General features: G+C 62.1%; 60 protein-coding genes (1 of these 60 cut by a window edge). 29 read left to right on the top strand and 31 right to left on the bottom strand.

Going from position 1 to position 55,492, the window contains the following annotated elements; genetic code table 11:
• Positions 1-2, top strand: partial view of a thiamine phosphate synthase gene (gene thiE / locus CVS27_RS16530; protein WP_103466943.1) — a 2-nt sliver only. The gene continues 679 nt to the left of window position 1, outside the view; a 2-nt sliver of its 681-nt coding sequence is all that appears in the window; its start codon lies beyond the left edge, outside the window; its stop codon straddles the left edge of the window (only 2 of its three bases are visible, at positions 1-2).
• A 98-nt stretch (positions 3-100) separates the two neighbouring features.
• Here the strand turns inward: thiE and CVS27_RS16525 are convergent, their stop codons facing one another.
• On the bottom strand, positions 101-799 hold the full coding sequence (locus tag CVS27_RS16525; protein WP_103466942.1) for a TetR/AcrR family transcriptional regulator: 699 nt from the start codon (positions 797-799) through the stop codon (positions 101-103).
• 131 nt (positions 800-930) lie between these two features.
• Here CVS27_RS16525 and CVS27_RS16520 point away from each other — a divergent pair, with 131 nt between their 5' ends.
• Positions 931-1,905, top strand: coding sequence for an NAD-dependent epimerase/dehydratase family protein (locus tag CVS27_RS16520; RefSeq protein ID WP_103466941.1), 975 nt, complete (start codon positions 931-933; stop codon positions 1,903-1,905).
• On the opposite strand, the gene CVS27_RS16515 is transcribed toward CVS27_RS16520, so the two are convergent.
• Positions 1,902-2,408, bottom strand: a complete 507-nt coding sequence (locus CVS27_RS16515) for a MarR family winged helix-turn-helix transcriptional regulator (protein WP_103466992.1) — start codon at positions 2,406-2,408, stop codon at positions 1,902-1,904. The genes CVS27_RS16520 and CVS27_RS16515 overlap by 4 nt on opposite strands.
• 852 nt (positions 2,409-3,260) lie before the next feature.
• Between CVS27_RS16515 and CVS27_RS21675 the strand changes: the two genes are divergently transcribed.
• Positions 3,261-3,968, top strand: coding sequence for an FUSC family protein (locus CVS27_RS21675; RefSeq protein ID WP_370739526.1), 708 nt, complete (start codon positions 3,261-3,263; stop codon positions 3,966-3,968).
• A gap of 626 nt (positions 3,969-4,594) precedes the next feature.
• Positions 4,595-5,344, top strand: a complete 750-nt coding sequence (locus CVS27_RS16505; protein WP_103466940.1) for an HAD family hydrolase — start codon at positions 4,595-4,597, stop codon at positions 5,342-5,344.
• Here CVS27_RS16505 and CVS27_RS16500 read toward each other — a convergent pair.
• From CVS27_RS16500 to CVS27_RS16470, 9 genes are all read right to left on the bottom strand, one after another.
• Positions 5,341-6,339 (bottom strand): LLM class flavin-dependent oxidoreductase, encoded by a 999-nt coding sequence (locus tag CVS27_RS16500; RefSeq protein ID WP_103466939.1) that lies wholly within the window; start codon positions 6,337-6,339, stop codon positions 5,341-5,343. The two genes, CVS27_RS16505 and CVS27_RS16500, sit on opposite strands and share 4 nt — an antisense overlap.
• 89 nt (positions 6,340-6,428) lie before the next feature.
• Positions 6,429-7,517: an FAD-dependent oxidoreductase gene (locus CVS27_RS16495; RefSeq protein WP_103466938.1), complete on the bottom strand. Its 1,089-nt coding sequence runs from the start codon at positions 7,515-7,517 to the stop codon at positions 6,429-6,431.
• 41 nt (positions 7,518-7,558) lie between these two features.
• The gene (locus tag CVS27_RS16490; protein ID WP_103466937.1) at positions 7,559-7,975 is read right to left on the bottom strand and encodes a ribosomal maturation YjgA family protein; all 417 of its coding nucleotides are present in this window, start codon (positions 7,973-7,975) and stop codon (positions 7,559-7,561) included.
• A gap of 36 nt (positions 7,976-8,011) precedes the next feature.
• Entirely contained in the window at positions 8,012-9,289 is a 1,278-nt protein-coding gene (locus tag CVS27_RS16485; RefSeq protein ID WP_103466936.1) for a Y-family DNA polymerase, read from the bottom strand.
• The gene (locus CVS27_RS21500) at positions 9,286-9,414 is read right to left on the bottom strand and encodes a hypothetical protein (RefSeq protein WP_279325069.1); all 129 of its coding nucleotides are present in this window, start codon (positions 9,412-9,414) and stop codon (positions 9,286-9,288) included. The genes CVS27_RS16485 and CVS27_RS21500 overlap by 4 nt, the downstream gene beginning before the upstream one ends.
• Before the next feature lie 132 nt (positions 9,415-9,546).
• Positions 9,547-9,693, bottom strand: a complete 147-nt coding sequence (locus CVS27_RS16480) for an NUDIX domain-containing protein (RefSeq protein WP_243400242.1) — start codon at positions 9,691-9,693, stop codon at positions 9,547-9,549.
• A complete protein-coding gene (locus CVS27_RS20875) occupies positions 9,677-9,964 on the bottom strand; it encodes a hypothetical protein (protein WP_165788331.1) in 288 nt (95 codons plus the stop codon). The genes CVS27_RS16480 and CVS27_RS20875 overlap by 17 nt, the downstream gene beginning before the upstream one ends.
• Before the next feature lie 109 nt (positions 9,965-10,073).
• A complete protein-coding gene (locus CVS27_RS16475) occupies positions 10,074-10,475 on the bottom strand; it encodes a LexA family protein (protein ID WP_103466934.1) in 402 nt (133 codons plus the stop codon).
• Positions 10,476-10,557: 82 nt separating this feature from the next.
• The gene (locus CVS27_RS16470; protein WP_103466933.1) at positions 10,558-11,505 is read right to left on the bottom strand and encodes a LysR family transcriptional regulator; all 948 of its coding nucleotides are present in this window, start codon (positions 11,503-11,505) and stop codon (positions 10,558-10,560) included.
• 105 nt (positions 11,506-11,610) lie between these two features.
• On the opposite strand from CVS27_RS16470, the gene CVS27_RS16465 reads away from it, so the two are divergent.
• A complete protein-coding gene (locus CVS27_RS16465) occupies positions 11,611-12,879 on the top strand; it encodes an MFS transporter (RefSeq protein ID WP_243399841.1) in 1,269 nt (422 codons plus the stop codon).
• Here the strand turns inward: CVS27_RS16465 and CVS27_RS16460 are convergent.
• Both CVS27_RS16460 and CVS27_RS16455 read right to left on the bottom strand, forming a co-directional pair.
• Positions 12,839-14,245, bottom strand: a complete 1,407-nt coding sequence (locus CVS27_RS16460) for an MFS transporter (protein WP_103466932.1) — start codon at positions 14,243-14,245, stop codon at positions 12,839-12,841. The genes CVS27_RS16465 and CVS27_RS16460 overlap by 41 nt on opposite strands.
• A gap of 171 nt (positions 14,246-14,416) precedes the next feature.
• Positions 14,417-16,051 (bottom strand): PucR family transcriptional regulator, encoded by a 1,635-nt coding sequence (locus tag CVS27_RS16455; RefSeq protein ID WP_243400241.1) that lies wholly within the window; start codon positions 16,049-16,051, stop codon positions 14,417-14,419.
• A 142-nt stretch (positions 16,052-16,193) separates the two neighbouring features.
• Here CVS27_RS16455 and CVS27_RS16450 point away from each other — a divergent pair, with 142 nt between their 5' ends.
• The 6 genes from CVS27_RS16450 to CVS27_RS16425 all read left to right on the top strand — a co-directional run bounded on the left by CVS27_RS16450 (position 16,194) and on the right by CVS27_RS16425 (position 21,228).
• Positions 16,194-17,492: an alpha-hydroxy acid oxidase gene (locus CVS27_RS16450; RefSeq protein ID WP_207767554.1), complete on the top strand. Its 1,299-nt coding sequence runs from the start codon at positions 16,194-16,196 to the stop codon at positions 17,490-17,492.
• Complete coding sequence (locus tag CVS27_RS16445) at positions 17,492-18,415, top strand: transporter substrate-binding domain-containing protein (RefSeq protein WP_103466930.1); 924 nt, start codon at positions 17,492-17,494, stop codon at positions 18,413-18,415. The genes CVS27_RS16450 and CVS27_RS16445 overlap by 1 nt, the downstream gene beginning before the upstream one ends.
• A 12-nt stretch (positions 18,416-18,427) precedes the next feature.
• On the top strand, positions 18,428-19,360 hold the full coding sequence (locus CVS27_RS16440; protein WP_103466929.1) for an amino acid ABC transporter permease: 933 nt from the start codon (positions 18,428-18,430) through the stop codon (positions 19,358-19,360).
• Entirely contained in the window at positions 19,357-20,121 is a 765-nt protein-coding gene (locus tag CVS27_RS16435; protein ID WP_103466928.1) for an amino acid ABC transporter ATP-binding protein, read from the top strand. The genes CVS27_RS16440 and CVS27_RS16435 overlap by 4 nt, the downstream gene beginning before the upstream one ends.
• Positions 20,122-20,225: 104 nt before the next feature.
• A complete protein-coding gene (locus CVS27_RS16430; RefSeq protein WP_103466927.1) occupies positions 20,226-20,609 on the top strand; it encodes a RidA family protein in 384 nt (127 codons plus the stop codon).
• A 112-nt stretch (positions 20,610-20,721) separates the two neighbouring features.
• Positions 20,722-21,228: an AAA family ATPase gene (locus CVS27_RS16425; RefSeq protein ID WP_103466926.1), complete on the top strand. Its 507-nt coding sequence runs from the start codon at positions 20,722-20,724 to the stop codon at positions 21,226-21,228.
• 6 nt (positions 21,229-21,234) lie between these two features.
• Here the strand turns inward: CVS27_RS16425 and CVS27_RS16420 are convergent, their stop codons facing one another.
• The gene (locus CVS27_RS16420; protein WP_103466925.1) at positions 21,235-21,939 is read right to left on the bottom strand and encodes a ferritin-like fold-containing protein; all 705 of its coding nucleotides are present in this window, start codon (positions 21,937-21,939) and stop codon (positions 21,235-21,237) included.
• Positions 21,940-22,004: 65 nt separating this feature from the next.
• On the opposite strand from CVS27_RS16420, the gene CVS27_RS16415 reads away from it, so the two are divergent.
• Together CVS27_RS16415 and CVS27_RS16410 are read left to right on the top strand one after the other, a co-directional pair.
• Positions 22,005-23,477, top strand: a complete 1,473-nt coding sequence (locus CVS27_RS16415) for an RNB domain-containing ribonuclease (protein WP_103466989.1) — start codon at positions 22,005-22,007, stop codon at positions 23,475-23,477.
• A gap of 261 nt (positions 23,478-23,738) precedes the next feature.
• Positions 23,739-25,460, top strand: a complete 1,722-nt coding sequence (locus tag CVS27_RS16410; protein WP_103466924.1) for a DEAD/DEAH box helicase — start codon at positions 23,739-23,741, stop codon at positions 25,458-25,460.
• Positions 25,461-25,554: 94 nt separating this feature from the next.
• On the opposite strand, the gene CVS27_RS21330 is transcribed toward CVS27_RS16410, so the two are convergent.
• The 3 genes from CVS27_RS21330 to CVS27_RS16400 form a co-directional block, all read right to left on the bottom strand.
• The gene (locus tag CVS27_RS21330) at positions 25,555-25,686 is read right to left on the bottom strand and encodes a putative transporter small subunit (RefSeq protein WP_243399839.1); all 132 of its coding nucleotides are present in this window, start codon (positions 25,684-25,686) and stop codon (positions 25,555-25,557) included.
• Positions 25,687-25,695: 9 nt separating this feature from the next.
• Positions 25,696-27,387, bottom strand: a complete 1,692-nt coding sequence (locus CVS27_RS16405; protein ID WP_103466923.1) for a sodium:solute symporter family protein — start codon at positions 27,385-27,387, stop codon at positions 25,696-25,698.
• A 359-nt stretch (positions 27,388-27,746) separates the two neighbouring features.
• The gene (locus CVS27_RS16400; RefSeq protein WP_103466922.1) at positions 27,747-28,595 is read right to left on the bottom strand and encodes a PHP domain-containing protein; all 849 of its coding nucleotides are present in this window, start codon (positions 28,593-28,595) and stop codon (positions 27,747-27,749) included.
• A gap of 133 nt (positions 28,596-28,728) precedes the next feature.
• On the opposite strand from CVS27_RS16400, the gene CVS27_RS16395 reads away from it, so the two are divergent.
• Entirely contained in the window at positions 28,729-30,303 is a 1,575-nt protein-coding gene (locus CVS27_RS16395) for an aminopeptidase P family protein (RefSeq protein WP_243400240.1), read from the top strand.
• Between the two features lie 113 nt (positions 30,304-30,416).
• Here CVS27_RS16395 and CVS27_RS16390 read toward each other — a convergent pair whose 3' ends face one another.
• The 3 genes from CVS27_RS16390 to CVS27_RS16380 form a co-directional block, all read right to left on the bottom strand.
• Entirely contained in the window at positions 30,417-30,701 is a 285-nt protein-coding gene (locus CVS27_RS16390; protein ID WP_103466921.1) for a transcriptional regulator, read from the bottom strand.
• Positions 30,698-31,153, bottom strand: coding sequence for a hypothetical protein (locus CVS27_RS16385; RefSeq protein WP_103466920.1), 456 nt, complete (start codon positions 31,151-31,153; stop codon positions 30,698-30,700). The genes CVS27_RS16390 and CVS27_RS16385 overlap by 4 nt, the downstream gene beginning before the upstream one ends.
• Positions 31,154-31,287: 134 nt before the next feature.
• The gene (locus CVS27_RS16380) at positions 31,288-32,121 is read right to left on the bottom strand and encodes a YflT domain-containing protein (protein ID WP_103466919.1); all 834 of its coding nucleotides are present in this window, start codon (positions 32,119-32,121) and stop codon (positions 31,288-31,290) included.
• 168 nt (positions 32,122-32,289) lie between these two features.
• Here CVS27_RS16380 and CVS27_RS16375 point away from each other — a divergent pair, with 168 nt between their 5' ends.
• From CVS27_RS16375 to CVS27_RS16365, 3 genes are read left to right on the top strand one after another with little or no spacing between them, the layout of a single operon-like run.
• The gene (locus CVS27_RS16375; protein ID WP_103466918.1) at positions 32,290-33,573 is read left to right on the top strand and encodes a magnesium transporter MgtE N-terminal domain-containing protein; all 1,284 of its coding nucleotides are present in this window, start codon (positions 32,290-32,292) and stop codon (positions 33,571-33,573) included.
• 37 nt (positions 33,574-33,610) lie between these two features.
• Entirely contained in the window at positions 33,611-34,189 is a 579-nt protein-coding gene (locus CVS27_RS16370) for a DUF1003 domain-containing protein (protein ID WP_103466987.1), read from the top strand.
• A gap of 12 nt (positions 34,190-34,201) precedes the next feature.
• Entirely contained in the window at positions 34,202-35,332 is a 1,131-nt protein-coding gene (locus CVS27_RS16365; RefSeq protein WP_103466917.1) for an Mrp/NBP35 family ATP-binding protein, read from the top strand.
• A gap of 72 nt (positions 35,333-35,404) precedes the next feature.
• Here the strand turns inward: CVS27_RS16365 and CVS27_RS16360 are convergent, their stop codons facing one another.
• Together CVS27_RS16360 and sigE are read right to left on the bottom strand one after the other, a co-directional pair.
• Entirely contained in the window at positions 35,405-35,821 is a 417-nt protein-coding gene (locus tag CVS27_RS16360) for a twin-arginine translocase TatA/TatE family subunit (protein WP_103466916.1), read from the bottom strand.
• Between the two features lie 111 nt (positions 35,822-35,932).
• On the bottom strand, positions 35,933-36,580 hold the full coding sequence (sigE, locus tag CVS27_RS16355; protein WP_103466915.1) for an RNA polymerase sigma factor SigE: 648 nt from the start codon (positions 36,578-36,580) through the stop codon (positions 35,933-35,935).
• 187 nt (positions 36,581-36,767) lie between these two features.
• Between sigE and CVS27_RS16350 the strand changes: the two genes are divergently transcribed.
• On the top strand, positions 36,768-37,400 hold the full coding sequence (locus CVS27_RS16350) for an O-methyltransferase (protein ID WP_103466914.1): 633 nt from the start codon (positions 36,768-36,770) through the stop codon (positions 37,398-37,400).
• Between the two features lie 70 nt (positions 37,401-37,470).
• Here the strand turns inward: CVS27_RS16350 and CVS27_RS16345 are convergent, their stop codons facing one another.
• From CVS27_RS16345 to CVS27_RS16325, 5 genes are all read right to left on the bottom strand, one after another.
• Positions 37,471-37,638 (bottom strand): DUF3117 domain-containing protein, encoded by a 168-nt coding sequence (locus CVS27_RS16345; protein ID WP_082000207.1) that lies wholly within the window; start codon positions 37,636-37,638, stop codon positions 37,471-37,473.
• A 158-nt stretch (positions 37,639-37,796) separates the two neighbouring features.
• The gene (locus CVS27_RS16340) at positions 37,797-39,050 is read right to left on the bottom strand and encodes a putative hexosyltransferase (RefSeq protein WP_243400239.1); all 1,254 of its coding nucleotides are present in this window, start codon (positions 39,048-39,050) and stop codon (positions 37,797-37,799) included.
• Complete coding sequence (locus CVS27_RS16335) at positions 39,041-39,682, bottom strand: DNA-3-methyladenine glycosylase I (RefSeq protein ID WP_103466913.1); 642 nt, start codon at positions 39,680-39,682, stop codon at positions 39,041-39,043. The genes CVS27_RS16340 and CVS27_RS16335 overlap by 10 nt, the downstream gene beginning before the upstream one ends.
• A gap of 5 nt (positions 39,683-39,687) precedes the next feature.
• Positions 39,688-40,128, bottom strand: coding sequence for a DivIVA domain-containing protein (locus tag CVS27_RS16330; protein ID WP_243400238.1), 441 nt, complete (start codon positions 40,126-40,128; stop codon positions 39,688-39,690).
• A 52-nt stretch (positions 40,129-40,180) separates the two neighbouring features.
• On the bottom strand, positions 40,181-40,954 hold the full coding sequence (locus CVS27_RS16325) for an LOG family protein (RefSeq protein WP_103466912.1): 774 nt from the start codon (positions 40,952-40,954) through the stop codon (positions 40,181-40,183).
• Between the two features lie 121 nt (positions 40,955-41,075).
• Between CVS27_RS16325 and CVS27_RS16320 the strand changes: the two genes are divergently transcribed.
• The 4 genes from CVS27_RS16320 to CVS27_RS16305 all read left to right on the top strand — a co-directional run bounded on the left by CVS27_RS16320 (position 41,076) and on the right by CVS27_RS16305 (position 44,384).
• Positions 41,076-41,831: an amino acid ABC transporter ATP-binding protein gene (locus CVS27_RS16320; protein WP_103466911.1), complete on the top strand. Its 756-nt coding sequence runs from the start codon at positions 41,076-41,078 to the stop codon at positions 41,829-41,831.
• Between the two features lie 79 nt (positions 41,832-41,910).
• Positions 41,911-42,807 carry a glutamate ABC transporter substrate-binding protein gene (locus CVS27_RS16315; protein WP_207767552.1) on the top strand — a complete coding sequence of 299 codons (897 nt, stop codon included), beginning with the start codon at positions 41,911-41,913 and terminating at the stop codon, positions 42,805-42,807.
• 84 nt (positions 42,808-42,891) lie between these two features.
• On the top strand, positions 42,892-43,542 hold the full coding sequence (locus CVS27_RS16310) for an amino acid ABC transporter permease (protein WP_103466910.1): 651 nt from the start codon (positions 42,892-42,894) through the stop codon (positions 43,540-43,542).
• Complete coding sequence (locus CVS27_RS16305; protein WP_103466909.1) at positions 43,539-44,384, top strand: amino acid ABC transporter permease; 846 nt, start codon at positions 43,539-43,541, stop codon at positions 44,382-44,384. Before CVS27_RS16310 ends, CVS27_RS16305 begins: the two co-directional genes overlap by 4 nt.
• Before the next feature lie 95 nt (positions 44,385-44,479).
• On the opposite strand, the gene dapE is transcribed toward CVS27_RS16305, so the two are convergent.
• Positions 44,480-45,646: a succinyl-diaminopimelate desuccinylase gene (dapE, locus tag CVS27_RS16300; protein ID WP_103466908.1), complete on the bottom strand. Its 1,167-nt coding sequence runs from the start codon at positions 45,644-45,646 to the stop codon at positions 44,480-44,482.
• A 172-nt stretch (positions 45,647-45,818) separates the two neighbouring features.
• Here dapE and CVS27_RS16295 point away from each other — a divergent pair, with 172 nt between their 5' ends.
• From CVS27_RS16295 to CVS27_RS16275, 5 genes are all read left to right on the top strand, one after another.
• Positions 45,819-46,493: a fasciclin domain-containing protein gene (locus tag CVS27_RS16295; RefSeq protein WP_103466983.1), complete on the top strand. Its 675-nt coding sequence runs from the start codon at positions 45,819-45,821 to the stop codon at positions 46,491-46,493.
• Positions 46,494-46,586: 93 nt separating this feature from the next.
• The gene (sigK, locus tag CVS27_RS16290) at positions 46,587-47,168 is read left to right on the top strand and encodes an ECF RNA polymerase sigma factor SigK (protein ID WP_103466982.1); all 582 of its coding nucleotides are present in this window, start codon (positions 46,587-46,589) and stop codon (positions 47,166-47,168) included.
• Positions 47,168-47,986, top strand: coding sequence for an anti-sigma factor (locus CVS27_RS16285; RefSeq protein WP_103466907.1), 819 nt, complete (start codon positions 47,168-47,170; stop codon positions 47,984-47,986). The genes sigK and CVS27_RS16285 overlap by 1 nt, the downstream gene beginning before the upstream one ends.
• Positions 47,987-48,114: 128 nt before the next feature.
• Complete coding sequence (locus tag CVS27_RS16280; RefSeq protein WP_103466906.1) at positions 48,115-49,719, top strand: molybdopterin-dependent oxidoreductase; 1,605 nt, start codon at positions 48,115-48,117, stop codon at positions 49,717-49,719.
• Positions 49,720-50,002: 283 nt separating this feature from the next.
• Positions 50,003-51,154, top strand: a complete 1,152-nt coding sequence (locus tag CVS27_RS16275) for a hypothetical protein (RefSeq protein ID WP_243400237.1) — start codon at positions 50,003-50,005, stop codon at positions 51,152-51,154.
• Between the two features lie 68 nt (positions 51,155-51,222).
• Here CVS27_RS16275 and CVS27_RS20870 read toward each other — a convergent pair whose 3' ends face one another.
• Complete coding sequence (locus CVS27_RS20870; protein ID WP_165788213.1) at positions 51,223-51,387, bottom strand: hypothetical protein; 165 nt, start codon at positions 51,385-51,387, stop codon at positions 51,223-51,225.
• A 5-nt stretch (positions 51,388-51,392) separates the two neighbouring features.
• Positions 51,393-52,541, bottom strand: a complete 1,149-nt coding sequence (locus tag CVS27_RS16270) for a glycosyltransferase family 2 protein (protein WP_103466905.1) — start codon at positions 52,539-52,541, stop codon at positions 51,393-51,395.
• Between the two features lie 168 nt (positions 52,542-52,709).
• Between CVS27_RS16270 and dapD the strand changes: the two genes are divergently transcribed.
• Both dapD and CVS27_RS16260 read left to right on the top strand, forming a co-directional pair.
• The gene (gene dapD / locus CVS27_RS16265) at positions 52,710-53,738 is read left to right on the top strand and encodes a 2,3,4,5-tetrahydropyridine-2,6-dicarboxylate N-succinyltransferase (protein WP_103466904.1); all 1,029 of its coding nucleotides are present in this window, start codon (positions 52,710-52,712) and stop codon (positions 53,736-53,738) included.
• Between the two features lie 48 nt (positions 53,739-53,786).
• Positions 53,787-54,680, top strand: coding sequence for a hypothetical protein (locus CVS27_RS16260; protein WP_103466903.1), 894 nt, complete (start codon positions 53,787-53,789; stop codon positions 54,678-54,680).
• Between the two features lie 6 nt (positions 54,681-54,686).
• On the opposite strand, the gene CVS27_RS16255 is transcribed toward CVS27_RS16260, so the two are convergent.
• Positions 54,687-55,298 carry a hypothetical protein gene (locus CVS27_RS16255; RefSeq protein WP_103466902.1) on the bottom strand — a complete coding sequence of 204 codons (612 nt, stop codon included), beginning with the start codon at positions 55,296-55,298 and terminating at the stop codon, positions 54,687-54,689.
• Positions 55,299-55,492: the final 194 nt, after the last annotated feature.

Genomic DNA, 55,492 nt, shown 5'->3' with positions numbered 1-55,492 from the left:
AGCTTTCGCGACGCTGAAGCTGGCGGCGTGCCAAACGGGTGACGGCGCATGAAATTTCATGGGCCCTCACCCGTTTGGCACGCCCTGGCTGGCTGTCGAGCTAGCTGAGGCCAGCCGTCTCAGCCAAGGCCGCCAGGTGCAACTCAAAAAGTGCTGCTGGGTCGCTGAAGGTTGCGCGCCCGTACTGGCCGAAAACCTCAAAGTTGACGGCGCCGAACACAGCAGCCCACACCAGGACCCCCCGGGCCAGGACGTCGTCAGGGACGCTCAACCCCATCTCTTCGCGGATGGCTGCGAAGTCGGCAGCGAGGCGGGGGTCCGGCACAGGGGCCCGCGCCACCTCCCGCAGTGCGCCAGCCCGGTGGGCTCCCTCGATGATCCGCACCAGCTGGACAATGACGCGTGTGCCGGGCCCAGTGGTCTGCTCGGAGGGGGCCTCATATCCTGGCACGGGTGAGCCAAAAAGCAGTCCATAGCGTGCAGGTTCGGCCACCGCCCACTCCCTGACGGCCCCGCCAAGCGCCCGGAATTGCGCCGCAAAATCATCGGCTGGGACCTGGTTCACGGCGTGGTCCACGGCGTCACCCAGGGCGTTGTACCCATCCACAAGCAACAAGGTCAGGAGCTCGTCCCGGCTCTTGACGTATCTGTAGACCGCCGAGGAAACCACGCCAAGATCCCGCGCCACGGCCCGCAGCGACAGCCCCGCCGCACCATGAACCGCCAGATGCTGGCGTCCAATGCTGAGAATCTCAGACATGGTTTGTAGCCGCGCACGTTCCCGGGGTGTTTGTGTCATGACACCATACTGCGCACTATGGAGACCACCGTCAACTTAAGTGAGCACTGCTCTTGACAGGGACAAGCCCGGGGCGAGATAGTTAAAGCGAGAGCATCGCTCTCGTTTTTTCTCACACAAAGGACCATGTCATGAATACCAGCCATCCAGTCCACGATTTCATCAACCCGGCACCCTCCCCGGCCGTCAAATTGGTCACCGGCGCCGGCCCGGTCGGCTGGACTATTGCCACGCAGCTGGCCGACGCCGGGCACAGGGTTCGCATCCTCACCCGCTCAGGGTCAGGACCCGAGCACCCACTGATCCAAAAGCAACGCGCAGACGTAAGCCAGGCACATCAGCTCCGGGCCGCCATGACGGAGGTGGACACCGTTTTCCACTGCATCCATGGCTCCAAGTACAACGCTCGGGTGTGGGAGCGGGAGTTGCCGGAGGCTGAACAGGTGGTGCTCAACACCGCCGGTGAGGTGGGCGCCGTGGTGGTTTTCCCGGAGAGCTTGTACTCCTACAGCCACCCCAAAGAGCCAATGACTGAGCGCAGCACCAAGGAAGCAACCGGCGGCAAACGCGGTGTCAGGACGGCCCTGCTGCAAGCCCGCGCGGCCTCAGATACACCAACTGTCAGTGTTGTGGCGTCGGACTTCTTTGGGCCGCAGGTGCTCATGGCCCACGCCGGCGACCGCATGGTGCCACGGATACTGTCCGGCAAGCGCCTGCAGGTGGTGGGCAGCGCCAACGCGCCCCACTCGTTCACTTATGTTCCGGACCTGGCTGCCGCCATGATCCGGGCGGCAGCCACGCCGTCGGTCTGGAACACGGTGCTTCACGCACCTAGCAACCCCGCACTGTCCCAACGTGACCTTGCCGAAGCGTTTGCCGCGGCCGCCGGAGTAGCCACCCCCAAGGTCAGCGCCGTTCCGGGGTGGGTCATCAGGGCAGCAGGGATCGTTTCCACCGACATGCGCGAGCTGGCCGAGACCCTGTACCAGTTTCAGGAACCCTTCGTCATGGATTCAAAGGCCAGCCAAGCGGCGCTGGGATTGGAACCCACCCCGCTGGGCACGGCGGCGCGGGCCACAGTCCAGTGGTGGCGGGATCGGGCCTAGTGCCGGACCTCGAGGTTCATGGCCACCTTGCGCAGCAATTCCGCCAGGGCGGCCTGCTCGCGGGCAGTCAATCCGGACAATAGTTCCTGATCCCGCGCCAGAAAATTGGGGAACGTCCTGTCCACCAAGGCATGGCCGTCCGCGGTCAGTTGCAGAAGTACCACACGCCCATCCCGCTCGGAGGGCAGGCGCTCGATGAGGCCGCGCCGGGCCAGCCTGTCGGCATTCTTGGTGGTGGACGCGCCACTGAGCATGGTGGCAGCCGTCACTTCGCTGGCGCGCAGGGGCCTGCCACTGCGCGCCAGGGTGCACAGCAGGTCGAATTCGGCCCGGGTAATGTCTTCCGGCGCCAGGTCATGCTCCACACGCTGTGTCACCAACGCCCCGATGCGGGTAATCCTGCCCATGACCTCAATGCTGGAGACATCAAGCTCGGGCCGGGCCTTCGCCCAACCCTGCCGGGCAGCATCGACAAAGTCCCCGGGTGCCGCGAAATTTTCCATGGTCACCAGTCTAGAGACAACACTCACATAGTTCATATCTATTTTACTAGTAAAATAGATTGTAGTCTTGATGGATGACCACTTCAGTTCGACTGCATCACTGGGGCACCGCCCTGGTACACCCCTTTTCGCCGTCAGCATGGCGTAATTCGATGCGCCTGCGCCCGGCTGATGCCTTGCTTGCCCCGGCCATCAAGGTGGGCATTGCGGCCACGCTGGTGCTCGTGACAGGGGGCTTGCTGGGCCATCATCAACTCGCGGCCATGGCTGCGCTCGGAGCGTTGACGTCGGCGTTCGGCCGCTATCAGTCCTATGGGCGGCTGGGACGCCAGCTGGCGGTGGTGGCCGCGGGGCTCTTGATGGCGGCCGGTGTCGGCGCGCTGCTGGGCACCGTGGGCACTCCGCTGTGGCTTCAAATTGCGGTGCTGTCCCTCATCGCAGGGGGCGCCGCCCACCTGTTCACGGCGTTGGGCATCACCGGACCGGGCCCGGTGATTTTAGTCTTTGCCGCCTCGGCAGGCGCTGGTTACGCCCACTCACCAACAGAGATAGCCCACGTTATCGCGGCCGTGGGCATCGGCTCGCTGGTGGGTTGGGTGGTGGCGGTGGCTCCCGTGCTGGTGTTTCCGCTGGGGCCTGCCCGGTTGGCAACTGCCCGCGCCATTGCCGCCGTCGGGCGCCTTCGCAAGGACGGGATTGCCATGCACGACGACGGGAGCAACAGTGCCGCCGCCCAGGCCGCCATCGCGAACGCCCGGACAACCATTGCCCTGAGTATCCGGGCGCGGTCTGGGCAGTCCGCGCGGACAGCCGCCGTGCTGCGCCAGGCCAACCAGCTGTCAGCACTGATGGATGAGGCGGACGCAGCACTGGCCGCCTTGGGCACAGACGCCTTCGCTGCCGCACTGGCCAACCTCGCCCGCCACGAGGCGGCCCTGCGCACGTTCCGCCGCGCACCGGAGTTCGCGGCGGGCACCGGAGTTCGCGGCGGGCACCGCTGGGGATCCCAGGGCTGCAACACCGGCCACGACGCTCCGCGCGGTCGGGCGGGCAGGCCTGGTTTCAAGGGCCAGCCTGCACCAGGCGTTGCGAATGGCAGTGGCCTCTGCCCTGGCCGGCTGGGTTGCCGTGGCTCTCGGCCTGGGTCATCCGTTGTGGGCATCCATGGGTGCGGTGGCCACGTTGCAGGGCTTGAACTACAGCATCAGTGTCCAGCGAGGCATCCAACGGCTGGTGGGCAACGTTCTCGGTGCACTGGTGGCCGTGGCCCTGCTGTCCTTGTCGCTGGGCTTTTGGCCCTCGGCAGCCATAGTGGTGCTGCTGCAATTCGCGGCGGAGCTGCTGGTGCTGCGGAACTACACGCTCACCACCATTGCCGTGACACCCATGGCCTTGATCATGACGGGACTGGGCACCCATTTGGGCCCGGACGCCGCCATGAACCGTGTGGCTGACACCTTGGTGGGAGTGGTTCTCGGCCTTCTCGTGGCGGCCGTCAGTATTTCCCGTTCAGACTCGCACCACCTGCCGGCCGCGACCGGAGCCACGCGTCGCAGCTAGCGGTGTGTCTCAGTTTTGTTTCATGGGTTGACTGGGTCGCGGCCGCTGCACCCGCGGGCTACCTGGGGTGGATTCTTGCCATGTTCCGCGCGATGCCACCTGCACCCGCCAAACTCTCGGCATGCGGGCCCGTTGATGGCTTTTCGGATTCCAAACAGCAGCAGATGCGGGTGTGAAGGCCCGGCACCCGCATCAGCTGCTGTTTGGAACCAGGACGGACCGGCACACCCGCATTAGCTGCTGTTTCAAGTGAAGCCCGAAGGTCCAGCGGGTGGGTCTGACGTGAACTGCACCGCAACACCATCCCAGGATGCGGATTTATTCGACGTACCACGCCGTGGGTCGCTTCCCCGGCGCGAAGTGGAGACTCAGTGACCATTAGTGGCGACTCGTGACAAGCAGTGAAACCACCGATTCAACGAGCCAGACAACGCGGACAAAAGAGGGACACTCTACCAGGCAACAGACCAGCCAGTCACGCCCCAACCCACACTGAGATGTTTCCCGGCCCGTTTCCGGGCGTTCACTTGGGCGCGCTAGGCTCTGGCCGGACACCGTGGCGATTCAGGCCGGGCGTCAAGCCTTTGCCCACAGATTTGCACTGAGTACAGAACGGATTTTTCTCCATGGGCGCAGTCACGGCGAGCACCTCCTCGACCCTGTCGAACTTGACCCTGTTGGAGCTGGACGGGGTGTTGTTTGATTTCAACGGCACCCTCTCCGACGACGAGGGAGTCTTGCGGGATCTCTTCATCGACCTGGCCGCCGCTGAATGCGGTGTGGCCATCACCGCGCGCCAGTATCAAGAAGAGCTGGCCGGCCGCAGCGATCGCGAGATCATGACGGACATCCTGGCCCTGGCTCCGGATGAGCCACGCGGCGTGGAGGCCTTTCTGCCCATGATCGACGCCGAATACAAGGCCCGGGTGGCACGTGAAAGCCTGATCCGGCCAGCCACCCGCGAACTTGTCCACGCTTTGCATGCGGCCGGACTGAAGCTGGGCGTGGTGACCGGCGCCAGCCGACTACAGGTCATCCCCGCGCTGGAGCGGGCGGGCCTGCTGGAATTGTTTGGCGTGGTGGTGACGGACGACGACGTTGCGGAGGGTAAGCCGAATCCCGAGGGATTCCTGCGCGCAGCACGCACCCTGGGACTGGAGCACATGGACAAGGTGGCTGCGTTTGAGGACTCGGTCCCAGGACTTGGCGCCGTGGCGGCGGCCGGGATGATTGCTATTTGTGTGGAGGGCACACACCCCAAAGAGGTGCTTGAGCAACACGCAAGCATCATCATCGCGGCCATCACGCCGGCATGCCTGGACCTGGACCTGCGCAGGGCCCAAAGCAGCAGGGCCCGAAGCAGCCAGCCTGCCTAGACTGGCAGTTGGGCCGGACGCAGTTCCATGGTCTGCGCCAACAGCTCAAAGCTGCGGATCCAGGCCGCCTTGTCGGTGACCTGGGAGGCTACAATCAGCTCGTCGGCGTCGGCCAACACAGCGAACTCGTCCAGGTAGGCGCGCGCCACGGACGGCGTGCCCACGGCTGCGTAGCGGAACATGTTCACCACCTGCTGGCCTGCCGGGGATTCCAGCAGCATGTCGGCCTCGGGGTCGGTGAAGGTGCGCCCGCCGCCCACCAGCGCACCCACCATGCGGCGCCTGGCCTTCAGGGACAGGACATCTGCTTCCTCCTGGGTGTCTGCCACGATGGCGTTGACGCCGGCAATCACATAGGGCTCGGCCAGCGCGGCAGAGGGCTTGAATTCGCGGCGGTAAATCCGCACGGCGTCCTCGAGTGCCTGCGGGGCAAAGTGCGACGCAAAGGAGTACGGCAGCCCCAGTGCGGCAGCCAATCGCGCCCCAAACAGTGAGGAGCCCAGGATGTACAGCGGCACAGCAGTGTCCTTGCCCGGGTAGGCGTTGACCCCGGAAATGCGGCTCGCCCCATCAAAGTAGGCCTGCAGTTCCTGCACGTCGGAGGGGAAGGTGTCGGCTGCCTGCGGGTCGCGGCGAAGGGCACGCATGGTGTTTTGGTCGCTGCCCGGCGCCCGGCCCAGCCCCAGGTCAATGCGTCCCGGGTGCAGGGTTTCCAAGGTGCCGAACTGCTCGGCAATCTGCAGCGGGGAATGGTTGGGCAGCATGATGCCGCCGGCGCCGAGCCGGATGGTTTTGGTGTGGGCTGCCACGTGGGCAATCAAAACGCTCGTGGCGGAGGAGGCAATCGAGGGCATGTTGTGGTGCTCGGCGTACCAAATGCGCTTGTACCCCCACTCCTCCGCCTTCTGTGCCAAGTCCACGGACGCGCGCAAGCTGGCGGCAATGCCGTCCTGGCCAACATGGGCTAGGTCAAGGATGGAAATGGGGAGCGTCATGGGTGCTGCCTTTCGAAGTGGTTTCACTAGCGCCAACCCCCAAACCCGCCCGGATATTTCCTCCCGTGGCCTCTCTCACGTCTGCCTGTTCACACTCCCACGGGAACGTTCAGCCGCTCAAGGGCAGCCACCGCCGCTGCACGACCTGCCCGGTTGGCGCCCAGTGTTGAGGCGGAGGCGCCATAGCCCACCATCAACAGGCGCGGTTCCCGGGACACTTTCACCCCGTCCATGACTATGCCGCCGCCTGGTTCGCGCAGCTTCAGCGGCGCCAGATGGTCCATGGCTGCGCGGAATCCGGTGGCCCACAAGATGGCGTCTGCGGCAAAAGTGGTGCCATCCTCAAACACCGCCCCGTCCGGAGTGAGGCGTTGCAGGGGCCCACGGGAAACCAACGTTCCGGCGGAAATGCCGTTCTGGTATTGCTCGGTCATGGGCAGCCCCGTTACGCCCACCACGCTTAGCGGTGGCAGGCCGGCAGCGGTGCGGGCATTGACGCGGGCTTCCACATCCCGGCCCCAATCGGGGTTGAACTCGCGTGTGGTGAATTCGGGCGCACGGCGCGTGGACCAGGCCGTGTCAACGCCGGCATCGGCAAGTTGGAGCAGGAATTGCACCGCCGATGTTCCGCCGCCCACCACCAATACTTTCTGCCCGGCGAACTCGGCCACGGAGGAGAAATCGTGGGTGTGCAGCTGGCGCCCCGCGAATGTTTCCACCCCGGGGTAGTGCGGCCAGTGCGGCTTGTCCCAGGTGCCGGTGGCGTTGATGACCAGCCGGGTGGTGAAAACGCCCGCATCAGTCTCCACCACTAGGGGTGCCGTGGCAGTGTCGGAGGGTGCGCCGTCGTCCATGGGCAGCGAACGCACCGCATGCACCTTCACGGGCCGGCGAATGGGCAGCGAGAACGTCTTTTCATAGTTGCCGTAATACCGGCCCACCACCTGCGATGCAGGTTCGGCGGGATCGGCCGGGGGAAGTTTCATGCCGGGGAGGTCGTGAACGGCGTGGGCTGCGCCAAGCGTCAGTGAGGGCCAGCGGTGCAGCCAGGCACCGCCGGGCGCGGGGTTGGCGTCGAGAACCACAAAATCTGTCTCGGGTGAAAGCCCCTGCCGCGCCAAGTAATACGCTGCCGACAGTCCCGCCTGGCCTGCTCCGATAACCACCACGTCCAGCATTTTTGCCTCCTTTTAGTGGTGGAACCGGGTCTGTGGCGCAGCTATTCCGTTTGTGTCCTAAGCCATATGCGCCCGCGCTGCGAGAGTACCTTGTCCGCGTAGTAGACGGCCCCGGCACCCACGGCGTAGGCCACCAGGTCCAGCGCGGAGAAGGTGGTGCCAAAGACCAGGCGCGACGGCGGGAAGCTCTCGGCCAGTTGCGCGGGAACACCCGTCAGCTGTGCAATCTCAATGAAGGCACTGATGGCGAAGGCGCTCAATGCCAGCCAGTGGCGCTTGGCGGTGGGAAGAATGAGCGCCAGCAGCAGGTACACGAGCACCGTGAACAGGGCATCGGTGATCAGGGAGGCAAGGTCTCCTGGCACCAGGAAGTGCAGCGCCAGCCCAAGAACGGCCACATCGGTTGCGGCAATGAAGAGCGCAAGGCGCCGGGACTTGGGGGTTTTTAGCAAAGCCATGGGCTCGAGTCTAACCGCGGTGCCGCAACAGCTTGGCTAAGCCCGCACCACCGGCAGTTCCTTCCACTCGGTGGTGTACCGGGGCGAGGAATGCTCACGCTTCATGGACCACGCCGGGGCCTGGGCCAAGCCGCCCACCCCGATGCCAATGGCCATGCTGCCAAATTTGTTGCGCACCTCCCCCAGCACATCGCCCACATCGGCTTGCTCCGCCGCAGGGCCAAAAACATCCAGCATTCCCGTCCCGGAGGCCGGTTCAAGTCCGTTGAACATGACACCGGCGCGCAGGTATGCCGCCCCGGGGACCGCGCTTTGGCCAATGGCTGCCACGGCGGCGCGGATCAGCACAATGGGGTCCTGGGTGGGCGTCATGAATCGGCTGGTGACGGCCGGGAAGCTGCCTTCCCCGCCGGCAAAACGGCTGGTTCCCGCCGTGACCGTCATGGTGGAGGCGCGCAGGCCTTCCTGGTTCAGGCGGGCGGCACCGCGTTGGGCATAGATGGCCATGACCTCCTCCATGCCCGCAACGGTGGTGACGGGGGTGGAGAAGCTGCGGGAAAACATGATTTGCTGCTTGTCCACGTGTTCCTCGGTGTGGGGAATGCATTCGGTGCCGTTGAGCTCCATGACGGTGCGTTGCAGTACCACCGAGAACTTCTTGCGAATCATTGCCGGGTCGGCGGCCTTGAGGTCGGCGATGCTTTCAATGCCCATCATTTTCAGCTTGCTGGAGGTCTTGCCGCCAACGCCCCACAGCCCTGATGCGGGCACCCGTTCCTGGATGCGCGCAACATGCCCCTCCGGCATGGCGTCCAGCGCACAAACACCAGCCAGTGCCGGGTTTTGCTTGGCGATCCTATTGGCAAACTTCGCCAACGTCTTGGTGGCAGCCACGCCGACGCAGACGGGTACACCCACGTGGCGCATCACAGCCGCCCGGACCTCAGCGCCTGTGGCGTGCAGTTGCGCCGAATCCCCCATCAGACCGATGAACGATTCGTCGATGGAGTACACCTCTTGCCAGGTACCAAAACGGCCCACCACTTCCATGACCTTGGCACTCAGGTCCCCATACAGTTCGTAGTTGCTGGAGCGTGCCACCAAGCCCCACGCCTTGGCCTGGGCTTGCAGCTGGAACCACGGGGCGCCAGTGGCGATGCCCAGCGCCTTGGCTTCCGCCGAGCGTGCCACCACGCAGCCGTCGTTGTTGGAGAGTACGACGACGGGGCGGCCTTCCAGCTTCGGGTCAAAGACCCGCTCGCAGGAGACATAGAAGTTGTTGACGTCCACCAGGGCGATGCGGTTCACGGTCATTTGGTTCGCCGATGGTGCCGACCCGGACCGTTTTCGATGCTCTCGGCGAAGTCTTGGCGGATGTCGTTCCGTTCCAGAAGCAGTTGCGGGCGGGCGCCGGCCGTCGGCTTGAACGGATTCTTCACGAGCACTCCTTCCGGCAAGTTTAAAGTTTCCCAGTTCTCTGTATACAGGCGATGCTGTGTCTGACCGGGCTCCATGTCCACGATTACCGTTTTAGACAGCTTTATATTCTCTAAACTATTTGTGCATGGCGTCTAAATGGCCAGGGAAGTCTGCTGGGAGCGGCGCATGGTGGTGACCGCGACCAGATCTTTTGCGGCAAGGACAACACCAAGTTCCTCGCGGGCCTCCCGAGAGGCCGCTTCGACCACCGACTCTTGGGCCTTAAAGCGGCCTGCCATAGGGATAGTCCACCCATGGCCCGGCCCCTTCCTCCGGACACTCCTTCTCGGCGCCGCCACGCACGCACCACGCGTCGGCGGGGTAGCGCCACCCTTGAAGTACCTCGTCGATCTTCACTCCCTGCTCCTCCCGCCCATCAGCGAATCGCGCATCGTACTGGATGCTCCGATAGCGGGTCTTGGGCCACTGGGCCCGCCGCTTCCAGGAGGCACTGGCTCGAACGGCGACGGGCAGTTCGGCGTTTTCGTCGTGTTTTTTCTTTGGCTTCATTTAGAGCCCCTTGTGGTGACGATGACTGGAGTTATTCAGTGTGGCATTTTTTGTTCCAGGGGCTGGCCGCAGCACTGCGTAACCCTGCATCTGCCGCACTTGTGCCTGTTTAGACATGATGCAGGCACCGGGTGACGACACCCCAGACCGTCAGCTCCCCCACCAAAGCGGCGAGCGCGCCAGAAGCCGGGGACTGCGCATCGGCGGGTTGCGTCGCCAAGGAGGTCACGCCGTCATGCATGGCTAGCCGGCGGATCAGCAGTTCGCCGTCCACCACGGCAACCACCACCGAGCCGTCGCGCGGGGTGAGGGACCTGTCCACAATAATCTCGTCACCGTCGGCGATGCCGGCGCCCGCCATGGAATCCCCGGAAACGCGCATGATGAACGTGCAGGTTCTGTCCCTGATCAGGTGCTTGTTGAGGTCGATGCCGCCGTGGAAGTAGTCGCGGGCGGGCGAGGCGAACCCCGTCGGATCGGTGTTGGGCGTCTTGGGGGAAGGCAGATCCATACCAAACACGCCATCACCGCCTAGTACAAAGATTCGAACTTCAAGCGTACCACCGCATCAGGCTGCATGGCAGTTGGGCAGCTCAGAGCCGAGCGGCCGCGAGCAAGTCGCTGCCCTGCGCCAGGACCATGTCCTTGAACCGGGCCGCCTGCGGCGAGCCGTCGGGGCGATTGCGCCACACCAGCCCGATGTCCCGGCGCGCCTGAGGCCACGTGATGTCCACTTCACACCAGCCCAAGGCCCCCCGACTCGGAGCCTGACTGCCGGAGCGCTGGGCCGGCGCCACCGCCACACCCAGCCCGGCCGACACCAACCCGCGGACAGTGTGCAGGTCCTGGCCCTGAAAGGCCACGCGCGGACGGAAACCGGCGCTGCGGCAGAGCGTCTCCACAATGGACCGCATGCCATAGCCCGGTTCCAGCATGACGAACGGCTCATCTCGCACCGCGTCGAGCCGAATACCGGTGGAACCGTCAAGGCGGTGGCCAGCGGGAACCACTAATTTCAGTGGCTCCGAATAGAGCGCTTGGGCGCCGATGGTGCTGCTCGGAGCCGGAGGTGGTGCCACGAGCGCCAGATCAGCAGTTCCGCCCGCCAGCAAATCCAGGCAAAAGGAGCGGCTCCCCTGCTGCAGGTCAAAAGTGACAGCCGGGTTCTCCCGGGCAAATGCCCTGATCAACAGCGGGAGGGTGGCCTCGCCAAAGGTGTGTTGAAAAGCCACTTGAATCCGGCCAAATTGTTTTCCGGATTCCTGCCGGGCCAGCGCCAAGCCCAGGCGCACCTGATCCAATGCCTCGGCGGCCGCAGGGATGAGCGCCAATGCCGCCGGGGTCAGCTCCACGCCCCGCCCCTTGGGCAGCACCAGCGCAGTGCCAACCACGGCAGCGGCACGAGAAAGCGCCCGGCTCACGGTGGACTGCGGAATTCCCAGGGCCTCTGCCGTTGCTGTCACATGGCCGCTGTTACCCAGTTCAACCAGAATGGGCAGCACCGGAAGCAGCCGGGCCAGGTCCTGATCGTCTTTTTCCATGATTCATGGAACCACGGATACAGCCACTTAGTCATCCATATTTGGATTATTGAAGGCATATTCATGCATTAGACGCATTGATTTCCTCGTCCTACGGTTGATCTTGTGATTGACACCAACCGCTTGGATTGCCAAAGCCCAGAAGCCGCGTCACCATGGGCAGGCCACCGGCAGGGCAGTGCCGGGTACCGCAGGGTGCTGGCCGCCCTGGCCTGCGCCGGGGTAGCTACATTTGCCCAGCTTTACTCCCTTCAGGGGTTACTGCCAATGGTCTCGCGCGATCTGCAGGTGACGGCCGCCCAGGCCTCACTGACGGTTTCCGTCGCCACTGTTGGGCTGGCCGTCGCCGTATTGCCCTGGTCATTTGCAGCAGACCGCTGGGGGCGGGTGCGGATCATGGGACTGGCCGTCATCTTGGCAACTATCTTGGGCCTACTGGTGCCCCTGGCGCCCAGCTTTGAGGGTCTGCTGGTCCTGCGGGCTCTGGAAGGGGCTGCGCTGGGCGGCATCCCGGCATTGGCCATCGCCTACCTCACGGAGGAGGTCAGCCCACGCCACGCCAGCGCAGCTGCGGGCGCCTACGTGGCCGGCACCACGCTGGGCGGGCTATTCGGGCGGCTGCTTGCCGGGCCTGTGGCGGACATGGCGGGGTGGCGCATGGGAACCCTGGCCGTGTCCCTTTGCGCCGCCGCCGCGGCCGCGGGCTTCCTCCTGCTGGCCCCGCGCCCACGGGGTTTTGTGCCGGCGCGCACGGATGGCTTCGGGGCGGTCCTTGGCAAACTGCTTCCGCCGCTGCGCAACGCCCAGCTGCTGGCGTTGTACGCCCAGGCATTCCTGTTGATGGGCGCCTTTGTCAGTGTCTACAACTTTCTCGGTTTCCGGCTGGAGGCGCCGCCATACCTTTTTCCGGCGTCAGCAGTGGCACTGCTTTTTCTGGCCTATCTGGCGGGCACCGTGACCTCACGGCTGGTGGCGGGTATAGCCAACCGCTGGGGCAGGCGGAACGTACTGTTGGCATCCACCGGCGCCATGGTTGCTGGCCTGGCGATGACGCTGGCCGCACCGGTGACCGCGATTCTGGCGGGCCTGATACTGTTCACCGCTGGATTCTTCGGCGCCCACAGCATCGCCTCGGGCTGGACGGGCTCGTTGGCCACGTCGGGCCGGGCCCAGGCCGCCTCACTGTACAACCTCAGCTACTACGCTGGTTCCAGCCTCATTGGCTGGAGTGCAGGCCTGGTGTTCCAACGGTTTGGCTGGGGCGTCATGGCCGGAGCGCTGGGGGTCCTGGCCGCCCTGGCCGCCGGGCTTGCCGTGGCACTTCTTCCGGCAGCTACCTCGCACGCACCAGATCACCCGCGGCCCGGTGCATGAACAGGGCCTCCACCACCGGGACCAGCATGATGACCGCGAGCGCCGCGAACGTCACCTGGTAGCTGGCCACGGCTGGCAGGTCCGAGGCCAGCAGGGACTGGGCACCGCGCAGTAACAGTGCCCCCACGGCAATGCCCAGGCCGGTGGCGATCTGGGCAATTGTGGAGGATAGGGTGTTGGCGTCCACCATGCCAGCCTTAGGCACGTCCACAAACTGCAAGGTGTTGTATGCGCTGAACCCGATGGAACGCAGCACGCCACTGGCGAACAGCACCACGGCAATCACGGCCAGCGGGGTCTCCGGATTCATCAGGGCACAGGCCACCAACACCAACGCGCCACCAATGTTGCTCAGCAGCAGCACGTTGCGGAAACCAAAACGCCGGATCAACGGCGAGGTGGCTGGCTTGATGAGCACATTGCAGGCAAACACCGCCATGGTCATCAGGCCCGCCTCAAAAGCAGTCCAGCCAAATCCGAGCATGAACATCAACGGCAATAGGAACGGCACGGCGTTGATGACCATCCGGTACAGGGCCCCTCCGCCGTTGCCCACCCGGAACGTGTGGATGCGCAACGCGCGCAGATCCAGCAGCGGGTGCAGGGCCCGCCTGAACCACCACAGCGCCCCCGCCACGCCAGCCAAGGACGCCAACAGGCAGAGTACGACGGCGGCCCACGGCGTGGGTGCCGAACCGATAAGTTCCATGCCAATCACCAAGGCGGCCAAGGCAACGCCGCAAAGCCCAAACCCGACCCAGTCGGGCGGGGGCACCTTCCGCGCGCGGATATCCGGGACCACGCGGGTGGCGACAATGAACGCAACAATACCCAGGGGGACATTGATGAGGAAGATCCAGTGCCAACTCGCATAGCTGACCAACAGTCCACCCACCACCGGGGCCAGCACGGGGGCTATGAGTGCCGGCCAGGTCAGGTAGGCGATGGCCTCCAGAAACTCTTTCCTGTCAGCATCACGCAGGACCACCAGCCGGCCCACGGGAACCATCATGGCCCCGCCCAGGCCCTGCAGCATGCGGGCCACGCAGAGAAAAGCAAGGTTGGGGCTGAGCGCACACAACAGCGACGCGATGGTAAAAACGGCAATCGCGGCCGTGAACACCCGCCGTGCACCAAAGCGTTCGGCCAGCCAACCACTGATGGGGATGCCCACCGCCAGCGTGATCAGGTAGGCCGTCATGGCCAAGTTAATGTCCACCGCCCGCACGTGCAGATCCGCGGCGATGGCTGGAGCAGCAGTGGAGATGATGGTGCCGTCCAGGATTTCCATGAAATAGGTTCCGGCAACCAGAAGCGCAAGGGCGCGGCTAAAGGAACTACTGCCGGCCGGTGTTGCAAGTCTCATTCCCACCGGATAAGCGTACTTCCCGCAGGGCCCCGAAATTCGCGGAGCGTCTTGTGGTGGCGGTGGCTGGCATCGACTGCTGACCTTGGCCGCAGAACGCCGCCTGCAGCCAAGCATCTCGCGGCCACGGTCAGCAGTGGCGAAATGGGCGGCCCGTGAGACCAGCGGGCGCTAGGCAGTGAGGTCCATGGCGGCCAGGCGCAGCCACAGCCACAGGCGTTTTTGCGGATCGTCGAAGTCAATGCCGAAATCCTTCTCCAGGCGCGTCAGCCGGTATCGGACGGTGTTGTTGTGGACATGGAGGTGCGCGGCCATGTCGGAAATGCTGCCGTTGCACTGGAAGTAGGCGCGCAATGTTTGCAGGTACTCACTTTGCTGCTCGGCGTCACGGCCCTGGATCATGGCAATGTCGTCCTGCTGTGCCATGCCTTGCTCCTCAATGAACGCCCCAATCTTCACCAGGTTCAAGGGAACCCTGTAGTCCTCGTACAGGGCCACGGCGGATCCGCCGGCCTCGCCCGCCGCGGCCCGTCCACGGAGCAGGAACTCGAGGGTTTCCAGCGCTTCACCCCTGGAACGGGGCAGGTCTTCCACGGCCAAGGCAACCTCACCCACAGCAGCAATGAGCGGGAACCGGCTGATTGTTTGGGCGTATGACCCGATTTCCGCAACCACCCGCCGATGCGCAGCCCTGGGGTCGTTGCCCTCGCATGGCAGGAGCGCATAGACCACCGAATCAATCAGCGCACTGTGGCTGCTTTTGAACTGAACATTGCACACCGTGGTGACCAGATACAGCAGCTTCTGGATCTCTTGGATTGCCTCCAGGCTCCCGGTTTGCGGGCGGACAATGGAAAAGGCCGCCACCGCCAAACCTTTCGTCGCGTCCAGGCCCAGCTGGGCAGCAGCAAAGGAAGCATGGTCGGGGTCGCCCATGAGCGTGCGGATCAGGTCACCGTTCCTGCGCTCGCCAACATCGAAGGCGGAGCGCGCATGCAGCAGGTGCAGGCCGGCCAGGGGCGCCATCTTGTCCAATGCCGAAAGCGCCGCTTCGCGCCGTTCTTCACCGGGATCGATGATCCAGATGGAGCCAAGGAGCTCATCCCCAGCCCTGACGGCGAGCGCCAGCCTAGCCATTTCCTCCTGCGTGGCCGGGATGTGCACCGCCACGGGCGAGTCATAGACGGCCTTGAAATCAGTGTCGAAGGCCGGCGCCTGAATTTCCTCCAGCGACAGTGTTGTGACGCGGCGGAGCTCGTCAATGGGCTGGCCGGGCAGCGTGGAATAGCCCAGCACCCGGCCCAGCGGATCCACTATGCTCACAGCCCCGTTGGTGATGGATGCCGCGGCGTTGGCGAACGCGTACAGGTCGCCCAGGCGGATGCCGGAGACAAAGTCTGCCGCCGCACCAACCACTGATGCTCGGGCAAGCGTGACCAGCCGTGTCCAGTCAATGGAATCGGGGGCAACCAGCAGTGCCACGCCGTGGCGGCCGGCCGCCGCACGCAGCCGTTCCATGGGCGCCCCGTACGCCTTGACGATGACTGCCGCAGCATTCCCGGCCGATGCCCGTTCCAACAGTTGGTCAAAATCAGCGGATTCGCACCTGAGCCCAACAGCCAAAATGATGCGGTCCCCCACCGGAACCCATTCGTCCATGGGGTCAAACATCAGTATGTCGGAAACGCGGTGCATGAGTTTGTGCGCGTCAGGACCTGCGTGCACCAGGTCCGCCTGCATCAGCGCAATGCAATCGGCAAGGCGTACAGCATCTCCCTGTCCGCGGCCATCCACGGAGTCTTTCATTCCACGCACCATGACCTGGACGTTATCACAAGTGGATTAGAGGATTTTTGTAAGAACTCACATGTAGTTCCGATGAGATCCACGTCACCATTGATGCAGGGGGAGTAAATAGTTTTTCCCACCAGGAGTTAGAGGTCACCACATGAAATTCAAGGACATCAGGGCACTGGCATCGATTCAGGGCCCGGCACGATCCACGGCCGAACGCTTGGACCGCCGCTGCTACAGCATTGGCGACATGCAGAAAATGGCAGCGAAGGCCCTGCCCAAGAGCATCTTTGACTACATTGAAGGCGGCGGCGAAGATGAGGCATCCATGCGTCGGAACATCGCCTCCTTCAACGACTGGTCCTTCATGCCCAAGTGGGGCTCGGTGGAAAACCTGAGCCTGGCCACCACCATCCTCGGCGGCCCGTCGGCCATGCCCCTGATGCTCTCCCCCACCGGCGGCACCCGGCTGTTTCACCCGCAGGGCGAGATCGCCGCAGCCCGTGCCGCACTGGCCGCGGGCGTCCCCTACGGACTGGCCCATCTGAGCACCACGCCCATGGAACACGTGGCCGAGGCAACCCCCGGCCTGCGTCGCTGGTTCAACCTTGAACCCACCAACGACAAAGTCATGCTGCAGGCTGTTCTGGACCGTGTTTCCAATGCCGGCTACGAGGCCCTCATTGTCAACCTCGACTGCCGCGACGTAGGGCACCGTGAACGCGACTACCACAATGGCTTCACGGCTCCGCCGTCCATCAAGCCCAAGACGGTGTTCGAGGGTGCGTTGCGCCCCCGCTGGGCACTGGGCTTCCTGGCCAGCGACGCCATCGCCTTCCCCAACCTCGACGCCGAGATCCCGCAGGGACCCCTCTCCAGCACTCCTGACATGTGGCGCACCCTGCTGGCCGGCTCCTACGAGCCCACCGACTGGAGCGATCTTGAAGACATCCGCACCCGCTGGAACGGCCCCATCATCCTGAAGGGCTGCGTGAACCCGAAGGATGCCGCCATTGCGGCCAGCATGGGATTCGACGCCATCCAGGTCAGCAACCATGGCGGCCGCCAGCTGGACCACATGGTCTCCCCCATGGATGTACTCCCGGAGATGGGTGAGGCCACGGCCGGTCGCATGGAAATCATTGTGGACGGTGGCATCCGCCGCGGCTCCGACGTCATCAAGGCACTGGCCCTGGGCGCCGATGTCTGCGCCATTGGCCGCCCCTACCTGTACGGCCTCGCCGCTGCCGGTGAAGCTGGCGTGAGCCACGTGCTCAAACTCTTCAAGGCCGAAATGTGCCGCACCATGGCCCTGCTGGGTGTCACCACCATCGCCGAACTGAAGGAAGGCGGCCGCGAGCTTATCCGCCACCACAGCGAAACATTTGTCCGCGTCGCTGCCGCATCAGACCTTGATTCGCAGCGGTCGCTGGCAGAGTTGGGAACTCCCTGATGAGTGCCCCGTCCGCCGCCCGCAGGCGTGTCCGCGCTGCTGCCGCCGTCGCCGTCTCGGCAGCGCTGATGTTCTCACTGGCGGCGTGTGCAAGTTCGACGGCGTCCGACGGCGTTGCCGAGCTCGGCGCCGGGATCCCCGCCATGGCCGTCAACCAGGCTGCAGCGGCGCAACTGCCGGACGCCATCAAGGCTTCCAAGGTACTAACTGTGGCCATCCCCACGAACGAACCGCCCACCCAGTTTTACCGCGAGGGCACCAGGGAGATGACAGGGACTAATCCGGATGTCGCCCGGCTGATTGGCCAGGCCCTGGGGGTGAAGGTTGACATCAAGGTCGCCAACTTTGACTCCATCATTCCGGGCATGGCCGCCGGCCGGTACAACATGACGGTGTCCTCCATGACACCCACCGAAAATCGGATGAAGGTTCTGGACTTTGTGGATTATCTGCAGATGGGCAACTCCATTGCCGTGGGCACGGGCAATCCTCAAGGCATCACGGAGGAGGCAGCCCTGTGTGGGAAGAAGGTGGGCCTGTTGATCGGCTCCTACCAGCTCACAGCAAATGTGCCGGCCGCCGACGAGAAATGCCAGGCGGAGGGCAAGGCGCCGATCCAGACCAGCGAATTCCAGGACACCCGCCAGGCCATCTCCGGGCTGACCAGCGGCCGCCTGGACGCCGTGCTGGCCGACTCGCCCATCCTGAATTTCGCTGCCAAGGCCAATCCGGACATTGAAATTTCCTCCCAGTATGACTTCACCCCTGTCGGGGTGGGGCTGCCCATTGAATCCGGCCTTCTCACGTCCGTGTCCGCGGCCATGGCGGAGGTCCTCAAAAGCGATTCGTACAAACAGGTTTTGAAAAAGTACGGCCTGGAAAGCAGCGCCATCACCGATCCCCGCGTCAACTTCGCCCAATAGGAGGTGAACACCATGCAGCACCAACAATCAGCAACACCAGCCACGTCCCAACAAGTTCCCCTCGCAGCAACGGGTGATTCTGTCCCGGTGGTGCCCCTGCGCCATCCTGTCCGCAACGCCTTGGCCCTGGTCCTGATTCTCATCGCTGCGAGCGCAGCCTTGGACGTGGCCACTAACGAGCGCTACCACTGGGACGTTGTGGCCGAGTACCTGTTCTCCCCGGAAATCCTGACAGGTGCCGGGCTGACACTGGTCCTCACGGTTGTTTCGATGACTGTCGGCATCGCATTGGGGACGGTCTTGGCAATCATGCGCCTGTCCACCAACCCGATTCTGCACACCATCAGCCGGGCCTACATTTGGTTCTTCCGCGGCACGCCGCTGCTGGTCCAGTTGATCTTTTGGTACAACATTGCGGCCCTATACCCGGTAATTGCGCTGGGACTGCCCTTCGGCGGACCCTCCCTAGTGATCGGCTCAGCCAACGTACTCATCTCCCCGCTGGGTGCAGCCCTGCTCGGATTGGCCTTGAATGAAGCCGCCTACATGGCGGAGATCATCCGCAGCGGCATCAGTTCCGTGGACAAGGGCCAGCACGATGCCGCCCGGGCGCTGGGCATGAACCGCAGCAAGTTGATGATGCGTGTCATCCTGCCGCAGGCCATGCGTGTGGTGTTGCCGCCCACGGGCAATCAGGTCATCTCCATGCTCAAGGGGACTTCCCTTGTCAGCGTGCTGGCGATCTCCGACCTGCTGTACTCGGCCCAGATCATCTACTCGTTCAACTATCAGACCATCCCACTGCTCATTGTGGCCAGCATCTGGTACCTGCTCATGACCACTGTCCTGAGCTTCTTCCAAAACAAGCTTGAGCGGCGTTACGGTCGCGGCTTTGACACTGCAACCCGCCTGGTTCGCCGGCCCAAGAGAAGGAAAGCATCATGAGCACAACAATGGTGGAAGCCCAAGGGGTGCGCAAGAACTTCGCGGCCATTGAAATTCTCAAGGGCATTGACCTGACGATCGAACAGGGCACGGTGACCTGCCTGATCGGCCCGTCCGGTTCCGGCAAGACAACGTTCCTGCGCTGCATCAACCACCTGGAGAAGATCGACGCCGGACGCCTGTACGTGGACCAGCAGCTTGTGGGCTACACCGAACGCAACGGACGCCTGTACGAAAAGAAGGAAAGCCAGACTGCCAAGTCCCGCCTCACCGCAGGAATGGTGTTCCAGCGCTTCAACCTCTTCCCGCACATGACAGTCATGGAAAACGTGATTGAGGCCCCCGTCCACGTGCTGGGCCGGCCCAAGAAGGAAGTCATTGCCGAAGCCCAAGTCCTGTTGGATCGGGTTGGCTTGGGCGACCGCGGGCACTCCTACCCGCAGGACCTCTCCGGCGGGCAGCAGCAGCGCATTGCCATTGCCCGGGCCCTGGCCATGAAGCCCAAGCTCATGCTGTTCGACGAGCCAACCTCCGCCCTTGACCCCGAGAACGTTGGCGAAGTGCTCGAGGTCATGAAGGACCTGGCCGCAGAGGGCATGACCATGGTGGTGGTCACCCATGAGCTCGCCTTCGCCAAGCAGGTCGCCGACCAGGTGGTTTTCATGGACATGGGCGTGGTGGTGGAAAGCGGCCCGCCGTCGGAAGTGCTTGTGGCACCCAAACACGAGCGCACCAAGGCGTTCCTCTCCAAGGTCCTCTAATCCACTGCCGACTAAGACAATCCACTGCCGACTAAGACCCAAACACCTCTTTGCAACAATCCCCTTGGCCGCTATCAGGCAGCCAGAAGAAAAGGAAAAGAACCATGCTCCGCACCCACATCAGCACCACCTTGGCACCTGTCCCGGCCGGCCCGTATTCCCAGGCCATTGCCGCCAACGGTTTCCTCTTCACCGCCGGCCAGACGCCGCACCACCCGGTCACCGAGGACACTGTGGGCGAGACCATCGGTGAGCAGACCCGGGCGGCCATGGAGAACCTAGCCGCAGTGCTAGCCGCCCGCGGCCTGGATTTCTCCCACGTGGTCAAGGCCACCGTCCACCTGCAGGAGCCAGCCCGGGACTTTGCCGGGTTCAACGCGGTCTACGAGGAATTCGTCAAGGCCCCCTACCCCGCACGAACCACTGTGGGCTCGTTCCTGGGTGACTTCCTCGTGGAGATTGACGCGGTGGCCGTCATTCCGGCCTAGCCACAAAATCACAGCTACATTGCGGGGCCCGGAGGCGCACGCGTTGCGCCTCCGGGCCCCGCTGTTTAAGTTCCCTGCCAAGTAAAGGGAGCAAGAGTGCTTGGATGGGGACATGGCCGTTCTTATAGTGTTGCGTGGCAGCTCCGGCTCCGGAAAGAGCACGGTTGCCCGTGCGCTGCAAAAGGATCTGGGTGGAGTTTGGATCGAGCAGGATTATTTCCGCCGAACGATCCTGGGTGAGCGCGGAAACTACTCGCCGCTCTCCGTGGAGCTGATTGCGCAATCGGCGGCACTGGCGCTCCGCCACGGCCGCACAGTTATTGCCGACGGGGTGTTTAACGCAAGCATCTATAGTGAGACATTCGCGGCACTGGGTGCCGGACATCTCGGACCAAGCCTGTTTTACGCCTACGACCTCACCCTCGAGGAGACACTGCACAGGCACACCACACGCCCGCAAAAGCAGGCCGACTTTGATGAACACTCCATGCGCGGCTGGTATCACGGCTGGGATCCGCTCCACGGCATCACCGAACGGCGGATCACGGCAGAGGAGACCTTGGAAGAAACCGTTGCCCGAATCCTGCAGGACGTCCGCTCCCCCGCGGATTCCCTCTAGCACAAGCTAGGCAGTGAGCCCCAGCTTGCTCATGCGCTTGGAATGGTTGCGTGTCAGGGCGCTCAGGATGGTTTGAACTTCCGCCGCAGCCTGTTCCTGGGTGGCATCGGGCCGCAGACCCACCAGGAAACTGTGCTTGGCACCAATGCGTTGCACCTGTGTCAGGGCCTCCCCCACCATCCGCCGACCCCACAAGGCCAGGCGTGAGGAAAGCCGGGGATCCTCGGCCAGCATAGTTTTCAGCAGGGACGTCAACGTCTCAATTTGTTCATCGCTGGTGTGTACCCCGGCAATGGCTTCCCGGGTGGCGTCGTCGAGGTGTTCGGCAATGGCAGCGTAAAACTCTTCCGTGATGGTCTCCACCACGTACGCCTTCATGAGAGATTCGTGCCAGTCAGCGGGGCGGGTGCGCTCGTGGAAGGAATCCACCATGCGCACAAACGGCGCCATGGCCAGTTCCGGGTCCATGCCCATCGCGTTGAGCCGGGCACAGATGGCTTCATAGTGGCCAAACTCGGACACCGCCATTTTACCCAGGACGGCCCTGTCGCCCAGCGACGGCGAGTGCCGCGCGTCGATCGCCAAACGCTCAAACGCGGACAGTTCCCCATAGGCAATGCTGCCCAGCAAATCAACAACAAAGGTGTCGTAGCGGGCGCTCAGTTCGCCTGCGGAAACGGAATCATCGGCGTCGGAGGCTGGAATACTCATACGCTCTAGGGTAGTCCGTGCCGCGCCACACTTGTTCCCTGCCGCGAATCGTTTACGCTGAAACCGTGCCGTACTCTCACATTGGCGTCAGTCAAAGCGCCGCGCAGCAGTCCCTTGCCCAAGCCTTGGCTGCCCTGGGCACCGAGTTCAAGCTGCCCGACGGGTTTTCCCCGGAGGTACTGGCGGAGGTGGATGCGGTCATTGCCGGCCATTCGCTGCCCGCACCTGATCTGACGGCTCTGCCCTTCATCACCATCGATCCGCCCACGTCCCAGGATCTGGATCAGGCCATGTTCTTGGAGCGCGAAGGCGACGGTTACGTGGTGCACTACGCCATTGCCGATGTCCCCTCCTTTGTTCCCGCCGGCGGTCCACTGGATGCCGAGACCCGCCGCCGTGGCCAGACCATCTACACGCCCGGCCAACGCATTCCCCTCCACCCCACCTCCCTGAGTGAGGGTGCTGCGAGCTTGTTTGCCAACGATCCCCGCTCCGCTTACGTCTGGGAAATTCATTTGGCGGCGGACGGCACCCAGACCTCGGCCCTGGTCCGCCGGGCCACCGTCCGCAGTATTGCCAAACTGGGTTATGAAGAAGCCCAAAAGATGTACGACGCCGGGAACTCACCGGCCGCTTTTGCCGAAACCTTGGCGCTGTTGGCCGAGATTGGGACCAAGCGCATCGACTTGGAGCGCGCCCGCGGCGGTGCCAGCCTCAATGTGCCGGCACAAGAGGTGGAGTTCGTGGACGGCCGCTACGTCCTGGAATTCCGCCCCAACCTGCCCATTGAGGACTGGAACGCCCAGATTTCCCTGCTGACAGGAATGGCAGCCGCCCAGGTGATGATCGATGGGAAAGTGGGCATCCTGCGCACCATGCCCGCCCCCGATGCCGAGGCCATTGCGGCTTACCGCCTGCAAACTCAGGCGCTGGGCAATCCTTGGGACCCGGAGATGGCGTATGGTGCCTATCTGCGCACCTTGAACACCGCCGACCCCAAACATTTGGCGTTGATGCACGCTGCCAGCACCCTGTTCAGGGGCGCCAGCTACACCCCTTTTAATGGCAGCGTCCCGGCAGAAGTCATGCAGGCGGCAGTGGCGGCACCGTATGCCCACACCACCGCACCCTTGCGCCGCCTGGTGGACAGGTTTGTGCTTGCCATTTGCGCGGCCCTGTGTGCCAAGGAACCGGTCCCCACCTGGGCCATTGAGGCCTTGGACCTGCTACCGGAGATCATGAGCGCCTCCAACCAGCTGGCCAACAAAGTGGACAAGGCAGCCATCGACACCATTGAGGCCGCCCTGCTCAGCCACCAAGTGGGAGGCGAGTTTGACGCCGTCGTACTGGCAGGGCCAAAGCGGAACGGCCACAATTCCAAGGCCTCCGCTGCGCGCAGTTTCATCCAGATTTCTGTGCCGGCCGTGACGGGGTACTGCGACGGTGATCTGGAGGCCGGAACTGTGGTGCGGGTGACGCTGACTTCCGTGGACATTGCCAAACGAAGTGTGAAGTTTGTGCAATCCTCGCAAATTTAGGGTGTGCCGCTAGACTAAAGGGGTAGACATGGATGCCCGGTCGTTGATTGATAGTTTTTGATTCAGCAAACCCGCCCCTACGCGCGTCTTTTCAGCTCCTCCCGCACCCGTCATTTACGACGGCGGGAGGGCTAAGTTTTTGTTAGCCCGCGATCGGCTTCCCTAAGATTGTGCCGCTGTTCTGCGGTTCCGTGAGGCCTTCCGCGCCCGCGTTGAGCCCTGTAGGCGGCACCTTGTATAGACGAATTGAACGGTAAGCATTTGAGCATTGAAGCAGACTCCCTCTTGCAGGCAGAAGACAGCAACGAAATCGTCGAAATTGACGGATCCTTGGTCACCCATGAGCCCCCGCACAAGGAAGAAAAGGAAACGTTCGCCAGCTTTGGCGTGCACCACGAGATCGTTTCTTCGTTGACCGAAGCTGGCATCCTCCACCCCTTCCCCATCCAGGCCATGACGCTGCCCATCGCGTTGACAGGTCACGACATCATTGGCCAGGCCAAGACCGGAACGGGCAAGACGCTCGGTTTCGGCATCCCCGCCCTGAACCGCATTGTTGCCCCCAAGGATGAGGGCTTTGAGAAGCTCGCGGCCCCGGGCGCACCCCAGGCAATGGTTATTGTGCCCACCCGTGAACTGGCTGTCCAGGTTGCCGGCGACCTTGCCGTTGCCTCCAAACACCGTGGCATCCGCATCGCCACCATTTATGGCGGCCGTGCGTACGAGCCCCAGGTTGAAGCCCTGCAAAAGGGTGTTGAACTGATTGTTGGAACCCCCGGCCGTTTGATCGACCTGCTCAAGCAGCGTCACCTGAACGTCAAGCACGTTCGCATGGTGATCCTCGATGAGGCCGATGAAATGCTGGATCTGGGCTTCCTGCCCGACGTTGAGACCCTGATTGCCGGCACTCCCCCGGTTCGTCAAACACTGTTGTTCTCAGCCACCATGCCCGGCCCGGTTGTTGCCATGGCCCGCCGCTACATGACCCAGCCCACGCACATCCGTGCCGCTGATCCTGATGATGAGGGGCTGACCAAGCGCGACATTCGCCAGCTCATCTACCGTGCCCACAGCATGGACAAGATTGAGGTCCTGGCCCGGATCCTGCAGGCCAAGGATCGCGGCCGCAGCATCATCTTCACCAAGACCAAGCGCACCGCTGCCAAGGTTGCCGAGGAATTGGTTGACCGCGGCTTCGCCGCAGCGGCCATCCACGGCGACTTGGGCCAGGGCGCCCGCGAGCAGGCACTGCGCGCCTTCCGCAACAACAAGGTTGATGTTCTGGTTGCCACTGACGTTGCCGCTCGCGGCATCGACGTTGATGATGTGACACACGTGGTCAACTACCAGTGCGTTGAGGACGAGAAGATTTACCTGCACCGTGTTGGCCGCACGGGCCGCGCCGGCAACAAGGGCACCGCCGTGACCTTCGTTGACTGGGATGACATGCCCCGCTGGGCTCTCATCAACAAGGCACTGGGTCTGAGCGTTCCCGAGCCGATCGAGACCTACTCCTCCTCCCCTCATCTGTACAGCGATCTTGACATCCCCGTTGGCACCAAGGGCCGCCTGCCGCGCAACATGCGCACGCACGCCGGCATTGATGCCGAGGTTTTGGAAGACCTTGGCGAGACGGGCAAGCGCAACTCCCCCAAGGCTGACACTGCTCGAGGCGGTAGCCATGGTGGCAACCGCGGCGGAAACCACTCAGGTGCCCGCCATGGTGAGAAGCGCGACTCCGGCCGTGGCGCTGGCCGCGACTCAGCCCGTGACTCCAACGGTGCGGCTTCCACCAGCACGGCTTCCAACAGCGCAGGCGAGAAGCGCGAGTCAGGCCGCAGCCGCCGTCGTCCCTCCTCCTCAGCTGCTGCCTCCGCCTCTTCGGCCGACGGCGCTGCCCCCGTTGAGGGTGCCACGCGTCCGCGCACCCGCACACGTCGACGCAACGGTGAAGTAGTGGCCAAGCCGGAGTCCGGCGAGTAACCCCACTTTTACAACTGACCCGCAGAAAACGCCCAAAATTCACGGTTTTACCGTGATTTTCGGCGTTTTCTGCGGGTCAGTTTCGTTGGTGCGGCTAGATCAACGGCCGGCCTTCACGCCTGGCGTCGCGGATCTCCTGGATGAATGCCTTGCCCAGCACGTAGAGCACGCCGGCAACTATCACCGGCCAGATCAGCACATACAGGGTGAGAAAAAATGCTGTCATGGATATTTCCTATGCTTTCTTCTCGAGAAGGGTTCCGGGGGTGCTGTGGTTGGCTTCCTCCCGGTTGTCGAAGTCGCCGATGCGGTCCTTGATGGAGGCGAAGTCGAAGGTCGCCTGGTTACGGAAGCACATGAAGTAGCAGACCAGGGTGCTGACTGCGTAGGCAACGAGCGACCCGGAGAGCACGGCGTAGTCGTGCAGGACGCCGATGGCGAACGGCGCAACCGCGAGCATGGCGACAGCCGCAACGATCTTGGCCGTCTTCAGGCCAAAGAAGCCAAACGCCATCAAACCCAGGACAACACCAATTCCCACAATGGAGAGCAGATCCACCACGAGTCCGGTGAGTCCGCCCATGGAAATCCATTCGAACCGCACGGGGATGAAGCAGGCCAGGGCAACAATCACCGAGATGGTGAAGGCCTTGTTGGTGATCTTTTGCCAGTAGAAGCTGGCGATGACAGGGAACACTAAGGCACCCCACAGGGCCCCGACAAAGACCAGCAGGTCAAGGATGTTCAGCTGCCCGCTGGCAAAGTACAAGCCGGCACCGGTGGCAACAATCATGGTGATGCGGCCAATGAACAGCATTGTCTTGGGGTTCGCTTTCCCCTCCTTGGCAATGTTCTGGCCGTACACATCTGCCATCATGATCGAGGACATGGCGGAGAGATCAGAGTCAGCCGTGGAGGACAATGCGCCCACGATCATGATGAGGAAGATCCCCAACAGAACGGGGCTCAGGTAGGTCGCGGCCATCTGCGGGATCAGGTTGTTGGTGTCCCCATCCAGCGGGACAACGCCCGCGTACAGGGCCATGACACCCATCATGCCGATGCCGATGATGGTGGCTCCGTAGCCAACAGTGGCTGTCACGAAGGTCTTCTTGATCAAGTCTTCACGCACGGCGAAGAGCCGCTGAGCAATGGTCTGGTTGCCGATGGCGTAGGCCAGGACCGCAGCAATGTACGGCGCCCCCTGGTTCATGAACGCCTCTGAGGAAAAGAAGTTGGACTGCTGCGGGGTCAGCCTGGCAGCGCCCGAAACGAACATGTCAGATCCGCCGGCGGCAAAGAACACCACCGGAATGATGATCACCACGGCACCGAGCATGGCAAACACCTGCGCAGCGTCCGTCAGCACCGATGCCCTGAATCCTGACCACAGCGAGTACAGCAGGATGCCGCCGCCGATGAACAGGATGCCCTGGGTAAAGCTGAACGGGGACAGCAGCGCAATCAGCGCCCCTCCGGCGATGAAGTTGGAGGTGATGCTGACCATTGATCCAACAATGTTGGAACCGGCGAGCATCAGCTGGCTGGATTTGCCGTGCCGGGCGTAGATGACCTCGGCCAGGGTGTGTGCCTTGGGTGCAACGGCACGGATTCGCTTGCCAAACGGGTAGATGAACAAGATCATCAACGCGCCCCACAGGCCGTAGTGGATGGGGCCGGAAATCCCGTACGTGTAGCCGGAGGTGGCCGAGGCGTACATAGACGACGCCCAGATCCATGTTGCTGTCATGCTTCCTGCAGATATTCCAAAGCCGACCTTGTTACCCGCTGTCATGTAGCCGTCAGCATTTTCATTCCTGCGGCCAATAAACAGTGTCATCAGCAGCGTACCGCCGTAAAACACCACTAAAAGCCCAATTACTGTCCAACTTCCCAATTGGTGAAGTCCTGCGCCATCCGGCACCATGTGTGTCCTTTCGTAGGACGAAATTCACCGGCATTCCGCCACCATCAGCGTGCGCCGCCAAAAAGTGCATGAAGCAGTCCGGTGAGGGAGCCATCAAGCGCACTTACCCGCCCGGGACCAGCCGCCAAGGCAAGCAGACAATTCTGCGCAGGCGGCCCAAAGTGATTCGCGTACCAGGCGAACAGTCACTACCGGAAAATCAACGGCTGACGTTCAGCCGGCAACGGGAATACAACGGTTCGCAGGCAGCTTTAGTTGCCTTTTCGAACCAGTCATCTGATGTCACTGTAACAGGGTAGTCGTGATCCACCATGGTTGCCGCTGCCCCCGAAGGGTCACAATGGCGCATCCATTGGCCGCTACGGCAGGAAGGGTTGTGAACCTGTTCCGGCGGCAAGCATGCGCTCCAGCGCTTCCTGGCCAGTGAGGTTTTCGCCGAGCAGATTCGGTTTCCCGGCGCCGTGATAGTCGGAGGAGCCTGTCATGAAGAGCCCCGTTTGCTGCGCCAGTTTTCGCAGCCAGGCCCGCCCCTCGGGCGGGTTGTCCCGGTGCTCCACCTCCAAACCCAGGAGTCCGGCGTCGATCATGTCATGGAAGATTTCCGGCGCCACCACACGGCCGCGGGCACTGGCCACGGGGTGGGCAAACACGGGCACGCCGCCGGCGGCACGGACCAGTTCCACGGCCAGGACCGGGTCCGGGGCGTAGTGGGTGACAAAGTACCGCGAATGGGAGGTGAGGATGCTGGCAAACGCCTCATTCCTGTCCGCCACGATGCCGGCGGCCACCAGGGCGTCGGCAATGTGTGGGCGGCCAATGGTGGCCCCGGGGGCCACATGGGCGCTCACGTCATCCCAGTTCAGCGGGTAGTCCTCCGCCAAGCGTTCCACCATGCGCTCGGCACGGGTCAGGCGGGCGTCCTTGGCCTTGGTGATTTCCTCCAGCAGTCCCGGATGGTTCGGGTCGTGGAGATAGCTGAGCAGGTGCACGCTCACACCCCGGCTAGTTTTGCAGGAAACTTCCATGCCCGGAATCAAGCCCACACCATGGTGCCGGGCCGCGTCCAGCGCCGGGGCCCAGCCGTCGGTGGAGTCGTGGTCTGTCAGGGCCATGACGTCAAGACCGGCCTGCGCAGCGGCAGCCATGAGATCCGCCGGGCTCTGGGTGCCATCGGAAACATTTGAATGGGCGTGCAAGTCGATCTTCACGATCCAAGCGTACGTCCGTTGCGGCCCTGCTGTGCGCTGCTACGGTGCTGGGCCATGGCATGCCGGTTCTGTCACGAGCGGATTTTGCCCACATTTCTTTGTCCCCCCGCGCGGCCAGTGAGAGACTTGAGGGGTGAACCAGACTGAGCAATCCTCCGTGCACCCCGACCCTTCCAGCGATCAGCCGCTTGAGGAGCGTGTGAACAACCGTTCGCACCGCCCCAATTCAGAAGCTTTCCGCGCCTTCATGGCCTCCAGCTGGGCGCCCGTCTCCACGGAGACCCCCGCCCGTGCTGACGTGGCAGACCATGCCGCGCGCCGCCGTCGTGCCATCTCCGAGCAGTTCAAGACCGAGCGCCTGGTGCTCCCCGCCGGCCCGCTGAAAGTCCGCTCCAACGACTGCGACTACCGCTTCCGCCCGCACTCCGCCTTCGCACACTTGACCGGCTTGGGCGTTGACCACGAGCCCGACGCCGTCCTGGTGCTGGATCCCGTTGCCGAGGGCAAGGGAGACGACGGCGGACACCACCGCGCCACGTTGTACTTCCGTCCCATGGCCGGCCGGGACACCAAGGAGTTCTACGCAGACTCCCGCAGCGGCGAATTCTGGATTGGCACCCGCCCCTCCCTGGCACAGTTCCAAGCGCAGTTGGGCCTGCCCACGGCGGATATTTCCGACCTTGAAGTGGCCATCACCAAAAATGTGGGCGAGCCTGCTGTTGGCGGCACGTCCATCCGCCTGATGCGCAAGGTTGATGAGAACATTGACGCACTGGTGGACACGGCCCGTTACAACACGGCCAAGGATCCCGACAACATGGACTTCGGCGCCCTGGATGAGCTGGATGCCAAGCTCGCCGAAGCCGCCTCCGAGCTGCGCCTGGTCAAGGATGCCTGGGAGATTGAGCAGATGAAGGTGGCCGTGGCTGCCACCATTGCCGGCTTCGAGGACATTGTGAAGGCCCTGCCGCGCGCGGTTGCCCACAAGCGCGGCGAACGCGTTGTTGAAGGCGCCTTCTTTGCCCGTGCCCGTGAAGACGGCAACGAGCTCGGTTACGACACCATCGCTGCCGGCGGAAACAACGCCACAGTGCTGCACTGGAACCGGAACACCGGAACGGTCAACGAGGGCCAGATGATCCTGGTGGACGCCGGCGTCGAGGCGGAATCGCTGTACACGGCCGACATCACCCGTACGCTGCCGGTCAACGGGAATTACTCCGAGATGCAGCGCAAGATCTACCAGGCCGTGTTGGATGCAGCCGACGCCGCCTTCGCCGTCGCCGTCCCGGGTCGCAAGTTCCGCGATGTCCACAACGCCGCCATGGAGGTTTTGGCGGACCGCCTCGCAGCGTGGGGCCTATTGCCGGTCACCGCCGAAGTTGCGCTGTCCGCCGAGGGCCAGCAGCACCGCCGGTGGATGCCGCACGGCACCAGCCACCACCTGGGCCTGGATGTGCACGACTGCGCCCAGGCACGCGCCGAACTCTACCTGGATGGCGTCATCACCGAGGGCATGGTCTTCACCATTGAGCCGGGCCTGTATTTCAAGGACGAGGACCTGGCCATCCCGGCCGAGTACCGCGGCAACGGCGTGCGCATCGAGGACGACATCCTGATCACCGCCAACGGCCCCGTCAACTTGAGTGCAGCACTCCCGCGCACACCCGATGACGTCGAAGCCTGGATGGCCCGCCTCTCCGGCTAACCCTCCGCGTACTGCAACTAGCCCGCAGAAAACGACGAGAATACACTTTTTGGAGGTGTTTTTCGTCGTTTTCTGCGGGCTAGTTGTTTAAGTGGACGACGGCGGCACTTGGCTCAGCCGGCGATCAGCGCCTTGAGCGCCGCCACGTGTTCCTCATAGGCTCGTTTTCCATCGGGGGTGAGCGAAGCCCACGTTTTGACGCGGCCCTTCCCTGTCGGCTTGCTCAACTTCACGTAGCCCGCGTCTTCCAGAACCTTGAGCTGCTTGCTGGCCACGGAATCGGCCACGCCCAACATGTCCCTCAGCGTGGCAAATTCTGCCTGGTCAAGCGTGCTGAGAAAGGCGCAGATGCGCAGCCTGTTCGGCGCGTGGATGACCTCGTTCAGCCCTGGCGTCACGGCTTGCTCCGCAGTTGCGCACGCAGTGCCTCATCGAATCGCCGGCCGAAAAAATTGACGGCAACAAAGACGATTGCCCCGGCCACCCATGCGGGCCAATCAATCCCCTTCTCAGCATGAAAATAGTATGCCCCGCCCGCGCACAGAATCATGATCAGCACCAGGGGAACCGTCCACCAGCTGGCCTTTCCCGCCTTGAGACCGTTGATCCACACACCAGTCTTCTCCTTGTAGGCCCCCATGAGGACGCCAAGACCAAGGAAATACACGACGGCCACACTGATCATGGCCACGGGGCCGCCGATCGTGTAGGCAACGACAAATACGGCGGCAAGCAGGCCTAGCACCGGGTGGTACCACCACGGAGTCACCAGCCGGTCGGCAGCATGTGAGCGTGCATCGTCAATGGCGGCCAAAGCATTCCGGGCATCGTATGTCGATTGGTTTTCCATAGTGGAAAGTCAATCATTTTCCACACCGGAAAGTCAACACCGCCCCGCCAGACGGAAAATGCCGCCGTTCCCGCAAATTGCCGCAGGTGTATCGGCGGCAATTTGCGGGAACGGCGGCATTTCTGGCCCGTGAACTACTTTTCCGGGTTCTCCGGGGCAGTCGGCGTGTTTGGTTCCGCCGGCGCGGGAGCCGGGGTGTTCACACGGATCCCGTACTGCGGGCGGCCATCGGGAAGATCGGGGAACTCTCCGCGGCGGGGCCCGTCCAAGGGTGCCTGACCGGGGCGGTCGTGGCTTTCTTCGCCCTGCGCTGCATCGTCTGGGGAAGCAGATGCACCATAGGGGTCATGCCAGCCCTCGGGGCGCGTGGGTGCGGGTCCGGCAGAGCTGGGCGGCTGCACCGGCGGGCGGTACCCCTGCCCCTTATCCTGGAAGCCCTGTCCTTGGACCGGACGCGGGGCGTTGGAGTTCATGGGCAGCTGGGCCAGGAGGCGGCGCGCATCCTGGGCGACATCCGAGGTGACAATAACGTCGTAACTGGAGGCCAGCACCTGGTTGGTGGAGGTGAAGTCGCGCTTGCCGCGCTGGGCTGCGTATCCAATGATCGCAAACAACATCCAGAATGCGGCACCCATCAACACTGCTGTAAACACGTTGATGTAGGGAGCGCCGGCGTTGCTGCTGGAATCGAAGAAGGAGAGCATGACCCCAATGAACAAGCCGAACCAGGCACCAGTCATGGCGCCTGAGAGGGCAACGCGGGGGTAGCTGAGCTTGCCAGTGACACGTTCAACCATTTTCAGGTCGTTGCCCACAATGGACACGTGCCGGACCGGGAACTTCTCATCTGCCAGGTAATCAACCGCCTTTTGCGCATCCAAGTAGGAAGTGTAAGAACCGATTGTTTCTCCCGTAGGGACAATACGGGCCTCGTCCAAGGGTGTGGTGCGTCCAAAGAGGTTTGCCATACTCCCCATTCTTCACCATGTTCCTGCACGTTGGCTGGAGTATCGCTGGCAGTGAAATGATGAACTCATGGCAGAGCCGCATTCCAGCGCCCCAAAACAGCGGCGCAGCCAATGGGCAACGGCGCCAAAGTTTGGGTCAATACTGGGCAGGGGAAGTAGCCTGTATCTGTGAGCACTCAACCTACGCGCATCTTTGTCGCCCGACTCCTGGGCTTGGACGTCTTTGACCCTCTCGGGGACAGACTCGGAAAGTTGCGTGATGTGGTGGTTCTGGGCGGCAGCCAAACGACAGCCCCGCACGCGGTGGGCATCGTCGTGGAAGTGCCGGGCAAGAAGCGCGTCTTTGTCCCCATGACCCGCCTAACGTCCATGGACCAGTCACAAATCATCTGCACGGGACTGGTCAATCTGCGCCGTTTTGAACAACGCGGCGCTGAACAGCTGGTGGTGGGTGGGATATTTGACCGCAAAGTGACGCTGACCGATGGATCCGGGTTCGCCGTCATTGAAGACATCGCCATGGACAAGCAACGCAATGGTGACTGGCTCGTGACCAAGCTCTTTGTGCGCAGGGGCTCCTCCACGTCACGGCTGCGTGGGCTTCGCCGCGGGCACACCATGCTGATCGACTGGTCCGAGGCCCACACGGACGACGTCGCCGAACCGCAAAGCGCCACCTTCTTTGTGGCCACCCATGAGGACCTCAAGCCCTCCGACTTTGCCGACGCCCTTCAGGAGATGAGCGACAAACGTCGCGTGGAGGTGGCCAGCGAGCTCCAGGATGAGCGCTTGGCCGACATCATGTCAGAGCTCCCCGAGGACGACCAGGTCACTCTGCTCTCCGCCTTGGACAATGAGCGCGCCGCCGACGTGCTGGAGGAAATGGATCCCGACGACGCCGCCGACCTCCTGGCAGATCTCCCCCAGGCTAAAGCCGAAGAGCTGCTGCTCCTGATGGAACCTGAGGAGGCCAAGGACGTGCGCCGCCTGCTCCAGTACGCCGAAGGCACAGCGGGCGCTCTCATGACCCCAGTGCCCGTGATCCTGCCCCCGGAAGCCACGGTGGCGGAGGCACTGGCCCATGTCCGCAGCGAAGACTTGTCCCCCGCGTTGGCCTCGGCGATCTTTATTTGCCGGCCTCCGTTGGAGACCCCCACGGGCCGCTTCCTGGGTGTTGTTCACATCCAGCAACTGCTCCGCAGTGCACCACCGGAGCAGCTGGGCACCATCGTTGACAAGAATTTGGAGCCGGTCTCCGACCAGGATGACATCAGTGTGGTCAGCCACATCATGGCCTCCTACAACTTGAACTCACTCCCGGTGGTCAGCAAGGAGGGCCGCCTGGTGGGTGCTGTGACGGTGGATGACCTTCTTGACCACCTCCTGCCGGAAGACTGGCGCAACCACGACGACGGCGTTCCCGCCCGGAAATTAGGAGGCCGCATTGGCTGAACGGCATCATGCCAAGGGTGGCGGCCTCGACACCCCCATGGAGCTCAAATCCCGGCTTCTGCCCAATCTGACCAGCGATCCGGACTTCTTTGGCCGTTTCGCCGAGCGTTTTGCCCGCTACATGGGCACGGCCAACTTTCTGCTGTACATGACCGTTTTTGTCATCTGCTGGATTGCGCTCAATGTGATTGGCTTGTTCGGGCTGCAGTGGGACCCGTACCCGTTCATCTTGCTCAACCTGTTCTTCTCCACCCAGGCGTCCTACGCGGCACCCCTGATCCTGTTGGCGCAGAACCGGCAGGATGACAGGGACCGGGTCCAGATTGAGCAGGACCGTTCCCGCAACGAGCGCAACCTTGCCGACACCGAGTACCTGACCCGGGAAGTTGCGGCCCTGCGCATTTCCCTGCGTGAAGTGGCCACCCGCGACTTTGTCCGCTCCGAGCTGCGCAGCCTTCTGGAGGAACTCATTGCCCTCCAGGATGAGGACGATGACGTCAAGGATTCCCGCAACAGCCAGCGCAATCCTGCCACCAACGCCATCAAAACCGTCAAGACACCCAAGGCTGCGAAAACCGCCAAAACAGCCGCCCCCAAGCCCACCACCAACTCCTAAGGCCACCCCAGCATGAACACCCCGTCCCACCCTGACCTTCTAGCCGCGCTCGCCACGGTCATCGACCCGGAGCTGCGCCGCCCCATCACGGAGCTGGGCATGGTCGAGTCGGTGGAGGCGTTCGACGGCGGCCAGGTGCGCGCCGTCGTCCGGCTCACGGTGGCTGGTTGTCCACTGCGCGAAACCATCACCCATGACGCCACGGAGGCGTTGAAGACCCTCGACGGCGTCACACACGTGTCCGTGGAGCTGACTGTCATGACGGCAGAACAGCGTGCCGAACTCAAGGAAAAGCTCAAGGGCAGCAATCCCGAGCGCGGCATTCCCTTCAACTCCGAAACGTCGCTGACGCGCATTTATGCGGTGGCCAGCGGCAAGGGCGGGGTGGGCAAATCCTCGGTCACGGTGAACTTGGCGTGTGCTCTTGCGGCCAAAGGGCTGCGCGTGGGCATCGTTGATGCTGACATTTACGGCTTCTCCGTGCCCGGCTTGATGGGCATCACCCAGAGTCCCACGCGCGTGGATGAGATGATTCTGCCGCCCGTTGCCTATGGCGTGAAGGTCATTTCCATTGGCATGTTTGTGGCCGGAAATCAGCCCGTTGCCTGGCGCGGGCCCATGCTGCACCGGGCCCTGGAGCAGTTCCTGGGCGACGTTTACTTTGGCGACCTGGATGTTTTGCTGCTGGATCTGCCACCGGGTACAGGAGATGTGGCCATTTCGGTGGCCCAGCTGCTGCCCAAGGCGGAGATCCTCGTGGTGACAACACCCCAGGCGGCCGCGGCGGATGTGGCCGAGCGGGCCGGAGCCATCGCCGTGCAGACAGGCCAGAAAGTCGCCGGGGTTATTGAGAACATGTCATTTTTGACGCTGCCCGACGGCAGCACCATGGAATTGTTTGGTTCCGGCGGCGGGGAGATCCTCGCCAAGCGCCTGAGCCAGAGCATGAACACCAGCGTGGAGTTGTTGGGCCAGATCCCCTTGGATGTGGCGCTGCGCGAGGGCGGCGATGCGGGAATGCCCATTGTGCTGGCCGATCCCGAATCTCCGGCAGCGCAGGTTTTGCTGGGCATTGCCCACGGGCTGTCCGTGCGTCCCCGGGGCTTGGCCGGGATGAACCTGGGCGTCACCCCGCGCTCCTAGCCCCGGCAACGCAAACGCTCGCTCACCAAGTGAGCGAGCGTTTGCGCTCAACGCCCCGCAAATGAGCGAGCGTCAGGTGGCTTCGACGTCGAACGGGGCAAGCTGGTCTGCGGCCAGGCGTTCAATTACCGGCTCATCTGCGGCCGGATAAACCTTGCTGTCGCTGTCCTTGCCCAACATGGCCGCCAGGGCTGCGGAGGGGGCTGTCTTGAGCGACTTGAGCTGATCCAGTTCGTCATCGTCAATCAGGGCTTCGCGGATAATGCGGCGCGGATCGTATTGACGGGGATCGAGCTTCTTCCAATCGATGTCGTCAATGTCTACCCCTGCTTCTTCCTTGATGGTTTCGCGCGCGCCGGAAGCCATCTTGCGCACCTCGCGGATGAGGTTCTTCAGCTTCTCCACGTAACCGGGGAGCCGGGTGGGGCCAATCACCAAAACTGCCACGAGGACAATAAGGATCAGCTCAGGGGTATTGATACCAAACACGTTAGGAAGATTACCCTCTCAACACTGAAAGCAACGATTCCTAGCGGTAACGCTTGGAAGTTTTAGCTTCGCAATTTGCGGACGGACAGCCGGGGTTTGGCTGAAATGATTCTAGCGTGCCCCCATCATGCGCGGCAGCGACAATCTGGTCTTTCGCGTTGGGCGCACATCCGTCTCGCGGCCGGGCGCACGGTCGGCCAAGGATTCACGCAGCATGGCCCGTCCGCGATGAATGCGCGATCGCACAGTGCCCAACTTAATGTTCAGGGCGTGCGCCACCTCGTCATAGGAGAGGCCCTCCATGTCACAAAGGACGACGGCGGCACGGAAGTCTGGCGGCAGGGCCTCCAGTGCGGCGGCAATATCCCTGTCCAAGTTGTTGAACTCGAAGGTCCGTTCCGGGCCCGGGTCCGTGCCGGCCAGGCGTGCCGCGGCATCATCGGACAACGTGTCGAAGCGTATGCGCTGCTTGCGGCGGGCCGTATCAAGGAAGAGGTTGGTGGTGATCCTGTGCAGCCAGCCATCGAGGGTGCCCGGCTTGAAGTTGTCCAGGGATTTGAAGACGCGCACAAAAACTTCCTGGGTGAGGTCCTCGGCGTCGTGCTTGTTGCCTGTCAGGCGGTATGCGAGCCGGAAGACCTTGGCGGAGTGATTTGTGACCACCTCATCCCATGACGGCGTAACCCAGTGCGCTGCCGGCCCGGTCTGATCCTGGGCTGCAACAGCGGGACGGAGCACGGGGGTGGTGGCTGAACTCATCGCTGCACCTCGCTTCATTGGCTACATCCCCTGATGCGGGGAATCTACGCTACGGGAAGGTTTCCCTGATAGTCCCCACAGTGTGTCAAACAAAGCTGACATTTTGCTGAAGAGTTACGGGGATTGTGCCGTGGGGTTAGGCAGTAGGCTAGAGCTAGATACCGCAACAGTTTAGGAAATACCACCCATGAGTGCCGATAAATCCACCAGCTGGTCCTACGCAGAGGGCCTGCCCGTGGAAGATATTGTCCTGCGACGCGCCCGCGAACGCTCGCACGAGCTGGGTTTGTTCCCTGTCAGCCCCGGCGTGGCGGCCACCTTGACGGTACTGGCGGCAACCTCCAAGGCACAAACAGTGGTTGAGGTGGGCACAGGAGCCGGTGTCTCAGGTGTTGCCCTGCTGCGCGGGCTTGGGCCGCGGGCGGTGCTGACCACCATTGATCCCGATGTTGACCATTTGAAGGCGGCCCGTGAGGCGTTTGCCGAATCAGGGTCCCCCGCAAACCGCACCCGCACCATTTCCGGACGTGGCCAGGATGTTTTGCCGCGCCTGACCGACGGCGCCTACGACCTGGTTTTTATTGACGCCGACAAGCCCAGTTTCCCCGAATACGTGAACCAAGCCATCCGGTTGCTGAAATCAGGGGGCCTGCTGATCATCAATGATGCATTGGACAAGGACCGTGTCTCCGATCCGGCCATACGGGAAACCAGCACGGTAATTCTCCGCAAAGTCGGCAAAACGATCCGCGAGAATGAATCGCTGATCTCCGCCATGCTGCCCACAGGCGACGGCCTGCTGCTCGCGGTCAAGCGCTAACAATCCTTTAAAACAATCCGGCGGGGCAGCTTCCGCTGCCCCGCCGGGTAATTCTTAGTGGAGCTAAAAACTATTCGGTAACGCCCACAAGGCATTCCTTAAGGCTGACTGCCTCGTCTGCGTTCATCTCCACTACGAGCCGTCCGCCACCTTCCAGCGGCAGTCGCAGGATCAAGCTCCGACCTTCTTTTGTTACTTCCATTGGACCGTCGCCGGTTCTAGGTTTCATGGCAGCCATCAGAAGTTCCCCTTTTCGTAGTACAAACCCGCATTTGCTGGGATTTCCCTAGCAAAGCGTTTGTGTTGTATCGCTCACAATCATTATTCCGCACTTGCTCACTGGGGTGTTAATCGGTGCCATCCCTGTTGACAAGTGCTACCTGCAAGCCTAGTGCTTTACGGCGGCCATGCCTGTCCGGTGCTGATGGCGGCGAACTGCCACAACCACACCACCCAGACAATCTGCAGCACGCCAAACATGACCAGGACACTCCAGCGGTAGGCCTTGGAGGTGGAGATGAACGCTGCCGCCAGGGCCAGCGGGAACAGGGGCAGCATCATCCTGAACGTGCTGGACTGCGGGTGCAGCACGGCCATGAGGTACAGCAGGTACATGCCGCACCAAATCCGCAGGTCCACGCCGATGGCCCGCACGGCCCTCGAATTCAGGAACAGGGCGGCCAACGCCACCAGCAGCAGCGGCAGCAGAGGGCCCCAGAACGGGCCAACTAGGTCCACGCTGGCGTCGAACCAGGGCTTGAAGAGCACCAGGTCTTCGCCGCGCCAGGCGGTCTCGGTGTCCGTGTAGGCACTCCGGTCCCCTGTCCACCACCAGGCAATGAAAATCCAGGAGAACGCCATCACCAGGCTCACCAACGCCAGCAGTGCCCCGCTGAGCATTTCCTTGGCCGGGAAGGGATCGGTCTTGCGGTGCCAGAGCCGGAGCAACAGATGGATACCCACGACGGCGGCAAACGGCGCACCTGCCGGACGGGACAGGCACATGAGCATCACCACCGGCATGGCCGCCCAGTAGTTGCGTTTAATCAGCAGGTACAGCGCGGCGGCCAGGAAAAACGTACCCAACGATTCGGCGTAGGGGACCTGCAGCACCGGGGAGATCGGGAACATGGCAAAGAATGCCACTCCCCAGAGGGCTGTTGAGGGCGATGCGAAATGCCTGAACAAAACATAGATCATCAAGGCGGCTGCCAGTCCCGCCACGGTTGCCACCACGGCGGCCGCAGGGGCCCAGGCCAGCCCCGTCACGTTGCTCAGCGCACGGGCCAGCAAGGGGAAGACGGGATAAAAGGCCCACTGGTTGGGCTGTGCCGTACCGTCTTCGTTCCTTGGAATGGTGGTGGGGTAGCCGCCGTCGTAGATGCGCTCATACCAGCCGGCATCCCAGCGGTTGATGAACGTCAGGTAGTCGGGCTGCTTGCCGCCCCACGGGGATGCCTCGGCATGCCAGGCGGCGCCCAGCAAGATGGCGAAGGAAACCAGCCGGGCCGCCCCATACAGCAAGGTGACCTTCAGCCACCAGGGCGCCCGGCGCAAAGGGGACAGGAAGCGGCGCAACAGGGCGTAGAGCTCATCGTTGATGGTGGTTGTGGATGCGCCCGCGGAGGAACGCACAGTCATCATGGCCATTCTGGCGCCTCACCGCTGGGCGCGAGATCCCGGCCGAGCGGCGCTGCCGGCGCCGCGTCGAGAGGCGCTGCCAGCCAACAGCCGGGCTGGTGGTCGTTGACAATCCCCACGGCCTGCATCATGGCATAGGCGGTGGTTGGTCCCACGAACGCAAAGCCGTGCTTCTTCAAGACTTTGGCCAGTTGCAGGGATTCGGCAGTTTTACCCGGAATGGGCTCGCCGGCGCCCCGGACGGCAGCCGGGGCATGGCTGGCCAAAAGTTGGGACAGCGTTGTGCCCTGCGGCAGGGCCAGCAAAGCGCGGGCGTTCCCAATGGTGGCATTGATCTTCATCAAATTGCGCACAATGGAGGCATCCGCCATGAGCCTGTCAATGTCGTCCTGGCCAAAGGCGGCCACCACTGCGGGCTCAAAGTTGCCAAACGCGCGCCTAAAGGATTCACGTTTTCGCAGGATGGTCAGCCAGCTCAGACCCGACTGGAAGGCCTCAAGGCTCAGACGCTCAAAGAGTTCCGCCTCACCCGTGACAGGCCTGCCCCATTCGGTGTCGTGATACTGCTGATATTGCTCATCACGCTCAATCCCGGCCCACGCGCAGCGAGCTTTTGCGTCGGTGCCGCTCACAAGATCCATCAGACCTACCCGTTGCCGGGTGTCTGCTGGAGTGCTGAAATCTCTGATTCGCCCAACTCTTTGACGACGACGGCGGGCCCGGCAACGCCCGCTGCATCGGCAACCACGGCGTCACCCTCGCCAGCAGCGGGAGCCGGGGCACCGGCGTCGGACGTCAAAAGTTCGGCGATGCGCACATCCTTGGCTGCCAGTTCATCACGCAACCGGTCAAGAACCTCATCAACCTGGTCCATGCGGTAACCGCGCAGGCCCAGTGAAAAACGCAATTTGTCCACGTCAGCGGGCTCGGGCGCATCCGGCAGCAGCACCGGTGGCAGATTGGCCACGGGGACCGCCATGCCGTCCTGATACACGGCTGACCCGGCGTCGGGCTTGTTCAAGCCAACAACGTAGAGCACCACCGCGGCAGCCAGCATCACGGCAAGAAAAATTAGGAAGTAAGTCACCAGTCCATCGTGCCAGATGCCGGGCTGCATTAAGCGTTCGTGTCGTAAGCCCCTAGCCTCGTCCAGCAACTTTCGCGCCGGCTTTTCCAGCCATCACCAATTCCACGGCTTCTTCGGCAGTGTCCACCAGGGCAACAATGTCCAGGTCCTGGGCTGAAACAAGTCCCTGAACCACCATGACATCCCTGATCCAGTCCATCAGCGGACCCCAAAAAGCCTTGTCAACCAGAACGATGGGGAACTGGCTCACCTTGGATGTCTGCACCAAAACCATGGCCTCGAAGAGCTCATCCAAGGTGCCCAGACCGCCGGGGAGCACCACAAAGCCTTGGGCGTACTTGACGAACATTGTCTTGCGGGCAAAGAAGTACCTAAAGTCAACACCCAGGCCAACCCACGCGTTCATGCCTGATTCAAAGGGCAGCTCAATCCCCAGACCAATGGAGAGTCCGCCGGCCTCCGATGCGCCACGGTTGGCTGCCTCCATGGACCCCGGCCCGCCACCGGTGATGACTCCCACCCCGGCCTCTGCCAGGCGCCGGCCCACTTCAACACCCACTGCGTAGTAGGGCGATTCGGGTTTGGTGCGTGCCGAACCGAACACGCTGATGGCAGGGCCAATGTCAGCCAGGGCGTCGAAGCCCTGGACGAACTCGCTTTGAATGCGCATGACCCGCCACGGATCAGTGTGGGTGAAGTCGCTGCTGCGAGGTGTCTCCAACAGTCTGGCATCTGCTGTGTCGCGGCCCGAGCCGTTCTTGCGCCAAATACCAAAACGGCGAAGTTGCGGAAGTGGGTTTCGGCTGGATCCTGTTGGTGCGCTCATGGGAACAAGGGTACGTGAAAACATTCCGTGGCTCGGCTCACAACATCTCGTTAGCGTTACGATCCGGGCCGAGCTACCCAAAACCTTTACCGAGTCTTGCAATTGTCGATACATTCGAACCATGACAAATCCCGCACATGCTCCTGCGCTCGTGGAACTCAAGGCTGTTAACAAGCACTACGGCCCTCTCCACGTGCTTCAGGAAATTAATCTGCAAGTGGCCAAGGGCGAGGTACTGGTGGTCATTGGACCGTCAGGTTCCGGCAAATCAACGTTGTGCCGCACCATCAACAGGCTGGAGACCATTGACAACGGCTCCATCACCATTGATGGCAAGGAACTGCCCAAGGAGGGCAAGCAACTGGCAAATCTGCGTGCCGACGTCGGCATGGTCTTCCAGTCGTTCAACCTGTTTGCCCACAAAACCATTCTGGAAAATGTCACTCTCGGCCCCATCAAGGTCAAAGGCATGAGCAAGTCCGACGCCGACAAACTCGCCATGGGTTTGTTGGAACGTGTTGGTGTGGGTCATCAAGCCGCAAAACTGCCCGCTCAGCTGTCCGGTGGGCAGCAGCAGCGTGTGGCCATTGCGCGGGCCTTGGCAATGAAGCCAAAGGTCATGCTTTTTGACGAACCCACCAGTGCACTTGACCCGGAAATGATCAACGAGGTCCTTGATGTCATGGTCGAACTGGCCAAGGAGGGCATGACCATGGTGGTTGTCACCCACGAAATGGGCTTTGCCCGCAAAGCCGCGGACAGGGTCATTTTCATGGCGGACGGGCAAATCGTGGAGGAAGCCACCCCCCAGGAGTTCTTCACCAACCCGCAGACCCCCCGGGCCAAGGACTTCCTGTCCAAAATCCTCACCAACTGACCACCAGTCTTCTCGTCTTTTTGGCTCCAGTAGCCGCTCATTACAACGGCCGTCATGGCCGTCTATGAAAGGAATCCCCATGAAGAAAATTTTTAGCAGGAAAACCCTCAGCGTTGCAGCCGTACTGACTGCGGCTGCGCTCGCCATGACCGGCTGCGGCGGCGGCGACACGGGCGGCGAGTCCACCAGCGCTGCTCCAGCGTTTGAAGTAGCCAAGGATGTTGCGCTGACAGGCAGCCCCACCTTTGACAAAATCAAGTCCTCCGGCGTAGTCCGCATTGGTGTAAAAGAAGACCAGCCCGGCCTGGGTTACCTTGACGCGGCCACGGGCGAGCGCTCGGGCTTCGACATTGAGATCGCAACGTGGATGGCAGCCTCACTGGGTGTCGCCAAAGATAAGATTGAATTCAAGGCAATCCCGTCAGCAAACCGTGAGACGGCCTTGGCCAATGGGGATGTTGACCTCTATGTGGGCACCTACTCCATCACTGACAAGCGCAAGGCGATTGTTGACTTTGCCGGACCGTACTTCATCACAGGCCAGGGCCTTTTGGTGGCAAAGGACAACACCGACATCAAGAGCGAGAAGGATCTGGCCGGAAAGAACGTTTGCTCCGCTGTCGGTTCCACCCCCATCCAAAACATTCGGGAGAACTTCCCGGAAGCAAAGCCCCAGGAATTTGACCTCTATTCCAAGTGCGTTGAATCCTTGAAGAACGGTGACTCGGACGCCGTAACCACGGACCAGGCCATCCTGCTTGGATTTGCTTCCCAGGACCCGGACAACCTGAAGGTTGTTGGTGAACCGTTCACGGTTGAGAAGTACGGAATCGGCCTGGCCAAGGGCGACACGGCCCTGCGCACTTTCTTGAACAAGACCCTCACCGACGGTGGCGCAACGTGGACCAAGATCTACGAATCCACCTTGGGCCTTTCGGGCACCAAGGTTGATCAGCCTGCCGTAGACCAGTACTAAAAAACCCGCCAGTGGTGGTGTTGTGCCAGCTGGCACAACACCACCACTTCGTCCTCTCCAATTCACTGAAAGCGACACTGCCCTGTGAATGTACTTATTGACAACAGTGACCTGTTCCTCACAGGTTTCAAGAACACCGGAATCTTGTTTGTCATTTCCGCGTTCTTTGCCCTGATCCTGGGTACTATCGTCGCCGGCATGCGTGTCTCCCCGGCACCGGCCATGCGTGCCGCCGGAACCTTCTACGTCAATTTTGTCCGCAATACCCCGCTGACACTGATTCTGGCTTTCTTTGCGCTGGGCTACCCCAAGCTCGGCCTGCCCAACATCAGCTTCATGACGGCAGCCATCATCGGCCTTTCCCTCTATACGGCAACTTACGTTTCCGAAGCCATCCGTTCCGGCATCAATACGGTTTCCGTGGGCCAATCCGAGGCCGCTAGGGCCATTGGTTTGCCCTTCATGCAGACGCTGTCCTTGATTGTGCTGCCGCAGGCCTTCCGGTCGGTGGTGCCACCGCTGTTCAGCGTATTTATCGCTCTGCTGAAGAACACCACGGTTGCTGCCGGTTTCTCCGTGTTTGAGGCCGGCTCCATCCGCGCCTACCTCAGCGAACGCGGTGAACCGTTGCTGCCGGGTCTGCTGTGGGTTGCCCTAATCTTTGTGGTGCTTGTCTTGGGCATTTTGACACCGCTGCAACGCTACCTCGAGAAGAAGTGGAGGGTAGCGCGATGAGTTCTGTTCTTTTCGATGTTCCCGGTCCCAAAGCCCGTGTGCGCAATGTTTACCTGAATATCTTCACGGCACTCGTTGTGGTGGGCATCATTGGCTTTATCCTCTACCGGTTCTATGAGTCCGGACAGTTCACGGCAAAGAAGTGGGAGATCTTCACCTTCCCTCTGGTCCAGCAAAAGTTCCTCCAGGCCATCGGGGCCACGCTTAGTGCTTTCGGCGTTGCCGCCATCGGCAGTATTCTTTTGGGCGTGCTGCTCGCCTTTGGTCGTCTGGCTGACAGCAAATGGGTCCGCATCCCGTGTTACTGGTTCACGGAGCTGTTCAGGGCTGTGCCGCTGCTGATCCTGATGATGATCATGTACTACGGCCTCCCCTCGGTCGGGGTCAAGGGCATCACACCCTTCATCGCCGTCGTGGTTGGCTTGGTCCTGTACAACGGATCGGTGTTGGCTGAAGTGTTCCGTGCCGGCATTGAATCTTTGCCCAAGGGCCAGCGCGAGGCCGGATTTGCCGTCGGCCTGACCAAGGGCCAGGTGATGCGCACTATTCTGTTGCCTCAGGCTGTCCGCTCCATGCTGCCTGTCATTATCGCCCAGCTGGTGGTCATTATGAAGGACACCGCTCTGGGCTTCCTCATCACCTACGACGAAATCCTCAAGTACGCGAACTTCCTCGGTTCCCAGGGCCAGTACGGTTCACCGCTGATTCCGGCGCTCATGGTCACTGCAGCGATTTACGTGGGCTTGTGCCTGATCCTGTCCGGCATTGCCAAGTACACCGAAAGCAAGATGTCCTCCCGCGTCAAGGTCGTCAAGGCCGTCAAGGTTGGCATAGCTGGCTAACACCCCTTAAACAACTGACCCGCAGTAGTGGTCGAAAAAGTCACGATTTCCGTGAATTTTCAGCCACTACTGCGGGTCAGTTGTTTAAGAAGGGATTAGCTGAGCCAACGCGTCAACGCAGCCAGGCACTCGCGGATGTCATCGGAGTGGACGTGCTCGTTGTCGCTGTGCGCCAACAGCGCATCCCCCGGACCAAAGTTGACCGCCGGGATGCCCATCTCACTGAGCCGAGCCACATCCGTCCAACCATACTTGGGCAGCGGTGCACGGCCCACGGCGGCAACAAAGCTGGCAGCGGCTGGCGCGTTGAGACCCGGACGGGCTCCCGCTGCGGCATCCGTGCGCACCATCTCGAAGCCATTCAGGAGCTCACGTACGTGTGCTTCCGCCTGGTCCGGCGTCTTGTCAGGGGCAAACCGGTAGTTGATCTCCACGACGCACTGATCCGGAATCACGTTGCCGGCGGTGCCGCCGTGGATCTTCACGGCGTTCAGTGATTCCCTGTAGTCGAGTCCGTCAACGGTGATGGTGGCTGGTTGGTATTCAGCCAGTCGGGCCAGAATGGGGGCAGCGGCGTGAATGGCGTTCTCCCCCATCCATGCCCGGGCCGAATGAGCAGCCACCCCGGAGGTGGTGGCCTCAAAGCGGATGGTGCCATTGCAGCCACCCTCCACAGTTCCGTTGGTGGGCTCCAACAAAATGCCAAAGTCAGCGTCCAGCAATTCCCGGTTTTCCCGGACCAACCTCCCCAGCCCGCTCTTGGCTGCGGCAACTTCTTCATGGTCGTAGAAGATGAACGTGACGTCCTTGGTGGGTTCACGCAAGGTGGCGGCCAGGGCCAGCTGCACGGCCACACCACCCTTCATGTCCGTTGCGCCGCGGCCGTACAGCACCTCGCCGTCCCACGTGCTGGGCACCGTCCCGCGCGATCCCGGGGTGGTGGGCAGCGGGACTGTATCCAAGTGGCCGGCCAGAATTACCCGCTCCGCCCTGCCCAGCGACGTCCTTGCGACTAGGGAATCACCGTTGCGCGTTACCTGCAGGTGCCCCAGCTTTGACAAAGCCTCCTCCACAGCGTCGGCGAGCGCCCGCTCGTTGCCTGACACGCTTTCAATGTCCATCAGCTCAGCCGTGAGTGCCGCAACATCCGCGTGCAGGTCAAGAGTATGAATAGCTTGTACGACGCCGGTTGCCCCGCCGTCGATGCCGGGCCCGCCTGCCGCTGTGGTGCCGAAAGTTGTTGGCGCGTTGGAGTTAGTCATGGCCCCAGTTTACCGGTGCCAAACGGCCCAAAAATAATTCTTGCCTTCATTCCAATCCGCTCCATCCGCGGCTCCGAAGTACTCTCTGACAGCCCACCGGAGCAAAGTTTTGAAGGCAACGGACACGGGAAGCAAATCGGAATCCTTCCGCTTTCACACTACGGAGATCATCATGAACACCACCTTGAAGTTTGCAAACCGTAAGAGCCTCAGCCTCGGCCTGGGCCTCCTGGCCATCACCGCATTGGGAATCACTTCCTGCAGCGGCGGAACCACCACCCCCACCGCCACCTCGGATGCTCCCATGGCAACCAGCGAAGCTCCCATGGCAACCACCGAAGCAATGGCTGGCGAGTTGGTTGGTTCAGGTTGTGCCGCTTACGCAGCAGCCGTTCCCAGTGGCGCTGGCTCTGTGGCCGGCATGGCAGCTGACCCGGTTGCCACGGCAGCATCGAACAACCCGCTGCTCAAGACCCTGACGGCAGCCGTCTCAGGCCAGTTGAACAAGGACGTCAACCTGGTTGACACGCTGAACTCCGGCGAGTTCACTGTCTTCGCTCCCGTTGATGACGCTTTCGCCAAGATCCCGGCAGAAACCATCGAAGGATTGAAGACGGACTCCGCAACGCTGACCTCCATCCTGACCTACCATGTGGTCCCCGGCCAGTTGGCACCGAGCGCGGTTGCCGGCGAGCACGCAACGGCTGAGGGTGGCAACCTGGAAGTCACCGGCAGCGGCGACGACCTGATGGTCAACGGCGCCAAGGTCATCTGTGGTGGCGTCAAGACGGCCAACGCCACGGTTTACCTGATCGACACGGTCCTGATGCCCCCGGCAAAGAAGTAACTGCCGCGATCTGCTGAACTACCGCGTCAACAAAATGCAACACACGTCGGAGGGAATGGGCTCATGGGGACGGACCATGGCAAGGTAGACAGTATGCGTTTACCTTGGTTGCGGTCCGTGGAGCCCCTGGCACCACCAACCCATGAGGACCTGATCCGCCTCGTCGCCTTGGGCGACGAGGCGGCCTTCGAAGAACTGTACGACGCCGTTGCACCCCGCGTATTTGGCCTGGTGCGGCGGGTGGTGCGCGACCCGGCACAAAGCCAGGAAGTGACACAAGAGGTTTTCATCGACATTTGGTCACAGGCGTCACGCTTTGACGCGGACCGAGGCAAGGCAATGTCCTGGATTTTGGTCATCGCGCACCGAAAAGCCGTTGACAAGGTTCGGGCCAGCCAGGCAAGTTCCGACAGGGATCTTCGCCAAGGCATCAAGGAATACCAGGAGAGTTACGACGACGTCGCAGACACCGTCGAGACCCAGATGGAATCCGAACGCGTCAGGATTGCTTTGGCCTCTCTGACGCAACCCCAACAGGAAGCCATCAGCTTGGCCTACTACGGTGGGTACACACACCAAGAAGTTGCCGAACTGCTCAAGATTCCAGTCGGCACTGTTAAAACAAGAATTCGTGACGGAATGATCCGGCTCAGGGACAGGTTAGGAGTAGCGTGATGGAAAAGCAATTGCATTTACTCACCGGCTCCTACGCCTTGAATGCCCTGGAGAGCAGCGAACGCAACGAGTTTGAGCGCTACGCATTGACGGACGCAGAAACTCTGGAAGAAGTACGCAGCCTCAGCGAGACAGCTGCCCTTCTCGCCTACGGCACAGCCACAGAAGACCCTCCGGCCGCGTTGAAGGCAGATGTCATGGCCGCCATTCGCAACACCCGCCAACTGCCAGCCAGCTCAGTGGTCAGGGACATTTCATCGGCCAGGCGGCGCCCTTCTCAGACCGCCGCACAACAGCTCAACAAGGGCAGCCGCAGCCCCTGGTTGCCGGCCCTGAGCGCAGCAGCAGCCCTGACCATTTTTGCCGGAGTTGGCGTGGGTGGCTGGGTTGCCGGCCAAAACGCAACGCAACGGGACATGGAGGAAAAGCTCGTTGCCATCGAGGCACAGCAGAAGGCTGCTGCGGCCCAGCAGGAGGCCATGCTCAGCATCGTGGGTTCACCCGACGCCAAAATCGCCACCACCGCATTGTCCGACGGCGGAACCGTCACCGTGGCGTCGTCGGGCAAGGCAAACAGGGCGGCAGTCATGGTCAGCGGCATGCCGGCACCTCCGGAAGGCAAGACCTATGAACTGTGGTTCATCTCGGCAGCAGGCGCAGTACCGGCAGGCCTTATGGATCATGCCGACCCGGAAGCCCCTGGCATGCAGGTACTCAACGGGCCCGTGGGCGGCGCAACGCATGTGGGCATCACGGTGGAACCAGCCGGCGGTTCGCCCGCTCCCACCACAACTCCCATAGTGGTGCAAGCCATCTAGGCAGTTTGTTCTCTGCTAGGAATCAGCCCACCGGAGCAATCCGGTGGGCTTTCGGCTCCGAAGTACCTGCAAGTACTTCTACTTCAGGAACCTGCGGTAGAACAAGCAAGCGTTCTAAGGATCCTGATATGGGCAAGCAGAGCACGGCGACAAGGCAACAGAACAGGCGGGCAATTCTGGACGGCGCCCTGGCGGGAGTCATTTCCGCCGGGGTCCTCTTTGCGGTAGCCCAACTCGTCGCGGCATTCTTCGGACCTGTTGCCTCCCCCCTGACGTCCGTGGGATCAACCTTCATTGACTTCACCCCCAAATGGATGAAGAACTTCGCCATTGCCACGTTTGGCACCAATGACAAAATGGTCCTACTGATCTCCATGACCATTGCTGCAGCACTCCTGGCGGCAGCGGCAGGTGTTGTGGCGCGCAAAAGCCTCAAGGCGGGCTCGGCCATGGTGCTGGGCTTTGCCGTCGTCATGGCACTGTGCATCATTACCCGAGCCGGCGCCAGCATCTTTGATCTGGTACCGCTCCTGCTGGGAACAGCAGCAGGCCTGTGGGCCCTGAGGTACTTGACGCCGCCAAGCAAAGTCAAACCACACCCAGCGGACACGCCGGTAAACACGAGCCCGGCAGCAGCTGCACAGCCGGTACCGGATACCGGCCCCAGCCGGCGCTCCTTTATCTTGCGCTCGGCAGCCTTGGCAGGGATCGCCGTCGTGGTGGGTATTGGTGGGACAGTCCTTGCCACCACGCGCAACGCAGTCAACACAGTCCGCGAAGCCTTGAAACTCCCCACCCCGAAGACCAAGGCAGCCGCGCTGCCTGCCGGCGTCCAAGCGCCTGTTGAGGGCGTGACGCCCTTCGTGACTCCCAACGCAGACTTTTACCGGATCGACACGGCCCTGATTGTGCCGGAAATCGACCCGTCGTCCTGGAAATTGCGCGTCCACGGCATGGTGGAGGAAGAATTCACCATGGACTTTGACGAGCTCCTGGCCTCCGAACTCATCGAGAGCTACGTGACCTTGACCTGCGTCTCCAACGTGGTGGGCGGCAACTTGGCCGGCAACGCAAAATGGCTCGGATTCCCCTTGCGTGAGGTGCTTGCCCGGGCCAAGCCCAAGGACGGCGCCGACATGGTGCTCTCCACCAGCATCGACGGTTTCAGCGCCTCAACCCCCCTGCCCGTGCTGCAGGACGACCGCAATGCGATGCTCGCAGTGGGCATGAACGGTGACCCGCTTCCGTTGGATCACGGTTTCCCCGTGCGCATGGTTGTCCCAGGCCTGTATGGCTTTGTTTCAGCCACCAAATGGGTTGTGGACTTGGAAGTCACCACCTTCGCCGAAAAGGCCGGCTACTGGACCTCGCGCGGCTGGTCCTCACACGGTCCCATCAAGACTGCATCACGCATTGAAGTGCCACGCGCCTTGGGCAGGGTGCCCGCCGGGAAGGTTTCCATTGGCGGCAGTGCATGGGCCCAAACCAAGGGCATTTCCAAGGTGGAGATACAGCTCGACGGCGGCGCATGGCAAGTCGCGCAGTTGGCGGACGAAGCATCGGTGGACACCTGGCGCCAATGGTCGTACATCTGGGACAACGCCCCTGCCGGAACTCACAAAGTACGGGTCCGCGCCTATGACGCTGACGGCGAATTGCAGATTGAACAGCAGGCGCCACCGGAACCCGATGGTTCCACGGGCTGGCATTCCATCACCTTCAATGTCACCTAGTCACAACCAAAAAGGAGGCATTGGCCGGGGAGTTACTCCCCCGCCAATGCCTCCTTTTTTTCTTTAATCCACTTCCTTGGCCATGGTGCGTCAGCAAGTCAAAAAAGATTTTTCCCCAAAGTTCAGTGACATGTTCCATAATCATTGGGTTGCATCCTTTGGGTGGGGTTTGTAGCGAATGTACTGGGCAGATGCCCAGAATTGCGGGCAACCGGACCAATCCGGCTTGCCAACCGCGGGACCATGGTGGTCACCGGGGTACCTAACAGCGGAGGTCTCGGCTATGTCACGGACGGTAATTGCGTTTCTTCACATGAGGGGCGAGTCGAAACCCACCAAGGTGGGGCATTTTCCCACGAGGGTCCATCATCTGGCCCTCGTCGTGGCGGTGGGCCTGTGCATGATGGTGGGGGTGGTTCCCTCCCACGCCGCTGACACCACTCCCATGGCGGAGGATCCTGGACCGGTTGGCAGTTTTGCGTGGAAGGGCTTCAACTGGCAGAAGCGTTTCTGGGGCGGAGCCCCGCAATACAACCAGAGCTTCGATCCGGCCAACGTCAGCAGCCCCGATGCGAACGGCCATGTCACCATGACGCTGTCCAATCCGAGCGGATCCGCACCGGCCGGCGCGGAGTTCCAGTCGACGCGGGAAGGGTTCGGCTATGGCACCTACAGCACCACGGTGGAGAAGGACGTCAGTGCGCTGGCGAAGGAAGTGGTCTGGGGCTGTCTGTTCACCTACGACCCGGAGGCGACGCCAGGGTTCAACGAAATCGATTTGTGCGAAGCCTCCGCTTGGGGCGGCGGAGCCAGCTACGGCGAGTCCTGGCCCGTCACCCAAGGGCACGGCTACTGGTTCGACGCCGGCAAGCCGCCTGGCGAAGGAAACAGCACCATCACCTTTGACGTGACAAGTGACCTCATCCTGACCCACAAGATGGTGTGGGAACCGGGCAAGCTAACCTTTGAAACGTATGCTGGCGAGGGCTACACGGGAACCTTACTCAAACGCACTGTCATGGTGGGCTCCACTGTGCCGGTACCCGCCAAGGAAGCCATCCACTTCAACCTCTGGGTAACCGGAGGCGGCGGCGGCGATCCGGCACACGTTGCCCCGGAAACTGTCACTATTCGTGACTTTTCCTTCACCCCGCCGGCCAGCGAACCGTTGACGCTCACTGCCCCTACACCCACCATCAGCGGGACATTGCGGACGGGCAGCACATTGACGGCCAACCCCGGCACATGGACCTCGGGCGCAACCTTCCAGTACCAGTGGTACCGCTCGGGCGCAGCCGTCACGGGGGCAACGGGAAAAACCTACAAGCTGGTCAAAGCCGACGCTAACAAAACCATGATGGTGCGTGTCACCGGATCCAAGTCCGGCTACACCACAGTGTCCAAGGACTCTGCATTTACCGCACCCATCAAGTAAGACCACAGTGGCCGGGAACTGCGAAGGGAACTTCGCAGTTCCCGGCCACTGGGCAGGCAAGGCGTTCGCTACGCCTTGCGCTTGCGCACCGGAACAATACGCTTGACAGCCATGCCGAGTGCCAGCATTGCGAATGCTGCCAAGGCGAACCAAAACAGCTGGCCAGCTCCGGTCATGGCGAGTGCTGCCGATCCTGCTCCTGCGGCCATGGGGGCTGCTGGGTTGTCGTACATATTCCTTACCAAACTTTCTTCTTGTTAAAAATTGCATCCAAGTAAGCCTTGGCGTGAACCACTTGCAGGAACAGGTCGATGACTGTCTCGTACATGGTGGCCGCCAACAGCATGTACTTCCAGCCCCTGAGCCGCACCGTCACAATCCGCTCGAGCACGAAAACGCCTGTCACTGCCATCCAGAATGCGCGGATGTGCAGACCGGCCCCTGAACCCAGGGCAACCGCTATGGAAGAGAAGTAGGCGATGGTGACAAGAACGCCGATCATCGACAGGACCTGGCGGCCCCAGTAGGGGCGCGTGACCTTGGTCCAGCCATACTGCACGCAGTTCTCCACGGCGCCCCGCTTCCACCGAAGCCGTTGGGCCCACAGTTCGCGCCAGCTTGGCATGACTTCCGTGACCAGCGTGCAGTCGGCCGGCGAGGCAATGCTGTAACCCAGAGTCAGCAACGCGAATGACAGTTCGTTGTCTTCCGTCAGGACAGAAGTGTCATAAACCCCGCCGTGGCCGTTGCCGGCCGGAAGTGAACCGTTAACCCTGGCCGCTGATACGCCCTTGAGTGTTTGCACCCGGAACAGTGCTGCGGTTCCCGTCACCACCAAGCATTTCCCGTGGAGCCGTTTCACATCCCGGGCATACCGGGCGTACTCATTGCGCTGCAGATGGCCAACAAAGCCGCCCCCGGGACCGCCCCGAAACACCCCGCCAACAGCCCCCAGCATGGTGTCCGCACTCAAGTGGCACACTGCGTTCTCAATGAAATCCGCCGAGAGCTGTGAGTCGGCGTCCTGGACCAGAATGAGGTCATCTGGGTGCGCGTCTGCGAGGAGCCACCCCAGTGCAAAGTTCAATGCACCGGCCTTCTTGTCCGTGTTTCCCACGGTGCAGATTACTTCCGCACCGTAGGACAAAGCGAGCTGCTCGGTGGCGTCAGTGCAGTTGTCCGCAATGACAATTACCCGATCGGGCCTACGCGTTTGCTGGCCGAGCGATTCCAGCGTCTCGATGATTGCTTCGGCTTCATTGTGAGCGGGGACCAAAACTGTCACCACCCCGCCAACGGCCCTGTGGGATCCCTGTGTCGAAACCTCTGCGGCGTCTGCCGAAACGGTGGGAAGAATCCCCGCACCAATAGTGTGTTGAGTGTGCATCGAATTCCTCCCTTTGTTTGTGTTTTCTTTGCCGTTTTCTCACTATGGCAGTGGCAACTCAGCCAACGGATAAGAAACCGTCAGGAAAGGAACAAGAGTGCATCAAGAGTCGATCAAGACAATCTTTGGTGCTTGGTAGCACTGGCCTGTTGACATGCTGGGCCCCGGCTGTCACCGACTTCATCGAGTGCCGATAAACTTAGGACCATGACTCTCACAGTTGCAGCGACAGAACGTTCCGCCTATGGCTTCGGCCTCGCCAGCATCACCAGCTCCGGTGATGTTCTTGACGTGTGGTTCCCCGCCCCGGAATTGGGTACGGCCACAGATGCTCTGGGCAACGCCCCAGAGGCCAGCGCCGAGCTCGCAGCATTGGCTGAGGCTGGCGAAGACGCCGACCGCGGCGTGGTCCAGCGGGTAGTATTCGCCCAGATCAACCTGGATGCCGACCCGGCCGACGCCGTGGACGCTTACCTCCGCCTGCACCTGCTTTCACACCGTTTGGTGGCACCGAACAGCATCAACTTGGACGGCATCTTCGGCAAGCTGGCCAACGTGGTGTGGACCAACTTTGGCCCAGCCGCCGTGGAAGGCTTTGAGCTCACCCGTGCCAAGCTGCGCCGTCGCGGTCCAGTAACTGTCTACTCGGTGGACAAGTTCCCGCGCATGGTTGACTATGTGATCCCCGCAGGTGTCCGCGTTGCTGACGCCGACAGGGTCCGTTTGGGCGCCCACCTGGCCGAAGGAACCACTGTCATGCACGAAGGCTTTGTGAACTTCAACGCCGGCACCTTGGGCACGTCCATGGTGGAAGGCCGTATCTCAGCCGGGGTGGTGGTTGGTGACGGCACCGATGTTGGTGGTGGCGCGTCTATCATGGGCACCCTGTCCGGTGGCGGCCGGGAGCGCATCACCTTGGGTGAACGCGTCCTGCTCGGCGCCAACTCCGGTGTTGGCATCAGCATTGGCGACGACTCAGTGGTGGAGGCAGGCCTTTACGTCACCGCAGGCACCCGGGTGCGTGTTTTGGGCCCCAAGGACGCCGACGGCGAAGACACGGCTGTGGTGGTCAAGGCCAGCGAACTCTCCGGTGTGGCCAATCTGCTGTTCCGCCGCAACTCCACCACAGGTGGCGTTGAAGCCCTTCCCCGCAAGGGCACCACCGTTGCCCTCAACGAGATCCTGCATGCCAACTAGTGGCTCCCCCGCCACCGGCGGGTCCACTCAAGCATTAGTCGGGCAACCATGAGCAGAGCCAGTCGGCGCATTGTTGCGTGGTTGAGCGTTGCGGCGATCAGCGCCGGCCTCCTCATTGGCGGCGGCGTCTGGCTGAGCAACACTTTCAGGGATGCTCTTGCCCCTGGCTTGTCGCTGGGCTGCACGGCCACTGTGGGGGAAACGAGCTACCGTTTGGCTTTGGATCAAAGCCAAAACGCAGCGTTGATCGCCGCGGTGGCTGTGCAGCGCGGCATGCCTGCACGTGCCGCATCGATTGCCCTTGCCACTGCTTTGCAGGAATCCAAGCTGCGCAATATTGACTACGGTGATTTGGATTCGGTGGGCTTGTTCCAGCAGCGCCCGTCCCAGGACTGGGGAACCGTGGAACAAATCATGGATCCGCTGTACTCCGCCAACGCGTTTTATGACGTCTTGGCGAAAGTGCCCGGCTACGTGGATATGTCCATCAACGACGCCGCCCAGATTGTGCAGCGTTCTGGCTATCCGCATGCCTACGCCCAGCACGAGACTCTCTCCCGGGCTTTTGCCTCAGCACTGACCGGGCAGACACCGCAGGCCCTGAACTGCACACTGCCACCGGCCACCGTCGCCAGCACTCCCGAAGCCATGGCTGCGGCCATGGCCTCGGTCATGGGCCAGGTGCCGTTCACTACCGCCGCTGCTGCCGACGGCAGCGTCAGCGTGCTCATGGATGTCGACGACGCGGCTGGCTGGACCACGGCCCACTGGCTGTTGGCCAATGCAGAACAGTTTGGCATTTCACAGATCAGCTACGCCGGAAAGATGTGGGACCGCACGGCCAATGAGGGCGGGCACAATGTGGGTTGGCAGGCTGTAAGTGCAGCGGATCCCGGTCAGTTGAGCGTGGTCATGACGGCTGCGCCACCCGTCAATCAGTAGCGTCCGTTAGACCAGCAGTTCCACTACTGGTTGAACGTAGCTGCAAAATGCTTGTGGGTCATCCATGAGATGGGAACTCATGATCAACCGGTCTGGTTCTATGAACCAGGCCCGCTGTTCGGCGAGCGGAACTTCCACAATGCTCAGGGTAAATTCCCGTGCCCGGCGGCCCAGTTCCAGCTCCCGGTTTTCCACCAGGTCAGCCAGAATCTTGTGCCCGCCCAGAGTTTCCCGCTGAGCGGCCATCAGGGCGTACAGCTGTGCCTGTTCCCGTGACCAGGTGACGGCGGCGCCGTAGTGGGCATGTGCCACCCGTTGCAGGGCAGGCATGCCACCTAGCTCGGGGAAGTCCGGAGGGGTCAGCTTTTGTTGATTGTCAGGGAAATTTTGTAGCAGCCTGTTCCACCACACCTCCCATTGGTCCCGCAAGGCTTCAGCGCCTCCCACTCCGGAGGTCAGCAGCGAATGATCTGCTGCCCGGACAGTGGGGGCCACATGGGAAAGGGCCGGGGTGCCAGCACCGTCCAGGCCTGCCACATCCCGAAGATACAGGGCCGTCAGCATTGGACTGCACGTGTCCATTGTGATCCGCCACCCAGGGCCACCTGTGTGATGCATTATTTCAGCCTCCAGCCGCCGCGACTATGGTGCAACAATCCCTACTCCAAGATTACTCCGGCGCACCGAACTAGGCACGGTCAATATCTCCCCCCGACGCCGACCCTCGCGCAGAAGCGGTATCTGTCAACCTGTTTGAGAGAGATTGACGTTTTGTTGAGTTCGTTGTTTGGGGTCGTTGATGGCGACGTAGG

Origin of the sequence: Arthrobacter glacialis, assembly GCF_002909445.1 — a bacterium.
GTDB lineage: Bacteria > Actinomycetota > Actinomycetes > Actinomycetales > Micrococcaceae > Specibacter > Specibacter glacialis.
Note: the sequence above shows the minus strand (reverse complement) of the source record. Positions and strands in the feature narration are given on the sequence as shown.

Bases quoted from the DNA above. Each gene is read 5' to 3' on its own strand.
- CVS27_RS16495 (WP_103466938.1), bottom strand. From the start codon at position 7,517: ATGCTGGACGTGGTGGTTATCGGAGCAGGCCAGGCGGGACTGTCGGCA.
- sigK (WP_103466982.1), top strand. From the start codon at position 46,587: ATGCGTTTACCTTGGTTGCGGTCCGTGGAGCCCCTGGCACCACCAACC.
- CVS27_RS16365 (WP_103466917.1), top strand. From the start codon at position 34,202: ATGAACACCCCGTCCCACCCTGACCTTCTAGCCGCGCTCGCCACGGTC.
- CVS27_RS16450 (WP_207767554.1), top strand. From the start codon at position 16,194: ATGAAATTCAAGGACATCAGGGCACTGGCATCGATTCAGGGCCCGGCA.
- CVS27_RS16280 (WP_103466906.1), top strand. From the start codon at position 48,115: ATGGGCAAGCAGAGCACGGCGACAAGGCAACAGAACAGGCGGGCAATT.
- CVS27_RS16505 (WP_103466940.1), top strand. From the start codon at position 4,595: ATGGGCGCAGTCACGGCGAGCACCTCCTCGACCCTGTCGAACTTGACC.
- CVS27_RS16385 (WP_103466920.1), bottom strand. From the start codon at position 31,153: ATGGAAAACCAATCGACATACGATGCCCGGAATGCTTTGGCCGCCATT.
- CVS27_RS16485 (WP_103466936.1), bottom strand. From the start codon at position 9,289: ATGACCGTGAACCGCATCGCCCTGGTGGACGTCAACAACTTCTATGTC.
- CVS27_RS16515 (WP_103466992.1), bottom strand. From the start codon at position 2,408: ATGGAAAATTTCGCGGCACCCGGGGACTTTGTCGATGCTGCCCGGCAG.
- CVS27_RS16490 (WP_103466937.1), bottom strand. From the start codon at position 7,975: ATGGCTTTGCTAAAAACCCCCAAGTCCCGGCGCCTTGCGCTCTTCATT.
- CVS27_RS16275 (WP_243400237.1), top strand. From the start codon at position 50,003: ATGTCACGGACGGTAATTGCGTTTCTTCACATGAGGGGCGAGTCGAAA.
- CVS27_RS16315 (WP_207767552.1), top strand. From the start codon at position 41,911: ATGAAGAAAATTTTTAGCAGGAAAACCCTCAGCGTTGCAGCCGTACTG.
- CVS27_RS16405 (WP_103466923.1), bottom strand. From the start codon at position 27,387: ATGGTGCCGGATGGCGCAGGACTTCACCAATTGGGAAGTTGGACAGTA.
- CVS27_RS16340 (WP_243400239.1), bottom strand. From the start codon at position 39,050: ATGGCCATGATGACTGTGCGTTCCTCCGCGGGCGCATCCACAACCACC.
- CVS27_RS16520 (WP_103466941.1), top strand. From the start codon at position 931: ATGAATACCAGCCATCCAGTCCACGATTTCATCAACCCGGCACCCTCC.
- CVS27_RS21330 (WP_243399839.1), bottom strand. From the start codon at position 25,686: ATGACAGCATTTTTTCTCACCCTGTATGTGCTGATCTGGCCGGTGATA.
- CVS27_RS16435 (WP_103466928.1), top strand. From the start codon at position 19,357: ATGAGCACAACAATGGTGGAAGCCCAAGGGGTGCGCAAGAACTTCGCG.
- CVS27_RS16440 (WP_103466929.1), top strand. From the start codon at position 18,428: ATGCAGCACCAACAATCAGCAACACCAGCCACGTCCCAACAAGTTCCC.
- CVS27_RS16350 (WP_103466914.1), top strand. From the start codon at position 36,768: ATGAGTGCCGATAAATCCACCAGCTGGTCCTACGCAGAGGGCCTGCCC.
- CVS27_RS16255 (WP_103466902.1), bottom strand. From the start codon at position 55,298: ATGCATCACACAGGTGGCCCTGGGTGGCGGATCACAATGGACACGTGC.
- CVS27_RS16455 (WP_243400241.1), bottom strand. From the start codon at position 16,051: ATGAAAGACTCCGTGGATGGCCGCGGACAGGGAGATGCTGTACGCCTT.
- CVS27_RS16335 (WP_103466913.1), bottom strand. From the start codon at position 39,682: ATGGATCTTGTGAGCGGCACCGACGCAAAAGCTCGCTGCGCGTGGGCC.
- CVS27_RS20875 (WP_165788331.1), bottom strand. From the start codon at position 9,964: ATGAAGCCAAAGAAAAAACACGACGAAAACGCCGAACTGCCCGTCGCC.
- CVS27_RS20870 (WP_165788213.1), bottom strand. From the start codon at position 51,387: ATGTACGACAACCCAGCAGCCCCCATGGCCGCAGGAGCAGGATCGGCA.
- CVS27_RS16320 (WP_103466911.1), top strand. From the start codon at position 41,076: ATGACAAATCCCGCACATGCTCCTGCGCTCGTGGAACTCAAGGCTGTT.
- CVS27_RS16425 (WP_103466926.1), top strand. From the start codon at position 20,722: ATGGCCGTTCTTATAGTGTTGCGTGGCAGCTCCGGCTCCGGAAAGAGC.
- dapE (WP_103466908.1), bottom strand. From the start codon at position 45,646: ATGACTAACTCCAACGCGCCAACAACTTTCGGCACCACAGCGGCAGGC.
- CVS27_RS16420 (WP_103466925.1), bottom strand. From the start codon at position 21,939: ATGAGTATTCCAGCCTCCGACGCCGATGATTCCGTTTCCGCAGGCGAA.
- CVS27_RS16345 (WP_082000207.1), bottom strand. From the start codon at position 37,638: ATGGCTGCCATGAAACCTAGAACCGGCGACGGTCCAATGGAAGTAACA.
- CVS27_RS21675 (WP_370739526.1), top strand. From the start codon at position 3,261: ATGAGGCGGACGCAGCACTGGCCGCCTTGGGCACAGACGCCTTCGCTG.
- CVS27_RS16305 (WP_103466909.1), top strand. From the start codon at position 43,539: ATGAGTTCTGTTCTTTTCGATGTTCCCGGTCCCAAAGCCCGTGTGCGC.
- sigE (WP_103466915.1), bottom strand. From the start codon at position 36,580: ATGAGTTCAGCCACCACCCCCGTGCTCCGTCCCGCTGTTGCAGCCCAG.
- CVS27_RS16380 (WP_103466919.1), bottom strand. From the start codon at position 32,121: ATGGCAAACCTCTTTGGACGCACCACACCCTTGGACGAGGCCCGTATT.
- CVS27_RS16475 (WP_103466934.1), bottom strand. From the start codon at position 10,475: ATGGATCTGCCTTCCCCCAAGACGCCCAACACCGATCCGACGGGGTTC.
- CVS27_RS16270 (WP_103466905.1), bottom strand. From the start codon at position 52,541: ATGCACACTCAACACACTATTGGTGCGGGGATTCTTCCCACCGTTTCG.
- CVS27_RS16525 (WP_103466942.1), bottom strand. From the start codon at position 799: ATGACACAAACACCCCGGGAACGTGCGCGGCTACAAACCATGTCTGAG.
- CVS27_RS16480 (WP_243400242.1), bottom strand. From the start codon at position 9,693: ATGGCAGGCCGCTTTAAGGCCCAAGAGTCGGTGGTCGAAGCGGCCTCT.
- CVS27_RS16260 (WP_103466903.1), top strand. From the start codon at position 53,787: ATGAGCAGAGCCAGTCGGCGCATTGTTGCGTGGTTGAGCGTTGCGGCG.
- CVS27_RS16430 (WP_103466927.1), top strand. From the start codon at position 20,226: ATGCTCCGCACCCACATCAGCACCACCTTGGCACCTGTCCCGGCCGGC.
- CVS27_RS16370 (WP_103466987.1), top strand. From the start codon at position 33,611: ATGGAGCTCAAATCCCGGCTTCTGCCCAATCTGACCAGCGATCCGGAC.
- CVS27_RS16285 (WP_103466907.1), top strand. From the start codon at position 47,168: ATGGAAAAGCAATTGCATTTACTCACCGGCTCCTACGCCTTGAATGCC.
- CVS27_RS16460 (WP_103466932.1), bottom strand. From the start codon at position 14,245: ATGAGACTTGCAACACCGGCCGGCAGTAGTTCCTTTAGCCGCGCCCTT.
- CVS27_RS16445 (WP_103466930.1), top strand. From the start codon at position 17,492: ATGAGTGCCCCGTCCGCCGCCCGCAGGCGTGTCCGCGCTGCTGCCGCC.
- CVS27_RS16470 (WP_103466933.1), bottom strand. From the start codon at position 11,505: ATGGAAAAAGACGATCAGGACCTGGCCCGGCTGCTTCCGGTGCTGCCC.
- CVS27_RS16500 (WP_103466939.1), bottom strand. From the start codon at position 6,339: ATGACGCTCCCCATTTCCATCCTTGACCTAGCCCATGTTGGCCAGGAC.
- CVS27_RS16295 (WP_103466983.1), top strand. From the start codon at position 45,819: ATGAACACCACCTTGAAGTTTGCAAACCGTAAGAGCCTCAGCCTCGGC.
- CVS27_RS16325 (WP_103466912.1), bottom strand. From the start codon at position 40,954: ATGAGCGCACCAACAGGATCCAGCCGAAACCCACTTCCGCAACTTCGC.